The sequence below is a fragment of the Microbacterium sp. P5_E9 genome, assembly GCF_054049175.1.
The window spans coordinates 113,551-168,635 of record NZ_JBFUMV010000001.1; the positions used below are offsets into that span (position 1 = coordinate 113,551).

Below are 55,085 nucleotides of genomic sequence, written 5' to 3' on the forward strand. Positions count from 1 at the left end.
CGCGAAGCGGGTTGCGCTCGCGAGAGATCTCAGCGGTCATTGAGTGTGTCTGCTCCTACTGGGCCGCTTCGAAGAGCGCGAGCACCTCGAGCTGGGGGTCGGTGAGCGTCAGGGTGACGACGGGACGACCGTGGTCGGCGAGCACACTCGCGTCTCCGGCTGCCTGCGCCTCGATGAGCTGTCCGAAGGTGAACGGGAGTCCAGGGATCTCGAGATCGACATCCGTGCGCTCCAGGATCTGCAGGAACACCCCGTTGGCGGGGCCCCCCTTGTGATACTGACCCGTCGAGTGCAGGAAGCGCGGTCCCCAGCCGAAGGTGGTGGGGCGCCCCGAGTCGGCGGCGACCAGCTCGCGCAGCCCTGCGAGCTGCGGCAGCTGGAGGCGGTCGACGTACGCCTGGATCGAGACGTAGCCGTCCTCGGGCAGGCGCGCCCAGAGCGCGTCGAGCACGCCGGCGACCGTACCAGAGGCGGCGAGCTCGGGATCGGACACCCGCACCTCTACGCCCTCGAGGATGAACGCCGGTGCCGACCGGTCGGGGCGTGCGTCCAGCAGACCGCGCGCGGCGATCTTGGCGGACTCGACGTCCGGCTGGTCGAACGGGTTGATCCCGAGCATCCGGCCCGCGATGGCGGTGGCGTACTCCCACACGACGAGCTGCGCGCCGAGCGAGCCGCTCACGAGGATCTCGCCCTCGTGGTGCTCGAACAGGTGGAAGCGGGCGGCCTCGTCGACGAGCCGGACGATCTGCAGATCCGCCGGTGCCGCATCGATCTCCGGCGAGACCGGGAGCAGGACGACGGGGAGGATGCCGAGGCCGTCCTTGCCGGTGGACTCCGCGACGAGCTGCTCGATCCAGTCGGGCAGGCCCACGATGTGCGTGCCGTCGGTGACCAGCCCGAGCTTGTCGCGCCGCGGCGCACCGCCGGCGATCGCCGCGGCCAGGACGAGCGACGGATTGTCCGGGCTGTCGATCGAGAGCTCGAGGAGGCTGGCCTCCGCCTCGTCGAGGAGCTCGGAGATGTCCGCGCCGGCGAGCCCGGTGGGCACCAGGCCGAAGGCAGTGAGCGCCGAGTAGCGCCCGCCGACGGTCGGGTCGGCGTTGAAGACGCGGTACCCGGCGGCGCGAGCCGAGGCATCCAGCGGCGAACCGGGATCGGTCACGACGACGATCCGCTCGGCCGGGTCGATGCCGAGGTCCCGCCAGGCGGCCTCGAAGGCCCGCTTGGCGGAGTCGGTCTCGACGGTCGAGCCGGACTTCGAGGACACCACGAGGACGGTCTGCGCGAGGCCGCCGGCCTCGGCGTCGCCGTCGATCGCGGCGAGCACCTGGCCGGGCGCGGTCGAGTCGAGGATGACCAGTGGAACACCCGCGGTCTGGGCGATCACCTCGGGCGCGAGCGAGGATCCGCCCATACCCGCGAGAACCACGCGCGTGACGCCCTTCGCCCAGAGCTCGTCGCGCAAGGCGACGATCTCCGGCACGAGCGGCCGTGAGACGCTGACGGCCTCCACCCAGCCGAGCCGGCGGGATGCCTCGTCCTCGGCGGCCGGACCCCACAGCGATGAGTCGCCTGCTGTGACACCCGACGCCACCAGATCGGCCACCAGGCCGGGGAGCGTTGCTTCCACCACCGACTTGACGTGGCCGCTCAGGTGGATGGCGAAGGTCATCCGGCGACCTTGGTCGACGCGGCCAGCGCGTTCGCCACGGTGTCCTTGAGCTCGTGCCAGGAGACGATGAACTTCGACACGCCCTCGTCTTCGAGCACCTGGGTGACATCGGCGAAGTCGACGCCGACGGCGGCGAGCTGGTCGAACACCCCGTGCGCGTCGGCGTAGTTCGTCGTGACGGTGTCACCGGCGACCTGGCCGTGGTCGAACGTGGCCTCGAGGGTCTTCTCCGGCATGGTGTTGACGGTGCCGGGGGCGACGAGCTCCGTGACGTAGAGCGTGTCGGGCAGCGCCGGGTCCTTGACGCCGGTCGACGCCCAGAGCGGACGCTGCACGTTGGCTCCGGCATCCGTCAGCGCCTTCGCGCGGTCGGTGGCGAACTCCTGCTCGAACAGCTCGTAGGCGAGGCGCGCGTTCGCGACGCCGGCCTTGGACTTGAGCGCCTCGGCCTCGGGGGTGCCGATCGCGGTGAGCCGCTTGTCGACCTCGGTGTCGACGCGCGACACGAAGAACGATGCGACCGAGTGGATCGCCGAGATGTCGTGCCCGTTCGCCTTGGCCTGCTCGATGCCGGAGAGGTATGCGTCGATGACGGCGGCGTAGCGCTCCAGGCTGAAGATCAGGGTGACGTTGACCGAGATGCCCTCGGCCAGCACGGCGGTGATCGCGGGGAGGCCGGCCTTGGTCGCGGGGATCTTGATGTGCACGTTCGGCCGGTCGACCGTCGCCCACAGCTCCTTCGCCTGCGCGATCGTCGCGGCGGTGTCGTGCGCGAGATCGGGGGAGACCTCGATGGACACGCGACCGTCGACGCCGTTGCTGGCGTCGAACACCGGGCGGAAGACGTCGGCGGCGTCGCGGACGTCGTCGGTGGTGATCCGGAAGATCGCGTCGTCGGTCGACGCGCCGGCCGCCTCGAGCTCGGCGACCTGCGCCTCGTAGGAGTGCCCGTTCGACAGTGCGCCGGCGAAGATCGTCGGGTTCGTGGTGACACCGGTGACGTTGCGGGTGGCGATCAGCTCGGCGAGGTTGCCGGAGGTGATCCGCGAACGCGACAGGTCGTCGAGCCAGATGCTGACGCCCTCGGCGGTCAGCTGCTCAGTGGGGGTGCTCATGCGTTCTCCTTGATGCTGATGGCCGCTTCCACGGCCGCGATGGTCTCGCGTGCCGCCTGGATGACGGCGTCGGCAGTGATGCCGAACTTCTGGAACAGGGTCTTGTAGTCGGCGGAGGCGCCGAAGTGCTCGATCGAGACCGAGCGGCCGTTGTCGCCGACGATGCCGCGCCAGGTGAGGCTGATGCCGGCTTCGACGGAGACGCGGGCGGTGACGGCGGCGGGGAGCACCGACTCGCGGTACGCCTCGTCCTGCTCGGCGAACCACTCGAGCGAGGGCGCCGACACGACGCGGGCGTTGATGCCCTCGGCGGCGAGCGTCTCCCGGGCGGCCACGGCGAGCTGCACCTCGGAGCCGGTGCCGATGAGGATCACATCGGGGGTTCCATCGGGCGCCTCGGCCAGCACGTAGGCGCCCTTGGTGGCGTTGGCCGCCGATGCGAAGACATCACCGGATGCCGCACCCTCGCCACGGGGGAACACCGGGATGTTCTGCCTGGTGAGTGCGAGGCCGGCCGGTCCGCCGGTGCGGCGGAGCAGCTCGAGCCAGACGACCGACGTCTCGTTCGCGTCCGCCGGGCGCACGACCGTGAAGTTCGGGATCGCGCGGAGCGTCGCGAGCTGCTCGATCGGCTGGTGGGTGGGCCCGTCCTCGCCGAGGGCGACGGAGTCGTGGGTCCAGACGTAGATCGACGGGATGTTCATGAGGGCGGCCAGCCGCACCGCGGGGCGCATATAGTCGCTGAAGATCAGGAACGTGCCGCCGAACGCGCGGGTCGGGCCGTGCAGGATGATGCCGTTGACGATGGCGCCCATCGCGTGCTCGCGGATGCCGAAGTGCAGCACGCGGCCGTACGGGTCGCCGGACCACTCGTGCGTCGACCACTCGGCCGGGATGAAGGACTTCGCGTCCTTGATCGTGGTGAGGTTCGACTCCGCGAGGTCGGCCGATCCGCCCCACAGCTCGGGGAGCTCCGCGGCGAGGGCGTTGATGACGACGCCGGAAGCGGCCCGGGTCGATACCTCCTTGCCGGATTCGAAGACCGGCAGCGCGTCGGCGATGCCCTGGGGCAGCTCCTTCGCAGCGAGCCGGTCGAACAGCGCCTTGCGCTCGGGGTTCGCGGCCGCCCACTCGTCGAAGCTCGTCTGCCATTCCGCGTGCGCTGCAGCGCCGCGCTCGCCCAGCTGACGGGTGTGCGCGATCACGTCGTCCGCGACGGCGAAGTTCTCAGCGGGATCGAAGCCGAGCACCTTCTTGGTCGCGGCGAGCTCGTCGCCACCGAGGGCGGAGCCGTGGATCTTGCCGGTGTTCTGCTTGCCGGGGGACGGCCAGCCGATGATCGTCTTCAGGATGATGATCGACGGCTTGCTCGTCTCGCCCTTCGCGGCCTCGAGCGCTTCGTGCAGCGCCGGGACGTCCTCGACGTACTCGCCGGTCTGCTTCCAGTCCACCGTCTGCACGTGCCAGCCGTAGGACTCGTAGCGCCCCGCGACGTCCTCGGTGAACGCGACATTGGTGTCGTCCTCGATCGAGATCTGGTTGGAGTCGTAGATCGCGATCAGGTTGCCGAGGGCCTGGTGGCCGGCGAGGGAGGATGCCTCGGAGGTGATGCCCTCCTGCAGGTCGCCGTCGCCCGCGATGACGTAGATGAAGTGATCGAACGGCGACGCGCCGGCGGCGGCGTCCGGATCGAACAGACCGCGCTCGTAGCGCGCCGCGTAGGCGAAGCCCACGGCCGAAGACAGACCCTGGCCGAGCGGGCCGGTGGTGATCTCGACACCCTTGGTGTGGCCGAACTCGGGGTGGCCCGGGGTGAGCGAGCCCCAGGTGCGCAGCGACTTCAGGTCATCGAGCTCGAGTCCGAATCCACCGAGATACAGCTGCACGTACTGCGTCAGCGACGAGTGGCCCGCCGACAGGATGAACCGATCACGTCCGGCCCAGTGCGTGTCCACCGGGTCGTGGCGCAGCACGTGCTGGTAGAGGAGGTACGCGGCCGGCGCGAGGCTCATCGCCGTCCCGGGGTGTCCGTTGCCCACCTTCTCCACGGCATCCGCCGCAAGCACGCGCGCGGTGTCCACCGCGCGCCGATCGATTTCATCCCAACGCAGTTCCGACACTCGGTCGCCTTTCTCACGGTGCGCGCCCAACTGCCCGTCCGCATCCTCAACCGTCATTGGGGGAGGGGGATCGGCGCGGGGCGCGCGTCTTCTTTCAGCATACCGAAGGGGCATTCCCAGGTGGTCATGCGTGGCGCTGGATGACGCGAGTGTGACACGGGGACCGCTCAAGGGAGTGTCGAAGGCGTGTCCGGTTCGTATCCGCGACCGCACGAGCGCACCGCGGCGATTGTGAGGGTGCTGCGGCAGGGCGATGTGACGCCGTGTCATACACTTGTGAGGTCATCGCGGCGGCTTCGGAGGGGGCGATCCACATCACCACGACGTCGCATAAGACGGCCACGGTCACCCGCAGGCCGATCGGCCGAACGATCCGCGCCTACATCGCGCTGACCAAGCCGCGTGTGCTCGAGCTTCTGCTCGTCACGACCGTGCCGGTCATGATCCTCGCCGAGGGTGGACTGCCGAGCCTCTGGCTCGTCGTCGCCACGGTGATCGGCGGCTCGATGAGCGCCGGCTCCGCCGCCGCCTTCAACATGTACCTCGACCGCGACATCGACGCGCACATGCAGCGCACGGTGAACCGTCCGCTCGTGACCGGCGAAGTCTCGCCGCGCGGAGCGCTCATCTTCGCCTGGACCCTGGCCGTCGTCTCGACGGTGTGGCTCTGGGTGACGACCAACTGGCTGGCGGCGACGCTGTCGGCGGTCGCGATCTTCTTCTATGTCGTCATCTACACGATGATCCTCAAGCGCCGCACCGAGCAGAACATCGTGTGGGGCGGGATCGCGGGATGCTTCCCCGTGCTGATCGGCTGGACCGCGGTGACGGGGTCCCTCGCATGGCCGCCGGTCATCCTGTTCGCACTCGTGTTCCTCTGGACGCCGCCGCACTACTGGCCGCTGTCCATGAAATACAAGGAGCAGTACGACGAGGTCGACGTCCCGATGCTCGGGTCCACGCGCACCGGGTCGCAGGTCGGGCTCCAGGTCATCCTCTACGCCTGGGCGGCCGTGGCCTGTTCGCTGCTGCTGATCCCGGTCGCCGGCATGGGCCTGGTCTACACCGTGTCCGCGCTGGTGTTCGGCGGCTGGTTCATCTATGAATCGCACCGCCTGTACGGCCGCGCCGTGCGTGGCACCGAGCCGCGTCCGATGCGCGTGTTCCACGCGTCGATCACCTACCTGACGCTGCTGTTCGTGGCGATCGCGATCGACCCGCTCCTGCCCTTCTGATCTGCGTACGACGAAAGAGACCCGCACTTCCGAAGAAGTGCGGGTCTCTTTTCGTTCAGCGGCGGGTCAGCGCGCGAGGACGGCCTCTTCAGCCTCGACGGCCGCAACGGGCTCGTCGAGGTCGAGGTCGGACGGCTCCTCGGCGGTCCAGTCGATCGGGCCGACGATCTCGACGGGCGCGACCGGGCGGAGGCCCGCGGCGGTGGCGACCACGAGGGCGAGCAGGATGCCGATGACGCCGGCACCGAGCAGGATGGCGCCGAGGACGGCGATGGACTGGCCGACGTAGACGTCGACGCCGGTGGCGCTGCCGTCAGTGAGCGTCGTGGTCATCGAGCCGAGCTTGTCGACGAGGAGCAGGGCTCCGGCGACGGCCGTCGCGATCGACACGAGGACAAGACCCCAGAACGGGATGCTGCGGACGAGACGGGGACGGGTGGGCATGAGTGGTGACTCCTCTGGACTCCGGGCACGGGGTTGCCGCGGCATCCGCAAGTGTGCGGTGCGCGACCGTGCCGATGATATGCGGACTCTATGTATTCCCTGTCAACGACCGGCTGCCGCGGGGGCCGGCACCGCGGCCGCGACGGCCGACTCGACGGGCGTCTTCAGGTGCATCACCACCGCGGTCATCGCGGCGACGAGGCCCACCGCGAGGGTCAGGTGGATGTTGACGAGGAGGATCGGCAATCCCGTGCGCGCCTGCCACAGACCCACCGCGGTCTGGAGCAGCTCCACACCGAGCAGCAGGCCGACCCACAGTCGCTGGCGCAGCGCGGGCGGAGTACGCCACGACCCGACGAACAGCACCAGCGTGGCGCCCAGCAGCGCGTAGGCGGGCCACGAATGCACGTGCTGCATGAACTCTGGGTTCAGCCCGTTGCGCGCGGCGCCGCCGTCGCCGGCGTGCGGCCCCGAGCCGGTGACCAGGATGCCGACGACCACCGTGACCAGCACCAGCGCGCTCGTGATGTGCGCCATCACGGCGTACCAGCGTGCGACGGCCCGAACGCGCGGGCCGGGGGTGGCGTAGACCCGCGCCACGAAGACGGCGGAGAGCGCGACCAGCACGGCGGACGCGAAGAAGTGCAGGCCCACGACGTACGGGTTCAGGTTCGTCAGCACCGTGATGCCGCCGATGATCGCCTGCAGCGGCACATACAGGCCGATCCCGACCGCCAGAGCGAACAGGTCCCGGCGCTCGCGACGGAGGCGCACGACGAAGAGGAAGGTGATCACCGCGACGATCACCAGGACGAACGTCAGCATCCGGTTGCCGAATTCGATGACACCGTGGATGCCCATCTCGGGCGTCGCCACGAGCGAGCCGTCGGTGCAGCGCGGCCAGGTCGGGCAGCCGAGCCCCGATCCGGTCAGCCGCACGAGGCCACCGGTGGCGACGATGCCGATCTGCACCGCGAGCGTCGCCCACGCCGCGGCGACCACGCGACGGTCCACCCGGTCGGGCAGCCATCCCCAGAATCGGCCGAGCGGGCCGGGGCGGGTCTGGACGGGGGATTGCGCGGACATCGGGTGTCGCCTCCTGGGAACCGTGGGCGTGCGGCGGTCGCCGCGCCGCGGACGGCGTCGAACCTGTAGAATCGAGGGGTTGGATACCGGCGCCGACGGCGCCTGGGATCACTGACAGTTTAGGCGCGAGGACCAGCGCCAATTGAGAGGGCCCATCAGCGGCATCCCCCTTCCCGAACTCCCACGGAAGATCCGGGATGCCGGAGCGGATGACACCGCCGGGGCCCAGAGGAGAGTGTGACGATGTCGGATGTGCTGATCGACCGCCCAGAGCTCGCGAGCCTCGGACAATACGAGTTCGGTTGGCACGATGGCGATGCGGCCGGCGCCAGCGCCCGCCGAGGCCTGAGCGAGAAGGTCGTCCGCGACATCTCCGCGCTCAAGGACGAACCGGAGTGGATGCTCAAGAACCGGCTCAAGGGTCTGCAGCTGTTCGGCCGCAAGCCGATGCCGACCTGGGGTGCCGACCTCAGTGAGATCGACTTCGACAACATCAAGTACTTCGTGCGCTCGACCGAGAAGCAGGCGCAGTCGTGGGAAGACCTCCCCGAGGAGATCCGCAACACGTACGAGCGGCTGGGCATCCCCGAGGCTGAGCGTCAGCGCCTCGTCGCCGGTGTCGCCGCGCAGTACGAGTCCGAGGTCGTCTACCACCAGATCCGCGAGGACCTCGAGGCCCAGGGCGTCATCTTCAAGGACACCGACACCGCGCTGCGCGACCACCCCGAGTTCTTCGACGAGTACTTCGGCACCGTGATCCCGGCCGGCGACAACAAGTTCGCCGCGCTGAACACGGCAGTCTGGTCGGGCGGCTCGTTCGTGTACGTGCCGCCGGGCGTCCACGTCGAGATCCCGCTGCAGGCCTACTTCCGCATCAACACGGAGAACATGGGCCAGTTCGAGCGGACTCTCATCATCGCCGACGAAGGCTCCTACATCCACTACATCGAGGGCTGCACCGCCCCGATCTACAAGAGCGACTCGCTGCACTCCGCGGTCGTCGAGATCATCGTCAAGAAGAACGCCCGCGTGCGCTACACGACGATTCAGAACTGGTCGAACAACGTCTACAACCTCGTCACCAAGCGCGCGATCGCGCACGAGGGCGCGACGATGGAGTGGATCGACGGCAACATCGGCTCCAAGGTCACGATGAAGTACCCGTCGATCTATCTGGTCGGCGAGCACGCGAAGGGCGAGACCCTCTCGGTCGCCTTCGCCGGTCCCGGTCAGCACCAGGACGCCGGCGCGAAGATGATCCACATGGCGCCCTACACGCAGTCCTCGATCGTCTCGAAGTCGATCGCGCGCGGCGGCGGACGGGCCGGCTACCGCGGAGAGGTCCGGGTCGACGCGAACGCGCACCACTCGGCCAACACCGTGCGCTGCGACGCCCTTCTCATCGACACGATCTCGCGATCGGACACGTATCCCGCGATCGACATCCGCGTCGACGACGTGCAGCTCGGCCACGAGGCGACCGTCTCGAAGGTCAGCGCCGAGCAGCTGTTCTACCTGCAGTCCCGCGGCATGCCCGAGGACGAGGCGATGGCGATGATCGTCCGCGGCTTCATCGAGCCCATCGCACGCGAACTGCCCATGGAGTACGCCCTGGAGCTGAACAAGCTCATCGAAATGGGCATGGAAGGATCGGTCGGCTAGATGACGACCACGACACAGGCACCCGTCACGGTGCCGGGTTCCACAGCGCACACCGACGGGGCTTGGGCCGTTCATCCGGTTCAGACCCGCTCCGAGCGGCCGTGGTCCTACGACCCCGCCGGCTTCGGCGTTCCGGCGGGCTTCGAGGTCAACTGGAAGCACACCCCGATCGACCGGATCCGGCCGCTGTTCGCCGATGAGGCGGGCGATGCGGATGCCGTCACCGTCACGGTGACCGCTCCCGACGGGGTCGTCCAGGGAGCGCTGGCCATCGGCGAGGCGCCGCGCGGCGACGTCTTCCAGCCCGAGGATCTCACCGCTGCGCTCGCATGGAAGCACAGCGCGGAAGCGCTCCACCTGAAGATTCCGGCTGGAGCCGAACTGGCCGAGCCGATCGTCGTCGACGTCCACGGGAACGGCGGCCTCACCCGAGGGCACCTCGTGATCGAGGCCGCCGCGAATGCGCACGGCACGGTCCTGCTTCGGCACACCGGCGACGCGCACTACGCGCAGAACGTCGAGATCCTCGTCCGCGACGGCGCCACGCTCGAAGTCGTCACCGTGCAGCGCTGGTCGGACACGGCCGTGCACGCGGCATCCCACCAGGCTCGCGTTGATCGCGACGCCACCCTCCGCCACATCGTCGTCAGCTTCGGCGGCTCCCTCGCACGCGTCAACCCGAGCGTCGAGCTCGCCGGCACCGGATCGCATGCGGAGCTCTTCGGGCTCAGCTACTCCGACGCGGGCCAGCACCTGGAGAGCCAGGTCTACCTGCACCACAAGGGTGCCGATACGAAGGGCGACGTCCTCTACAAGGGCGCACTGCAGGGCGCGGGCGCGCGGAGCGTCTGGATCGGCGATGTCCTCATCGGACCGGATGCCGTCGGCACCGACTCGTACGAGGCGAACCGCAACCTCGTGCTGACCGACGGCGCGCGCGCGGAGTCGATCCCGAACCTCGAGATCGAGACCGGCGACATCCGCGGTGCCGGTCACGCCAGCGCCACGGGCCGCTTCGACGACGAGCAGCTGTTCTACCTGCAGGCCCGAGGGATCGCCGAGAAGGAAGCCCGTCGCCTCGTCGTGATCGGGTTCCTCAGCGAGATCGTCCAGAAGATCGGCATCCCCTCGCTCGAGGCGGAACTGGCCGAAGCCATCGAGAACGAGCTGTCCGAGGAGGCCGCCGAATGACCGCGACCCGCGTCTGCGCACTCAGCGACCTGGAACAGGATGCCGCCGTGCGCTTCGAGGTGGACGGCGTGCCGATGGCCGTCGTCCTCGACTCGAACGGCGAAGTCCACGCCATCGGCGACACCTGCACGCACGGCGACATCTCGCTCGCCGAAGGCTTCGTCGACGGCGACGCGCTGGAGTGCTGGGCCCACGGCTCGGCCTTCTCGCTCGTCACCGGCAAGCCGCTGAACCTCCCCGCGTATGAGCCCGTCCCGGTCTACGTCGTCCAGATCGACGGCGACGACGTGCTTATCGACCCCGCACTGAAGAAGGAAGTCTGAATGCCTGTCCTCGAGATCCGCGACCTCCACGTCACCGTCGAGACCGATGAGGGCACGACCCCCATCCTCAACGGCGTGACGCTGACGGTCAGCACCGGCCAGACGCACGCGATCATGGGGCCGAACGGCTCCGGCAAGTCCACGCTGGCGTACACGATCGCCGGGCACCCCAAGTACACCGTCACGAGCGGATCGATCACGCTGGACGGCGAAGACGTCCTGGCGATGACCGTCGACGAGCGCGCGCGGGCCGGTCTGTTCCTCGCGATGCAGTACCCCGTGGAGATCCCGGGCGTCACCGTCACGAACTTCCTCCGCACGGCCAAGACCGCCGTCGACGGCGAGGCTCCCGCGCTCCGCACGTGGACGAAGGAGGTCAAGGAGGCCATGAAGCACCTCCGGATGGACCCCAAGTTCGCGCAGCGCAACGTCAATGAGGGCTTCTCCGGCGGCGAGAAGAAGCGCCACGAGATCCTGCAGCTCGAACTGCTCAAGCCGAAGATCGCCGTGCTCGACGAGACCGACTCCGGCCTCGACGTCGACGCGCTCAAGATCGTTTCGGAGGGCGTGAACCGGGCCAAGGGCGAGACGAACCTCGGCGTGCTGCTCATCACCCACTACACCCGCATCCTGCGCTACATCCACCCCGACTTCGTCCACGTGATGGTTGCAGGGCGGATCGCCGAGGAAGGTGGGCCGGAGCTCGCCGAGCGTCTCGAGAACGAGGGCTACGACCGCTATCTCGAGCCCGTTCTCGAGGGCGCCGGAGAGGCCGCTTCCGAAGCCGCCGCCCCGACCGAGGCGTAGGATCGGCACCATGACCGCGACGCTCACACCCGAGAAGTTCGACGAGGTCACCGAGGCGCTCAAGGACGTCATGGACCCCGAACTGGGGATCAATGTCGTCGACCTCGGCCTGATCTACGACCTCGCCTGGGATGACGAGAACGACGCGCTGGTGATCCACATGACCCTCACATCGGCGGGGTGCCCCCTCACCGACGTGCTCGAGGAGCAGACGGCACAGGCGCTCGACGAGGTCGTGGAGCGGTTCCGCATCAACTGGGTGTGGATGCCGCCGTGGGGTCCGGAGCGGATCACCGACGACGGGCGCGACATGATGCGCGCGCTCGGCTTCGCCATCTGATCCGTCTTACCTCGCTGTCGCAGCAGGCGACGTCACAGGACGACACCCGGCGGCATCGCGGAACGGGGGGCGTCGGTAGGCTCGAAGGGTGAGCGTCACCCCCCTCGAAGCAATCCCTCTCGACCAGCTGCGTCTGCGTTCCAGCACGAAGTGGCGCAAGTACCCGGCGGATGTCATCCCGATGTTCGTCGCCGAGACGGACTTCCCGCTCGCGCCCGCCATCGGCCGCACGCTCACCCGCGCGGTCGAACTCGGCGACACCGGCTACACGCCGCCCGACCCGGGCGTCGCGCACGCCTATGTCGACTTCGCCCAGCGGCGCTTCGGCTGGACAGTCGACCCTGCGCGCATCCGCACCACGTGCGACGTCATGATGGGCGTCGTGGAGATCCTCCGCCACGTCACGAAGCCCGGCGACCGCGTCGTGATCACCACGCCGGTGTACCCGCCGTTCTTCACGTGCGTCGAGGAGGCCGGCGCGATCGTCGAAGACGTTCCGCTCGTCGACACCGGCGCAGGGTGGGAACTCGACCTCCCCGGCATCGAGGCGGCGCTGGCCGGCGGCGCACGGGCCGTACTGCTGTGCAACCCGCACAACCCCACCGGCACCGTGCACAGCCGCGAGACCCTCGCCGCACTCGCCGACCTCGCGGCCGGCTTCGACGCTGCGGTGATCAGCGACGAGATCCACGCACCGCTCGCCCACACCGGCGTCGTGTTCACTCCGTTCCTGGATGCCTCGCCCGTTGCTGCGCAGGTGGGCTACGCCATCGCCAGTGCGAGCAAAGCATTCAACCTCGCGGGCCTCAAATGCGCACTCATGATCACGGCGGCCGAGGAGACGGCGCAGATCGTCCGATCGATGCCGGACGAGGTGGAGTGGCGCACCAGCCTGTTCGGCGCGATGGCCGCGGTCGCGGCATTCTCGCCGGAGAGCGACGCGTGGCTCGACAGCCTGCTCGTGACCCTCGACGGCAACCGACGCCTGCTCGCCGACCTGCTCGCCGAGCACGTGCCGGGCGCGCTGTACCGGATTCCGGATGCCGGATTCCTGGCGTGGGTCGACCTCACCGCACTGGACTGGGGTCAGAACCCCGCACTGAAGGTGCTGCGCGACGCACGGGTGGCACTGCACCTCGGCCCGCTCTTCGGGCCCCAGGGCAAAGGCCACGTCCGGATCAACTTCGGCTGCTCGCCCGAGCTGCTGCGCGAGGCCGTGGAACGCATCGGCGCGCTCGTCGCGCCATGACCGGCACTGCCGAACGCGCTCCGAGCGTCTGGCGTGCCCCGTTCGTCTGGGTCACGGTCGGCGCGGTCGCGATCATCTTCCTCGCCGGGATGCAGTCCCTCGCGGTGACGACGGTGATGCCGATCGTCAGCGCGGATCTGGACGGCGCTGCGCTGTACGCTGTCGCGTTCGCCGGGCCGCTCGCGACGAGCGTCATCGGCATGGTGGCGGTGGGGGCGTGGAGCGATCGCTCCGGACCGCTGCTGCCGCTCACCGCCGCCGTCGCGCTGTTCGTGGCCGGACTCGTGCTCGCCGGCGCCGCCTCGAGCATGGAGGTGCTCGTCGTCGGGCGGCTCGTGCAGGGCCTCGGCACCGGCGGCCAGACGGTCGCCCTCTACGTCGTGGTGGCCCGGGTCTACCCGCCCGCGCTGCACGGACGTGTGTTCGCCGCGTTCTCCGCGGCGTGGGTCGTGCCATCGCTGATCGGTCCCTTCCTTGCCGGGGTCGTCACGGAGTACCTGCACTGGCGCTGGGTGTTCTTCGGCATCGCCGCGCTCACGACCGTCGCGTACGCGGTGGTCGCGCTCCGACTCCGCGGGACGCCCATGCACACCGGCACGCCGTCCACCGCCCGGATCGGTCCACGCCTGGCCTGCGCGGTCGCCGTCGCCGCCGGAGCGCTCGCCCTCAGCCTGGCCGGCGCGCTCGGCGCGTGGGCATGGCTCGTGGTCGCGGCATCCGCTCTCGTCATCGGCGTGGCATCCCGCCCGCTGCTGCCGCGCGGCACTCTGCGCGCCGTCCGGGGCCTCCCCAGCGTGATCCTGATGCGCGGGCTGATCGCCGGTGCCCTTTTCGGCGCCGAGATCTACGTGCCATACCTGCTGATCGACGACTACGGCTTCTCGCCGACGTGGGCGGGCCTCGGGCTGACCGCGGCCGCGCTCGCGTGGGCGGCGGCGGCGGACGTCCAGGGCCGTTTCGGCGACCGCCTCGGCAACACCCGGATCACGCTCATCGGCACGGGACTTCTGACCGCCGCCATGGTCATTGCCGCGGCCACGGCCGCATTGCACCTCCCGGCAGCGGTGGTGATCTCGGGGTGGGCGCTCGCCGGCGGCGGTATGGGCCTCATGTACCCGCGCCTGACGGTGCTCACTCTCGCCTACTCGACACCGCAGGACCAGGGCTTCAACTCGTCGGCGCTGTCGATCGCGGATTCGATCGGCGCCGCGACGTCGATCGCGGTGATGGGACTCGTGTTCACCGCGCTGGTCGGGACGGATGCCGGGTTCCCGGCCGTGTTCCTCATCGCCACCGTGCTGGCGCTCGTCGCCCTGGTGCCCGGGCTGCGGCTCGGTCATGCGCACGAGAGTCGCGCGCACGAGGCGGCGCGACCGCAGGCGTGACCGCGCCCGGTCAGTTCTCCGCTCGGCCGAGCCGCCAGTAGCCCATGAACGCGATCGCCCGTCGGTCGACTCCCCGTTCGGCGACGAGGTGCCGGCGCAGCGACGTGATCGCGCCGGCCTCGCCGGCCAGCCACGAGTAGACCGGGGCGCTCTTCAGTGCGGCGCCGCCCTTCGCGGTGCGCGGCACCTCCCACAGGATGTCGGTGTCGATGTCGATTTCGGTGACTTCCGAGCCTCGCCCGGCCGGCGCCAGCCGTGCGGCGGCCTCCGTGACGTGCGCCACGAGGTGGCGGTGGCGCGGGCCGTCGCCCCGAGCGTTGACGCGGTACTCGAACCCGGGGTGCCGTGGAAGGTACGAGGTGTCGTCCTCGTGCGGAACCTCGAGGACGACCGTGCCGCGCGCTTCGGCGGGGAGCTGCTCGAGGATGACCGCGATGGCGGGCGCGGCGGTCTCATCCCCGGCGAGGAGGAGCGCATCGGTCTGGGCGGGCGGCACGAAGTCGATGCCGTAGCTGACCCCCTCATGCGCAGTGGTGGGGGCGAGGAGCAGGACCTCATCGCCGACCGCGGCGCCGGCGATCCAGGCTGAGGCCGGTCCCTGGACGTCGTGCGCCACCATGTCGACGTCGACCTCGCAGGCGTGGTTGCGGACGCGCCGGGTCGTATAGGTGCGGAACGGGGGTCGGGCGCTCTCGTCGAGCTCCCGCCATTTGGTGTACCAGTCGTCTCCGCCGGGCATGGCGTCCAGACCGATCGACGGGGTGGGGAAGACGATCTTGATGCGCTGATCGAAGCCCGGGTCGCCGTACTCGGCGAGCTCGTCACCGCCGAAGGTGAAACGGCGGAAGCTGGGCGTGAGCTCGGTGATCGCGGTCACACGCGCGTGGAAGAAGCGGGTGCTAGCGGGTGCGGGCATCGTCGGATCCTGTCAGGGTGAGTTCGGGGGAGCGGGCCGGGTCCGGTGCTCTGTGGTGCCGGCCGCGGGGGAGGACGATGGGGGAGCCGGAGACCGGGTCGGTGACCACGAGCGCGTCGAGGTCGAAGACGTCGCGGATGAGCGCGCTGGTCATGACCTCGTGCGGCGGCCCATCGGCCACGAGCCGCCCGTCTCGCAGCGCGAACACATGGTCGGCGTAGCGCGCCGCGAGGTTCATGTCGTGCAGCACCATCACGATCGTGGTGCCGCGGTCGCGGTTGAGGTCGGTGAGCAGGTCGAGCACCTCGACCTGATGGGCGACGTCGAGGAATGTCGTCGGCTCGTCCAGGAGCAGGATGTCGGTCTCCTGCGCGAGCGCCATCGCGATCCACACGCGCTGGCGCTGGCCGCCGGACAGTTCGTCGACGCAGCGCTCGGCGAGGTCGCTCGTCCCGGTCGCCGCGAGCGACTGCGCGACGACCTCGTAGTCGCGCGCACTCCAGCGGGCCAGGAGCTTCTGGTGCGGATGCCGACCCCGTCCGACCAGATCGGCGACCGTGATGCCCTCCGGCGCGACGGGACTCTGCGGCAGCAGTCCGAGCGCGCGGGCGATCTCCTTCGCGGGACGGCGGTGCAGCGCGGTGCCGTCGAGCACCACCTGACCCGCGCGCGGCGCGATCAGACGGGCGAGCGCGCGCAGCAGCGTCGACTTGCCGCATCCGTTCGCTCCGATGATCGCGGTGATGCGCCCGGCGGGGATCTCCAGCTGCATCCCCTCGACGATCGTGCGATCGCCGTACGCGAGCGTCAGCGCATCTGCGGACAGGGTGTGCGGTGCGGTCACAGCGAGCCTCCGGAGCGGTTGGTCCTGATGAGGAGATAGATGAGGAAGGGCGCGCCGAGCACTCCGGTGATGACGCCGACGGGGTACCGGTGGTCGAAGGCGAACTGCCCGACGAGGTCTGCGGCGAGGACGAGCACCGCGCCGATCAGGCCCGCCGGCAGCAGCATCGAGCCGCCGGGGCCGATCACGCGGGCGGCGATCGGCCCGGCCATGAACGCGACGAAGGCGATCGGACCGGTCGCCGCCGTGGCGAACGCGAGCAGGGCGACCGCCGCGATGACGAGCAGCAGGCGAGTGCGTCCGAGGCGTACGCCGAGGGCCGCGGCCGAATCGTCGCCGAGCCGCAGCATGTCGAGCGCTCGCCCCCGCGAGAGCAGCAGCGGCACGAACACGGCGCACGCGGCCGCGAGCGGAAGCACGACCTCCCACGTGGCCCCGTTGAGGCTGCCGGCGAGCCACTGCATCGCGCTCTGCAGATCCCACGCCGCGGCCTTGGAGAGCACATATGTCACGACGCTGTCGAGCATCGCCGCGACACCGATGCCGATCAGGATCAGCCGGGCGCCGACGAAGCCGCCGCGGTGCGAGAGCAGGGCGATCGCCGCGGTGGTCACGAGCGCGCCGGCGAGGGCGAGGACCGAGACGGATGCCGCATCCAGCGAGAGCACGACGATGCCGAAGACCGCCGCGGCGCTGGCGCCCGAGCTGATCCCGATGATGTCGGGAGAGGCGAGCGGGTTGCGCAGCATGGTCTGGAAGGTGACGCCGGCGATGCCGAAGGCGAAGCCGGCGCACAGCCCGAGCATCGCGCGGGGGAGCCGCAGCTCGCCTACCGTGAAGGATGCGCCCGGAACCTGCTGGCCGAGGATCACCTGGAGCACCTCGACGGGGCCGTAGAACGTTTTGCCGACCATGAGCGTCACCGCGACGAGGACCGCGATCACTGCGGTGAGGACCCACAGGGTGCGCGCGCGGCGCCGCAGCCGGCGGCGACGGCCGGTCATGATCGCCGTGGCGTCCAGGATGGCGGTCACAGCTCGCGCACCTTCTGACGGCGGACGATCCAGATGAAGAAGGGTGCGCCGATCAGAGCGGTGATGATGCCCACCTCGATCTCCTCTGGGCGAGCCACGACGCGGCCCACGACGTCGGATGCGACCACCAGCGCCGCGCCGGTCACGGCCGCGAACGGGATCAGCCAGCGGTGGTCGGTGCCGACCAGGAGCCGGCACAGGTGCGGGATCACGAGTCCGACGAACGCGATCGGGCCGGCGACCGCCGTCGCCGCGCCGCAGAGGATGACCGCTCCTGCGGAGGCGATCAGCCGGGTGCGGGCAACGTGCTCGCCGAGGCCTGCGGCGAGATCGTCGCCGAGGGCGAGGGAGTTCATGCCGCGCGCCGTGACCACGGAGGCGAGCGCGCCGACAGCGAGGACCGGCAGCACAGTGCCGATGCGATCCCAGGTCGCGCCACCGACTCCGCCGATCTGCCAGAACCGGAACGTCTCCATGACGTCGACGCGGGGGAGCAGGATCGCGCTCACCAGCGACGTGAACGCCGCCGTGGTCGCCGCCCCCGCGAGGGCGAGTTTCAGGGGGGTGGCACCGCCACGGCCGAGGGAGCCGACGATGTAGACGAAGACCGCTGCGACTGCTGCGCCCCCGATGGCCAGAGCCATGATCGCGTAAGGGTCAGCGAGCGCGAAGAACGCGATGCCGATCACGACCGCCAGCGCCGCGCCGCCGGAGACACCGAGGATCCCGGGGTCGGCGAGCGGGTTGCGGGTGACCGCCTGCATCGAGGTGCCGGCGATGGCCAGCGCGGCTCCGACGAGGACAGCCAGGACCGTGCGCGGAATCCGGGCGACGACGGCCGCCTGGGCGATCCCGCTCATGTCGCCGCTGAGTGCGGAGACGACCTCGTCAAGGCTGACGACCCGCACGCCGAGGGCGACCGAGGCGCCGCACAGGAGGAGCAGCACGAGCAGGGCGCCGGCCAGCCAGGCCAGCCGCACCACCGCCGAGCGCCGCATGGCGGCGGCGCTCGGCGACGACGAACTGGCCGGTGGGCTGGCCGTCGTGCGGGTCAGGGTGAGAGTCAATCCTGCTCGCCGAGGGCGCCGGCGAGCAGTGCGAAGTACTCGTCGATGCCCCATCCGATCGAGAGGGGCGACGGGTTCGCGGAGGCCGCGAGCGGGGTGCCGTTCTCGAGGATCGCCACGTGTCCCTGGGCGATCGCCGGGATCTTCGAGAGCAGGGGGTCGGCCTGCAGCTGGTCGATGATCGCTCCATCGGCATCGCCGTAGGTGACGAACACATCGACGTCGTCGAAGCGGTCGGCCTCTTCGGCGCTGATCGCGAGGTAGAAGGCCTCGGTTCCGGCTGACTCCTCCTCGACCACGGCCGGCATCGGCAGCCCGAGGCTCGTGAGGAATCCGGGACGCGTGTCGTGGCTCGTGTAGAAGCCCACCTCGCTGAAGTCGGCCGGGTCGAGGAAGGAGAACAGCACGTGCGACGCGGTGAGGTCGGGGTGGGCGGCCAGCGCCGTCTCGACCTCGCCGTGCAGGTCCTCGATGAGCTGGTCTCCCTCTGCGGCGAGCCCGATCGCGGCCGAGTCCAGGCGGATCATGTCCTCGTACGAGGTGCCCCACGCCACCTCGGGGTACGCGACGACCGGCGCGATCTTGGAGAGGGTGTCGTAGTCCTCCTGCGTGAGTCCGGAATAGGCGGCCAGGATGACGTCGGGGTCGGTGTCGGCGACCGCTTCGAAGTCGATGCCGTCGGTCTCGTCGAAGAGCACCGGGGTGTCCGCGCCGAGTTCGTTCAGGGCGTCCTCGACCCAGGGGAGCACCCCGTCGCCGTCGTCGTCGCCCCAGGTGGCCTTGCTCATGCCGACTGGGACGACGCCCAGGGCCAGCGGGACCTCGTGGTTCGCCCAGGCCACCGTCGCGATGCGCTCGGGCTTCGCGCTGATCGTCGTCTCGCCATACGCGTGCTCGATCGTGACCGGGAATCCATCGGCAGCGGCTGCGGAGTCGCCCGCAGGAGCGGTGGCGCCGGTAGCGCAGCCGGCGAGCAGGAGTGCGGCCGCGGTGATTCCAGCGGTGGTGGCAGTGAGAGTGAGGGCGGTGCGGGTGCGGGGCACGAGAGTTTCTCCTGGTGGTTAGGTAAGGTTTACCTTAGTGACCAGGTCGGCGCGAGGGGAAATCGGCTGAATCAAAGAACTCGGCCCCGAGCGCACCGGGTTCAGTGTCGGAGGACTGCGTCGTGGAGTCGGGTTTTCGAGGTGGTGACGGGGCGCCATCGGAGGGTGGCGTCGCACCAGCTGGGTGCGCGTACTTCGGGGACGCCGTGGTTCATTCGGATCTTCCAGCCGTGCCAGTCGATGAAGCGGTGATGAAACCAGCAGAGCAGCACGCCGTTGTCGGTGTGGGTGGGTCCGCCGTTGACGTGCTCCTGGACGTGGTGGATTTCACACCAGCCGGCGGGGATGCCGCAGCCGGGGATGATGCAGCCGCCGTCGCGGAGGGCGATGGCGCGGCGTTGGTGCCGGTTGAAGACGCGTTCTTCGATGCCGATCCGGACGATGCGTCCGTCGTCGCGGGACGTGATCCGTTGGATCGTGCCGGCGCACCCGACATGCAGGGCCGCCGCCATGCCGAGCGGCATATCGCAGCCCTGCGCGTGCGCGTACCCCTCCCCGCGCTCGGCGTCCTCTTCCCGGACGGACACGATCAGGGTCGGGGCGGCGCCGCCGATCGTGGGCAGCAGACCACTGGAGGCCGCGACCGACAGGGCGCTCGCGAGCGCGTCGTGCTGCTGCTGCGCCCGGGTGCGGAAGTCGCGCGGAACCACCGCGTCGTCGGGCTCGCCATCCGTGGGGGACTCTTCGGCGAACCGGACGCCGTGGTAGGCCGGGTTGGTGTGCGCGTCGAAGATCATCTGCAGCTGCGCGGCCACCTCGGGCATCAGGTTCCCGCGGCACGGGACGCCCCCGTCGGTGGGGGCGCCGAGCGTGAAGGAGCGTTTGCGCTCGGTCATCTGCTCTCGCGGTTCGGCGCCGTCCTGATCCAGCGCGATCGACCATGCCTGCGCCTGCACCCGCAGCAGGTCGGCGCCCATGGGCGGCCCACCATCCGGACCCTCGCCGCGCGCCGCGGCGGCCAGTGCCGCGTCGGCGGCCCGCAGCGCCTCCCGCGGGATCCGCGACCCGGCGAAGAGCAGCGGACCGGCGACCGCGACCACCCCATCGACCCCGACGAGACCCTCGCACATTGCCGCGCGCATGGCGGGGAGCGCCGGGTCGCGCAGCTCACCCGTGGTGATCGACACGTCGCGCTGCACGGCAGTCGAGGCGCGGCGCAGCCGGGAGACGGTCGACCGGGCGCAGAGCGTGGCGCGTTCCACGAGTTCGCTGACATCGTGGCAGCCGAACCGCGTCGTCATCCGATCGTCCCGATCACCCGACGACGACCGCGCCTCCACCTCGCCCACCGCGTCGATCAGCACTGCATCGAGCCGCCGGCCGATACGCGCCGTCGTCGCGAGCAGGTGGACGACATCGGCCTCGTCGGCGATCCTCAGAGCCCCATCGGTGAGAGCCTCGGATACGACCTCAGCGATCATCGCGTCGAGTGCTTCGAGACGATCGATGAGGTCTTTCATACCCCAATTCTGCCGAAGGCCACCGACATTCCGATCCCGAAATTCACCTGATCAGCAGAAGTTTTTCGACCAATTTCGAGGGGCGAACCCATACACACGAAAGCCCCGACAGGGAGTCGGGGCTTTCGGGGAATCGGATGCCGCGGCCGCGGCATCCGATCAGCTCTTGCTGTTGTCGACCCGGCGCACCAGCGCCCAGGCGCCCGGGATGATGAGGGCCGCGAGCGCCGCCTTGATCAGGCCCCCGAGGATGAAGGGGAGCACGCCGACCTCGAGGATCTGGCCGAACGTGTAGTCCGCACCCAGCACGTTGTTGAGGATGAACGCGAGGTACGGCACTCCGATGAGGAACGGGATGATGCTCGCCAGCGCGAACCCGGCGAAGGCGAGCAGCGGCTTGCGGTCCCAGGCCCGCTGTGCGAACCAGCCCGCGACGAACGCGGACGCGATGAAGCCGATGACGAATCCGAAGCTCGGCTTGGCGACCGCCGCGATCGAGCCGGTGAAGTCCGCGAAGACCGGAAGGCCGGCGAGCCCGACGAGCATGTAGGTCGTCAGGGCCGCAGCACCGCGCCAGGCGCCGAGGGATGCGCCGACGACGATGACCCCGAGCGTCTGACCCGTGATGGGCACCGGCCACAGCGGGATCGAGACCTGGGCGAGCAGCGCGACGATTGCGGCGCCGGCGACGACGAGTCCGGCGTCGAGCGCGAAAGCCTGCGCGCGCGCGGTCGGGCGGGCGATGAGGTCGGCGAGAACAGGACGGTGTCCGGCGGCGGAGGGGGCTGCGGAGAGCGAGGACATGGGGCTCCTAGGACGTCTTTGGCCTCTGGGCGAGGCGGGAGTCGAAATTTGCGCGTGCTGTCGCGACTTATACTAGGGGGCTGACCATCGGTCACTTCTGCACCCAATCACTCAAGGAAACGGACGTCTGCTGTGCTCTCCGTGCACGACCTCGAAATCCGCGTGGGTGCCCGCGTGCTCATGTCGGAGGTGTCCTTTCGCGTCTCGGCCGGCGACAAAGTCGGCCTGGTCGGTCGCAATGGCGCAGGCAAGACGACGCTCACCAAGGTGCTCGCCGGGGATCTGATCCCCGCCGACGGCAGGGTGGACCGCTCCGGCGAACTCGGCTATCTGCCTCAGGATCCCCGCACCGGCGACCCCGAGATGCTGGCCCGCACCCGCATCCTGGACGCCCGCGGACTCGGGACCCTTGCGCTCGGCATGCACGAGGCCACCCTCGCGATGGGATCGGACGACGCGGATGTCGCGGCCAAGGCCATGCGCAAGTACGCGAACCTCACCGAGCGCTTCGAATCGCTCGGCGGCTACACCGCCGAGGCGGAAGCTGCGTCGATCGCGCACAATCTCTCGCTGCCCGACCGGATCCTCGATCAGCAGCTGAAGACCCTCTCAGGTGGCCAGCGCCGCCGCATCGAGCTCGCCCGCATCCTCTTCTCGGATGCCGAGTCGATGATCCTCGACGAGCCCACGAACCACCTCGACGCGGACAGCGTCGTGTGGCTGCGCGAATTCCTCAAGAACTACAAGGGCGGGCTGATCGTCATCAGCCACGATGTCGAACTGGTGGGCGAGACCGTCAACCGGGTGTTCTACCTCGACGCCAACCGCCAGGTCATCGACGTCTACAACATGAACTGGAAGAACTACCTCCGCCAGCGGGTCGCCGACGAGGAGCGCCGCAAGAAGGAGCGCGTCAACGTCGAGAAGAAGGCGACGCAGCTGCAGATGCAGGCGGCGCGCTTCGGCGCGAAGGCCTCGAAGGCGGCGGCCGCGCACCAGATGGTCGCTCGCGCCGAGAAGATGCTGTCCGGCCTCGACGATGTGCGTCAGGAGGAGCGCGTCGCGAAGCTGCGCTTCCCCAAGCCCGCTGCGTGCGGGAAGACGCCCCTCATGGCGTCCGGGCTCTCGAAGTCCTATGGCTCGCTCGAGATCTTCACGGATGTCGATCTCGCGATCGACCGCGGGTCGAAGGTCGTCGTACTCGGGCTCAACGGCGCGGGCAAGACCACGCTCCTGCGGATCCTCGCCGGCGTCGACAAGCCCGATACCGGCCAGATCGAGCCAGGGCATGGCCTCAAAATCGGCTACTACGCCCAGGAGCACGAGAACCTCGATGTCTCGCGCTCGGTGCTGGAGAACATGATGTCGGCGGCGCCGGACATCACGGCCACGGATGCTCGCAAGGTGCTCGGGTCGTTCCTGTTCACCGGCGACGACGTGCTCAAGCCGGCCGGCGTGCTGTCCGGCGGTGAGAAGACGCGGCTCTCGCTCGCGACCCTCGTCGTGTCGAGCGCCAACATGCTGCTGCTCGATGAGCCCACGAACAACCTCGACCCGGCGTCGCGCGAGGAGATCCTCGGCGCGCTCGCCCACTACGAGGGTGCTGTCGTGCTGGTCTCGCACGATGAGGGCGCCGTCGAGGCGCTCAATCCCGAGCGGGTGCTGATCCTGCCCGACGGCGTCGAAGATCTCTGGGGTCGCGACTACGCGGACTTGATCTCGCTTGCGTGAGCTGCCGGCGCGTCAGCGCTGGTCGAGGAGCGCGTCCTCGTCTTCGGCGTCGCGGTCACGTCGGCGTGCCCGAGCGGGTTCGCGCACCACGGTCTCGCCTGCCGCGGCGGCCTCGGCATCCTCCCGTCGACGCGTCCGCTCGGTGCGGATGACGTAGAAGATGAAGATGAAGCCCATCACCGCGAACAGGATCCACTGCACCGCGTAGGACAGGTAGGGCCCGGGGTCTTCGGACGGAGACTCGACAGCGGTCGGTCGCGTTGCCGGTGCGGGCGACTCGCTGGCCATCATTCCGTAGGCGCTCAGCTCCAGCTCCGAGGCGTCGGCCGGCTCGATGAGGCCTGCGATCGTGGCGAGGTGAATAGTCGGGACCTGACCTGCGGGCGCGGTCCGGCCCGAACGAGGGAGCTGCTCACCCGGGCGCAGGCGCACCACGACGGTGACCTCGCCCTCCGGTGGCGCCGGCACGGCGTCGGGTTCGGGCTGCGACTCACCCGGCGGCACCCAGCCGCGGTCGACGAGCAGCACGGTGCCGTCGTCGAGCCGGAAAGGCACCAGGACCTCGAATGCCGCGGTGCCGCCGTGCACGCGGTTGCGGGCCAGGATCTGGTCGTCGAGCAGATAGGTTCCGGTCAGGGTGACGGGTCGCCACTCGTCGCCCGGGGCGAGGTCGGCGCCCGGCGCGATGACCTCGGCCAGCGGGACGGGCTCGGCGTCGTAGTTGGCGGCGATGAGGGCGAGCTGCTCACTGCGCTGCGCGTTGCGGGTGAACTGCCAGTTCGACAGGAATGCGCAGGCGATCGCGAACACGATCGCCACGCCGATATACGCCGTCCATCGCACCCCGGCCGGGGCGTCGCGGCGGCTCATGCTGGTTCTCCCACCTGCGCGAGCGGGGTCACCTCGACCGGGAAGTCCCGGGTTCGGAGGAAGTCCCTCAGATAGTCCCGGTGCTCGTCGCAGGCGACCCAGGTCTTGCGGCGGTCTTCCGCGTGGATGCGCGGGTTGCGCCATTCGATGCGCCACCGCGCGGCGGCGCGGCAACCGGCCCGCGAGCACACCGCGGTCTGGATCTCGTCGTTCATGCCGGCGGATCCGCAGGCGAGGTGCTCTGTGGCCCCGGGTCGAGCGGGTGGGCCTCGGCGATGCGGATGACCCCGGTGTCGCCGGGCACGGGGTGGACCGTCGGTGCGGCGGGCAGCGCACGTTCCGGGTTCTCCGGCTCGGGACGTCGATCGTCGGCGCCGACGTTGGCCAGCACGACCGCGATGTAGGGGATGAAGACTGCTCCGGCCCCGAGCACCCAGGTGTACCAGCCGTAGGGCGTGATGACGACCATGAGGATGAAGCAGACGACCCGGACGCCCATCATGAGCAGATAGCGCGTCGAGCGTGCGCCGACGGCGTCACGCGGTGCCGGAGGCAGCGACGTCGCGGACTGGGGGCCGGTCGGACTCTTCACTATGAATCCAGGGTACGCCGCGCCGCCGCCCCCGCGGTCCGTGCGGACGGGCAAAGCCAGGCGCTCTGCTACGAGCGGACGTACATCCCTGGTGTGTTGGCGGCGAACCATCCGAACACGGCGATCAGGATGATGAATCCGATGATCGACAGGCCGATTCCGACATAGCCGACGATGGTGCCGGCGAGTGCCATGCCCCGGCCGTTCTCGCCGGTGCGCTTGATCTGGCTGAGCGACATGTGTCCCGTGATGACCGCGACGACGGAACCGATGAAGGGGATGATGAACATCCCGACGAGAGCCGCGACCAGCGACACGATCGCGAGGACGTTCGTCTTCGGCGCGGCATACGCGCCGTAGGCGGGCGCGGGGGCGGTCCCGTACGCGGGTGCGCCGTAGGCCGGAGCGCCGTAGGTGGGAGCGGGGTAGCCGGGGTAGGCCTCCGCGGCCGGTGCGGCAGGCGCACCGTACGCCGGGGGGTAGGTCGGGTAGCCGCCGGCGGGCGGCGCAGGGGGAGCGACGGGTGCCTCGTATGCGGGCGCAGCGGGGGCTATGGCCGGTTCTGCCGGAGGGGTGGGAGCGACGGGCGTGCCGTCGGGGGTCGGATCGCTCATGTCAGGCCTTTCGTCGGGTGGTCCCAGCGTTACAGCGGGCACGCGGTGTGTCAAACGCCTCGCCGATAGGCTGGAGCGTCCCTCACAGCCAGCCTCCGGGAGTGCTCATGTCCACTGATCGTGTCGTCCTCATCACCGGAGGCAACCGCGGCATCGGCCGCGCCATCGCCGAGCGCTTCGTCGCAGCAGGCTGGCGCGTCGCCGTGACGGCGCGGTCCGGTGAAGGTCCAGAGGGTGCGCTCACCGTCCGTGCGGACGTGACGGATGCCGCATCCGTCGATGCCGCGTTCACCGAGGTGGAGGCGGCTCTCGGCCCGGTCGAGGTCGTCGTGGCCAACGCGGGCATCACGAAGGACACCCTCCTGCTGCGCATGTCCGAGGATGACTTCGACAGCGTGGTGTCGACGAACCTCGGTGGCGCCTTCCGCGTCGTCAAGCGCGCCTCCAAGGGCATGCTGCGCGCTCGCTGGGGACGCGTCATCCTGATCTCGAGTGTGGTCGGCCTCTACGGCTCGCCCGGGCAGATCAACTACGCCTCATCGAAGGCCGGCCTCGTCGGCTTCGCCCGTTCGCTGACGCGCGAGCTCGGCGGCCGCGGGATCACCGCGAACGTCGTCGCGCCCGGCTTCATCGAGACCGACATGACCGCGGCGCTGCCCGAAGACACCCAGGCAGAGTACAAGCGCAACATCCCGGTGGGTCGCTTCGCGACCCCCGACGAGGTGGCCGGCGTCGTGGCCTGGCTGGCGTCCGACGACGCGGCGTACATCTCAGGCGCGGTCATTCCCGTCGACGGCGGCCTCGGCATGGGTCACTGAGGCACACCCCGCACCCCGGTTCCTGAGCCCGTCGAAGGGCCGGTCCCTGAGCCCCGTCGAAGGGCGTCGAAGCGGGTCAGCGCGCGACAGCGGCGACGATGGCCTGAGCCAGGGCGTCCGGCTTGGAGAACTGCGGCCAGTGCCCGGTGTCGAGCTTGATCACCTCGGCATCGGCGATGGCGTTGAACTCGTCCGCCCACGGCCCCCACTGTGTGATCGTCGCGCGGAACTCCGCTTCGTTCTGTCCGCCGGACAGGAGCGTCACCGGCACCTGGTGTCGTCGTTCATCGACGAGTCGGATCGGATCGGTGGGAACCTTCACCGGCACCGACAGCGCCCGAGCGGCCGCCTCGGCGCGCACCGGCTCGCTGAGGTCCCAGATCTCTGGTTCGTCGAACGAGTCCCAGCCGGGGAACGGGATGACGCCGTCGACGACCTCGAACTCCGAGATGCCCTGCCCATCGGGCGGCGGGACCGTGTCGACGAAGACCACGCGAGCGACTTGGTCGGGCCGCGCGTCGGCGGCGCCCCACGCGACGTTGCCCCCGCCACTATGGCCGACAACCACGACCTGGCCGTCGACGGCATCGATCTCCGCCACGACCGCGTCGACCCAGTCCGCGATGCCGACCTCCGAGGACTCCGCCGCCGCCACGCCGATTCCCGGCATGGTCAGGGCGTGGACGGTATGCCCCGCTCGCTCCAGAGCGGGAGTCACGTCGTCCCACGACGACGAATCGAGCCAGAGTCCAGGGATCAGGATGATGTCCATGCCCGAGAAGCTACTCGGGGTGTGCGACATCCGGCAGGGGGACTGATCGGGCTCAGGGCAGCAGCGGGATGATCTCGCGCAGATCGATCGGGCCCACCACGAGGTCCGCCTGATTCCGTACCGCGGGCTTGGCGTTGAAGGCCACGCCGAGACCGGCAACCGCCATCATCCGCAGGTCGTTGGCGCCGTCGCCGATCGCGATCGTCGCCGAGAGCGGCACGCCGGCCTCGACGGCCCACGACCGCAGCGCGCGCGCTTTGCCCTCGGCATCCACGATCTCGCCATCCACCGTCCCGGTGAGCGCACCATCGCGGACGGTCAGTCGATTCGCGCGCCACAGATCGACGCCGAGGTCGGGGGCAACGATGTCGAGGATCTCGTGGAAGCCGCCGGAGACGACTCCGACGCGTCCGCCGCGGGCATGGGCGGCGCTGATCAGCTCCCGCACTCCAGGCGTGGGCTCGATGCGCGCCAGCACGTGGGCGAACGCCGAGACGGGCACCCCTTCGAGTGCGCGGACCCGCGAGCGCAGACTCGTGGCGAAGTCCACCTCTCCGCGCATCGCAGCCTCGGTCGCGGCCGTCACCTCGGGCCCGCGCCCCGCCTCGTCGGCGATGAGCTCGATGACCTCATTGCGGATGAGGGTCGAGTCTGCGTCGAGGACGATCAGGAAGCGGGCGGATGTCGCGGGCACCAGTCCACCGTAGCGGCGCGCGCAGCACCGCCCGTGCGCGGGTCAGCGCTCGACGATGATGTTCTTGCCGACGACCGTGAGACCGCTGTCGGTGACAGTGAAGCCGCGCGCCAGATCCTTCTCGCGGTCGACGCCCACCGTCGCGCCCGGGGCGAGGATGACGTTCTTGTCGAGGATCGCTCGATGCACGCGGGCGCCGGCTCCGACGTTCACGTGATCGAAGAGCACCGAGTCGGTGATGGTCGATCCGCCGCCGGCGAGGGTCCACGGACCCACCACGCTGCGCTCCAGATGCGTTCCGGAAAGGACCGAGCCGAGCGAGACGATCGAGTCGATCGCGTTGCCCATGCGCCCCACCGAGTCGCGCACGAACTTCGCCGGCGGCGAGTTGACCGTCTGCGAATGGATCGGCCACTCCATGTTGTAGAGATTGAACACGGGCAGCGTGGAGATCAGGTCCTGGTGCGCGTCGAAGAAGGAATCGATCGTGCCCACGTCGCGCCAGTAATCGCGGTCGCGATCGGTCGAGCCGGGCACGTCGTTGCGCTTCATGTCGTACACGCCGGCTTCGCCGCGTTCGACGAAGTAGGGGATGATGTCGCCGCCCATGTCGTGGTTCGAGGTCGACAGCTCGCCATCGCTCTCGACCGCGTCGATGAGCGCCTGCGCATTGAAGATGTAATTGCCCATCGAGGCCAGCACTTCGCCGGGGGAGTCCACCAGGCCGGTGGGCTTCTGCGGCTTCTCGAGGAACTCCCGGATGCGCGTCTGGTCGTCGGCCAGGTCGATCACGCCGAATTGATTGGCGAGCGCGATCGGCTGACGGATGCCGGCGACCGTCGCCTGCGCGCCGGAAGCCAGGTGCGCGTCGAGCATCTGCCGGAAGTCCATCCGGTAGACGTGATCGGCGCCGATCACGATCACGATGTCGGGCTTCTCGTCGTTGATGAGATTCAGGCTCTGCAGGATCGCATCCGCCGAGCCGGAGAACCACCGCTTGCCCAGTCGCTGCTGTGCCGGCACCGAGGCGACGTACGAGTCGAGCAGAGCCGACATCCGCCACGTCTGCGAGATGTGCCGGTCGAGGCTGTGCGACTTGTACTGGGTCAGCACGACGAGCTGCCGCAACCCCGAATTGAGGAGATTCGAGATCGCGAAGTCGATGAGCCGGTACTGCCCGCCGAACGGCACTGCTGGCTTGGCGCGATCAGCAGTGAGCGGCATGAGCCGCTTGCCCTCACCGCCCGCGAGGATGATTCCGAAGACCTTCGGCTGTGCTGGCATGGCACCACACTATTGGTGTCTACGGCCGTGTACTAGCGTTCGATCATGCGCGTCGACATCATCACCAAGGAATATCCGCCGGAGATCTACGGGGGCGCCGGGGTCCATGCGACAGAGCTCGTGAAAGCGCTCCGCGAGAGCATCGAAGTGCAGGTGCGGGCGTTCGGCGCACCGCGTGACGAAGCCGACACCACCGCGTACGGTGTGCCGGCGGAACTGGGCTCCGCGAACGGTGCGATCCAGACCCTCGGCACGGATCTCGCGATCGTGACGGATGTCGCCGGCGCCGACGTCGTCCACAGCCACACCTGGTACGCAAACTTCGCCGGACATCTCGCGTCGCTGCTGCACGGCATCCCGCACATCGTCACGGCGCACAGTCTCGAGCCGCTCCGGCCGTGGAAGGCCGAGCAGCTCGGAGGCGGCTACGCCGTCTCGAGCTACATCGAGAAGACCGCGTACGAAGGTGCCGCGGCGATCGTCGCGGTGAGCGAGGGCATGCGCGCCGACATCCTGCGCAGCTACCCGTCGCTCGACCCCACCAAGGTGCGGGTCATCTACAACGGCATCGACGTCGACGCCTGGCAGCCCGTCGACGATGTCGCCCTGCTGGCGGAGTTGGGCATCGACCCGGCGAGGCCGTCGGTGGTCTTCGTGGGCCGCATCACGCGGCAGAAGGGGCTGCCCTATCTCCTTCGCGCCGCCGAGCAGCTGCCGCCGGAGGTGCAGCTCGTGCTGTGCGCCGGCGCTCCCGACACCCCGCAGATCCTTGCCGAGGTCGAGGGACTCGTCAGGGGCCTTCAGGAGACGCGGGACGGCGTGGTCTGGCTCGATCGTCTCCTCTCCCGACGCGAGCTCTGCGCGATCCTCGGGTCCGCGACGACCTTCGTGTGCCCCTCCGTGTACGAGCCGCTCGGCATCGTGAACCTCGAGGCGATGGCCTGCGGCGCGGCCGTGGTCGGCACCGCGACCGGGGGGATCCCCGAGGTCGTCGATGACGGCGTGACGGGCCGGCTCGTCCCGATCGAGCAGATGCAGGACGGCACCGGCACCCCGATCGACCCAGACCGGTTCGTCGACGATCTCGCGCGGGTGCTCACCGAGGTCGTGAGCGATCCCGAGAAGGCGAAGGCCTACGGCGCCGCCGGCCGGGCGCGGGCGGCGAACGAGTTCAGCTGGGGCGCAATCGCCGCGACGACCGCGGCGCTGTACGCAGAGGTGAGCGGCGCGGGCCGATAGGCTGGGCCGCATGCCGCAGGTGCTCGAATTCTCCGATGTCGTCGTTCGCAGAAATGCCAGGGACATCGTCGATCACCTGGACTGGTCGGTGTCCGATGACCAGCGCTGGGTGATCCTCGGACCGAACGGCGCAGGCAAGACCACCGTGCTGCAGCTGGCCGACACGCTGCTGCACCCCACGTCCGGCACGGTGTCGATCCTGGGCGAGCGTCTGGGACGAACGGATGTCTTCGAACTGCGCCCGCGGATCGGCTTCGCCTCGTCGGCGATGGCCAAGCGCGTTCCCGCCGAGGAGACCGTGCTCGACGTCGTGCTCACCGCTGCGTTCTCCGTGCTCGGTCGCTGGAACGAGGACTACGAGGACATCGACGAGCGCCGCGCTCTGCGCGTGCTCGCGGAGTGGAAGCTCGACGAGCTCGCGGATCGCACATTCGGCACCCTGTCGGATGGCGAGCAGAAGCGGGTGCAGATCGCGCGTGCGGTCATGACCGACCCGGAGCTGCTGCTCCTTGACGAGCCCACCGCGAGCCTCGATCTCGGGGCTCGTGAAGAGCTGCTGATCCTGCTCGGCGGGTACGCCCAGGCGCCGTCGACGCCGGCGATGGTGATGGTGACCCACCACGTCGAGGAGATCCCAATCGGGTTCACCCACGTTCTCCTCCTGCGCGACGGCGGCGTGGTCGCTGCGGGGCCGATCGCGGAGACCCTCACGGCGGAGAATCTCACCGAGACGTTCGGAATGCCCATCGCACTCACGGTCGAGGACGGCCGCTACGCGGCGCGCGCCACCAGCCCCGCTTCCTGAGCGCTTCCCGAGCTTCCGGCGCAGGCCGGCGCACGATTCCACATCGTCGTGTTGAGGCTGGTAGGATGGATCCTTGGTGCGCTCGCACCGCAGACTTTGACCGCGCTGGCAAAATCCAGTGCATCACCCTCAGAGGATCAACATGAAGACTGACATCCACCCCGACTACCGGGCCATCGTGTTCCGCGACCTCGGCTCCGGCGAGACCTTCCTCACCCGTTCGACGAGGACCAGCGACAAGACGATCGAGCTCGACGGTGTGGAGTACCCCGTCATCGACATCGAGATCTCGTCCGCTTCGCACCCGTTCTACACGGGCAAGCAGCGCATCATGGACTCGGCCGGTCGCGTCGAGAAGTTCAACCAGCGCTTCAAGAACTTCGGCGGCACGCCCTCCAGCTGACCGCTCGATTCGGAAAGCCCCGCTTCGGCGGGGCTTTCTTCGTTGTGGTGGCGTTTCGTCTCGCTCCGCTCGCTCAACGACCGGGTGACGGGGCTCGCTAGGCTGATCCGGTGAAGATCGCCCGGTTCAGCCACAACGATGTCATCAGATTCGGGATCGTGGACGGCGGTGAGATGGTCGTGCTCGAGGGCGACCCGATGTTCGCCGGCTACGAGACGACGGGGGAGCGCGTGCCGCTCGCGGACATCGCGCTGCTGGCTCCCGTCATCCCGCGCTCGAAGATCGTGTGCGTCGGCCGCAACTATCGCGAGCACGCGGCTGAGCTGGGCAATGAGGTCCCGGTGGAGCCGATGCTCTTCTTCAAGCCGAATACCTCGGTCATCGGCCCCGGTGACACGATCGTGCGCCCGACCCAGTCGACCTTCACGAGCTTCGAGGGCGAGCTCGCCGCGGTGATCGGTCGTGTCGCCAAGAACGTGCCGGCCGCCTCCGCCCTCGACTACGTGTTCGGCTACACGATCGCGAACGACATCACGGCGCGCGATCTGCAGAAGACCGACGGTCAGTGGGCCCGCGCCAAGGGCTTCGACACCTTCTGCCCGCTCGGACCCGCCATCGAGACGGAGTTCGCCTTCGACGACGCCCGTATCGTCACGCGCCAGAACGGCGAGGTGAAGCAGGACGGCCCGATCAGCGACATGATCCACTCGGTCGCCGACATCATCGCCTACGCCTCGGCGGCCTTCACCCTGCTTCCCGGCGACGTCATCCTCACCGGCACGCCCGCAGGCGTCGGCCCGTTCGTCGCGGGCGACGTGATCGAGGTCGAGATCACCGGCCTCGGCATCCTGCGCAACACCGCCAGGGACGCCTGACGAGGTGGTGTCATGACTGACACCGCGGATGCCGCATCCCTGGCGCCGGAGGCGATCGCCGGGGTGCAGCGGCGCACGGTGTGGGTCCTCTCGGTCGGGCAGGTGCTGGGTGGCCTGGCGTTCGGCGCGTCCATTTCGCTCGGCACTGTGCTCGCTGCCGAGGTATCCGGCGACGAAGCCTTCGCGGGGCTCGCCACGGCCGCCATCACCTTCGGCACCGCGGCTTTCGCGGTGCCGCTCGCGGCGTTCGCACGGCGCAGAGGACGCCGCCCGGCGCTCGCGGGCGGGATGGCGGGGGCGCTGGTGGGTGTCCTGCTCGTCATCCTCGCCGCCGCGGTCGGATCGTTTCCGCTCCTGCTCGTCGCCTTCGGCCTCGTGGGGGCAGCGCAGGCCGCGAACCTGCAGACGAGATTCGCCGCCGCCGACCTCGCGACCGACGCCACGCGCGGCCGCGACCTCTCGCTCGTGGTCTGGGCGACGACGATCGGCGCCGTGCTCGGCCCGAATCTGACGGGGCCAGGCGAGGCGCTCGGCCACGCGGTGGGGATGCCGCCGCTGACGGGGCCGTTTCTGTTCACCATCGCTGCTCAGCTGCTGGGTGTAGCCCTGTACCTCATCTGGCTGCGTCCGGACCCCCTGGTGCTCGCACAGCGGGTGACGAAGCACGCGGCGACGCCGGGAGCAGCGACCAGGATCGCCAAGCCCGACCAGCCGACGGTCGCGCGCTACGCGATCTTCGCGGTCGCGGCCGCGCACGGGGTCATGGTGTCGATCATGGCGATGACCCCGGTCCACCTGCTGCATCATGGCGCGTCTCTCACGGTGATCGGCCTCACGATCAGCCTGCACGTGGCGGGGATGTTCGCGCTGTCGCCGGTCTTCGGCATCCTGGCCGACAAGCTCGGTCGGGTCGCGACCATCCTGATCGGGCAGGCGCTCCTGGTCGCTGCGCTCGTCACGGCATCTTTCGGGCAGGACTCGACGACCTTCGTCACCGTGGCGCTCGTGCTGCTGGGTCTCGGGTGGAGCGCGACCACGGTCGCCGGCTCCACCCTCTTGACCGAAGCATCCGCCGAAGGTCAGCGCACCAGGCGTCAGGGCCTGAGCGATCTGACGATGAGCCTCGTCGCTGCGATCGGTGCGATCCTGGCGGGCATGATCCTCTCGTGGATCGGCTACGGCGGACTCGCCCTCGTCGTCAGCGTCGCCGTGGTCGCCACGGTCGCGCTGGCGCCGTTCGGTCGCCGCCCCCGCGCCGAACAGGCGCCGCCGGCGGGGGCCTTGGCCGACTGAGCCTGTCGGCGCGGGTCAGCGACCGAGCGCCGCCAGAGCGAGTTCGACGTCTTCGTCGTCGTTGAAGACGTGGAAGGCGACGCGGGCGCGTCCCGCTCTGCCGGAGGCGATGATCCCCGCCGTCGTGAGCCTGGCCAGGTCGCAGCCGTCAGGGTCGGCCCACGTCACGATCGCACTCGCGCGTTGCGGCGCGGCTAGCCCCATCCGCTCCCGGAACGACGCACCGAGTCCCGCCGCGTGATCGTGCAGCTCGTGCGGGTCGAGCGCTGCGAACAGCGCGAGCGCAGGCTCGGCGCCGACGAACGCCTGCCACGCCGGCGAGACATCGAACCGTCGGGCATTCGACGCGAGGTCCACGTCGTGGCCGTAGCACGACGTCCACGGGTCATCGCCGGCGTACCAGCCCGCGAACAGGGGCGGCAGCTCGGCGGCGAGCCGATCCGACACAGTGAGGAAGGACACGCCGCGCGGGGCGCAGAGCCACTTGTAGGCGTGGCAGATGACGGCATCGAAATCGGATGCCGCGACCGGCAGCCATCCGACCGCCTGGGTCGCGTCGCACAGCGTGCGAGCGCCCGCTCGACGCGCAGCCGCGACGATGGCCGCGGCATCCGCCACCGCGCCCGTGGCCGACTGCACGATCGAGAACGCGACGAGCGCCGTCTCGGGGCTGATCGACTCGGCCAGAGCCTCCAGGGGGACCGCGCGCACCCGCAGGTCGCGTCCGGCGTGGACGAAGGGGAGGACGATCGACGAGAACTCGCACTCGGGGAGGAGCACCTCGGAACCCTCCGGCAGCGAGGCCGCGATGAGCGCTGCGGCGACCGAGGCCTGGGATCCGATGGCGACGCGGCCGGCGTCGACGCCGACGAGCGCGGCGAAGTGGGCGCGGGTGCGCTCAACCGCCCCCGAGTAGCCGGCCGGGTCAGGGCGACCGCCGAACGCGGCATCGAGGTCGGCGATGAGCGCTGCCCGGCTGGACCGCGTCGGGAGTCCGACGGTGCAGGCGGCGAGGTAGCCGCGGCCGCCGGCGAACTCGTCGCGTGCGGACGCGAGGGTCGAGCGAGCGGCGAGGGTGGGCATGTATCCATGGTCGCCCGGTGCGATACCGCACGTCTAGAACAGGTATCGAATGGAATTCATGCCGAATGCTTATGATAGCGCTATGAGCGATGCGTTCGACCCCGAGCTCGAGTTCGACGTGCAGTCGCTGCGCGTGGTGAAGGCCATCGCCGACGAAGGGTCGATCACCGCGGCCGCGGCCGCGCTCGGCTACAGCCAGCCCGCCATCAGCCAGCAGCTCAAGCGCCTCGAGCGCAGCCTGGGCGTGGCGCTCATCGAACGGGTCGGCAGATCGGTGCGCCTCACCGAGGCCGGTCGGATCCTCGCGCGGCACGCACCGGCGGTGACCACGGCGCTGGATGCCGCGGCCGGCGAACTCGCCGAGCTGCGCGGTCTCCGCTCAGGGCGGGTTCGCCTCGTCGGATTCCCGTCGGCGTCGCCGACGGTCGTGCCGCGCCTCCTCGCGGAGCTCGCCGCCCATCACCCCGGTGTCAGCGTCACGTACATCGAAGCCGAGCCGCCCGAGGCCGTGCAGGCCGTGCGCGAGGACCGTGCCGACATCGCCCTGACCTTCAGCTACCCCGGCGATCGCGACGACCCGCATGGTCCGAGCGCGCGTGGACTCTCGGTGCGCGAGGTGGGCACCGACGACCTGCTCGCCGTGCTCCCGGTGGGGCACCCGGCAGCCGGCGGCGACGGCGTCGACGTGTCAGTGCTGTCAGGGGAGAGGTGGATCGCAGGATGCCCCCGCTGCCGTGGGCACCTGCTCGAACTGTGTGCGCGCGCCGGGTTCGAGCCGGACATCGCGTTCGAGACCGACAACTTCGTCGCCGTCGAGGGACTCGTCGCGCAGGGGATCGGCGTGGCGACGCTGCCGCGCATGGCCGTGGCATCCTTCCCCCAGCTTCCCGGCGTGATCACGTTGCCGCTGCCGCCGTCGGAGGCGCGGACCATCCACGTCGTCACCGCGCACGGCGCGGAGCGCGTGCCCGCGATCCGCGCCACCCTCACCGCGATCGCGGGACTGCTCGCCTCCCAGGAGGCGCCCGCGTCCCGCACGTAGACTGGACGACGATGCCTTCTTCACCCGATTCCCGCACGACCACCGCGACCGGCGCCGATGTGCGCGTGCGCTTCTGCCCCTCACCGACGGGTCTGCCGCACGTCGGGCTGATCCGCACGGTGCTGTTCAACTGGGCCTACGCGCGCCACAACGGCGGCAAGCTCGTGTTCCGCATCGAAGACACCGACGCCGCACGCGACAGCGAGGAGAGCTACCACCAGCTGCTCGACGCGCTGCGTTGGCTGAAGATCGACTGGGACGAGGGCGTCGAGGTCGGCGGACCGCACGCGCCATACCGGCAGTCGCAGCGTCACGACCTCTACCGCGAGGTGCTCGACAAGCTGATCGCCGCGGACGCGGTCTATGAGAGCTACTCGACGGCCGCGGAGATCGACGCCCGCAACGAGGCCAACGGCCGCGCGAAGCAGCTCGGGTACGACAACTTCGACCGTGACCTCACCGACGAGCAGAAGGCCGCGTTCCGCGCCGAGGGCCGCGAGCCCGCGTGGCGGCTCAAAGTCCCCGACCACGACCTCACCTACGTCGACCTGATCCGCGGCGAGGTCACCTTCCCGGCCGGCTCGTTCCCCGACTTCGTGCTCGTGCGCGCGGGCGGCGTGCCGCTGTACCCCTTCGTCAACCCGGTCGACGACGCCCTCATGGGGATCACCCACGTCATCCGCGGCGAAGACCTCATGCCCTCGACCGCGCGCCAGCTCGCGCTGTACAGCGCCCTGGTCGAGGCCGGCGTGACGACGTTCATCCCGCGCTTCGCGCACATGCCGCTCGTCCTCGGCGAGGTGGGCACCAAGAAGCTCTCCAAGCGCGACCCCCAGGCGGACCTCTTCCTGCAGCGCGAGAAGGGCTTCATCCACGAGGGTCTGCTCAACTATCTGTCGCTGCTCGGCTGGTCGATCGGCCCTGACCGCGACGTCTTCTCGCTCGACGAGCTGGTCGCGGCCTTCGACATCGTCGACGTCAACCCGAACCCGGCACGCTTCGACCAGAAGAAGGCCGAGTCGATCAACGGGGACCACATCCGGATGCTGGAGCCCGCGGATTTCGCCGCGCGCATCGTCCGCTGCCTGCACGGAGCCGGTCTGGTCGAGGAGACCCCGACACCGGCGCAGCAGGCGCTGATCGAGGCATCCGCTCCGCTCGTGCAGGAGCGCGTGCAGCTGCTCAGCGAGGTGCCCGGGCTGCTTGGGTTCCTGTTCCGCGAGGACGTGACGTACGACGAGGACGCTCTGGGCACCCTTCCCGCCAACGCGGGCGAGGTGCTCGTCGCCTCGGTCGGGGCGCTCCAAGTCGTGCCCGAGTCGGAGTTCACCGCCGCGGCGATCCAGGAGGCGCTGGCCAGCGCCCTCATCGAGGGGCTCGGACTGAAGCCGCGGGTCGCCTACGGTCCGCTGCGCGTCGCGCTGAGCGGCCGGCGCATCTCGCCGCCGCTGTTCGAGTCGATGGAACTGCTCGGCAAGGCCGAGTCGGTCAGGCGCCTCGGCGCGCTGGTGGATCGGCGCGGATGACGCGCTCGGTTTGATCGAAGGCCCGCCGTCGTCTAGACTTGATCTTCGGCACGACTCCGGTCGAACGCCTTGGGGTATGGTGTAATTGGCAACACGGAGGTTTCTGGTACCTTTGTTCTTGGTTCGAGTCCAGGTACCCCAGCAGTGAAATCCGCAAATATCCCCGTGCAGGCATGCACGGGGTTTTTTGCGTTCCGGCCCGACGGGCCTCGCTCCTTCCACGACCCGCGAGCCGCTGCGGTTCGCGATCGTGACCGCGATCGAGCGGACCTGCCACCGTCGACGCCGAAAGGCCGTCCTCGGCCGTTTGGCCCTGCTCGTGCAGCAGACCCTTATGCTCAGGCCAGGGGGTCATGATGAAGAGACACGGGGTCTGGAGCAGGGTGAAGCGGATCTTCTTTGGTCGGCCCGTGACTCGCGCGGAGCAGCAGGCTGCCCACAGGAAGGTCATGCGTGAGCCCAACAGCGACGCTGCGCTCAACATGCATAACTCGCGGTTCAACGGAATGGGCAACTCCCGCTAGGACCCGGGGGAGGTGATCGATCACGTCAGGATCCAGGCGGCGGTTCACCCCGCCCAGACGGCGGGAACGATGCGGTCCCTCTCGGCGGTCGACAGCATGGACGAGGGTCGGGCCGCGAGCACGACCTTCCCCGTTGAAGAAGTGGGCGGCTGCACGGCTCCCGGGCGCACCCGGCCCAGGTGCAGGTAGCCTCGATCACGAGGCCAGTGCGACCGAGGGAGCAACCATGACCAGCACGCCGACCAACCTCCTCGAGGACCTCGAGCCGGTGGTGGCCGAGAACCTCGACCGCCACCTCTCGATGGCGCAGGAGTGGCATCCCCACGACTACATCCCGTGGAGCCAGGGCCGCGACTTCGCGCTCCTCGGCGGCGAGGACTGGGCGCCCGAGCAGTCGCAGCTCTCCGAGACGGCCAAGGCCGCGATGTTCACCAACCTGCTCACCGAGGACAATCTGCCGTCCTACCACCGCGAGATCGCGACCCGCTTCGGCCGCGACGGCGCGTGGGGCACCTGGGTGGGCCGCTGGACCGCGGAGGAGAACCGGCACGGCATCGCGATGCGCGACTACCTCGTCGTCACCCGCGGCGTCGACCCGGTCGAGCTCGAGCGGGCGCGGATGGACTACATGACCTCGGGCTACGACTCCGGCGAAAAGTCGGTGCTCGAGGCGGTGACCTACGTGTCCTTCCAGGAGCTCGCGACCCGGGTGTCCCACCGCAACACCGGCAAGGTCACCGGAGACCCGATCGCGGACCGGATGCTCGCCCGGATCTCCAAGGACGAGAACCTCCACATGATCTTCTACCGCAACATCGTCTCCGCGGCGCTGGAGATCGCGCCCGACGCGACGATGCAGGCGATCGCCAAGGAGGTCATCGGCTTCGAGATGCCCGGCGCCACGATGGCGGGCTTCCGGCGCAGCTCGATGATGATCGCGAAGGCCGGGATCTACGACCTGCGCCTCCACTACGACGACGTGATCATGCCGGTGCTGCGGCACTGGCGCGTCCTGGACCGCACCGACTTCGGACCGGAGGGCGAGCAGGCCCGCGAGCAGCTGGCGGCATTCCTCCAGGGGCTCGACGCCCAGGCGACCAAGTTCGTCGACCGCCGCGAGGAGAACCGGGCCAGGGTGGCCGCGCGCGACGACGGGGTGCAGCAGGACATCGTCGCGTCCTGAGCCGAACGAGCCGGGCGAGGACGGGCACTGCCGGGCGGCGGTGCGCGAGCGCCACAACCGCGGAGGCATCGGGCAGATGCCGTCTGATGCCGGATCCGGCCGGACGCGCATAATGGGGGCATGCCCATCGAGCGGGACACCGGGGTCGACGAACTCGCCGAACTCCGTCGTCGCGCCTACGGTCCGCATGCCGACATCGCGACCGATCCGGAGGCGCAGGCGCGACTGCACGAACTCGAGGCTCTCGAGCGCGAGACGCGCTCCACCCACGAGTTCTCCGACGCCGTGGAGACCGCTTCGGAGGAGGTGATCCCCGCCCGCACGGCGCCTTCCGTCGAGGCGCCGGCCGCAGTCGCGGAGGATCCGGCGGCTCCGGCCGAATCCGTCGCTACATCCATTGCGACCGAGGCGCCGAGCGAGGTCGGCAGCACCAGCCTGCTCCACACGGCGCGGAAACGGATGCCGTGGCTCATCGCCGTGGTCGCCGGGGCTGTCGCGCTCGTCGCCGTCATCGCACTCGTCGTGGGCGAGTTCTCGCGGCCGAACCCGGAGGTGAGCCTGCCGGCGCGAACGCTGCCGTCGACGGTGGGGAAGCCTGACCTCTCCGAGTCGATGCGCCAGGTCTGGGGCATCCCGGATGCGCCGCTCATCTACCGCGGCACTCTCGGCCGGCTCAATCTGTGGACGACGACGGACGGGTCCGAGTGGGACTGCGTCCTACTGTCGATGCAGGCGCAGATCTATCGCGCGTCGTGCGCCCACCGGCCGCTGCCTGCCATGGTCGACTTCGTCACCGAGAACGCCACCTTCCCGCCGGAGAGTCTCGACCCGCCGATTCCGGTCGGCTCGTTCCTGCGCTTCGTGTGGGAGGGAGACATGCTCAACGTCTATGTCGCGCGGCTTGCCGAGGATGAGGCGCTGCGGGCTCTGCCGGCTCGCTGACATCGGCGGTCAGCCGCCGATGACCTCGACGAACGCTTCCCGACCGAGCGCGGCATACGGCGGATTGTCGTCGCTGTGCATCAGCAGCATGAGTGCGACCGCCATCGCCCAGGCCCGCGCCCGGACCCATGTCGCCGGTTCCCGACTCGGGGTCGTCGCCGTCGCCGAGGCGGAGGTGAACCGATCCCGGCCGACCCGGTCGAAGGCTAGCCACGCCAGGGCGAGATCGTAGGCCGGGTCGCCCGCGGTCACGTCGCCGAAGTCGATGATCCCGGTCAACCGGGGTCCCTGTGCGATGAGGTTCCCCGGGTGCAGATCGCCGTGGATCCACACCGGAGGTCCATCCCAGGGCGCGGCGGAGAGACCGTCCGCCCAGACGGATGCCGCGGCATCCGCCTCCGCGTCGCTCAGGGCACCGGCGGCATGCAGGTGCGCGAGGCGCTCCTGGACCGCCGCAGTCCGCTCGACGAGGGGCAGGCCCCGGAACGGGTTCACCGGAAAGTCGGCGGGTGCCGGGACATGGAGCGCCGCGAGGGCGGCGGCGATGGGCTCGGCCCACCCCGTGCGCTCGGCGCGCGGAACCTCGATGCCGCGCGACCCCTCGATCCAGGGCACGACAGACCATGCCCAGGGGTAGCCTGCCCCCGCCGCACCGCGCACGACCGGAGCCGGCACGTGCAGTCCGGTGGGCTCGATCAGCGCGGCGAGGGCGGGCAGCACCCGCTGCTCGTTCAGGACGAGGGGCGCGGCGATCGCGCGACGGGGCAGCCGTACCGCCCAGTGCTCGCCGAGGCGCCAGACCGAGCAGTCCCAGCCGTCAGCGGCATGCGCGATCGACAGGGTCGCGGCATCCGGAATCGCCCCCGCCTGCGCGGTCACCAGCGCGCGCACGAGCGCCTCGTCGATCACGAGCTCGGCTCCAGGCTTGTCGGCCATGGATCGACGCTATCGGTCGGCGTCGGCAGCGCGCAGGGCGAATTGATCCACCGAATCGAGTCTTGTTTTGTGTTGGTTTGTATTGTAATGTGTGGGAATCCTCGAAAGGATCCCACATGTACGCAACGGAGCGGCAAGAGCTGATCGAACAGCTCCTCGCTGGCGAGGGCCGGGTGAGCGTCGTCGAACTGGCACACCGGTTCGCAGTGACCACCGAGACGGTGCGTCGCGACCTCGACCAGCTCGAGGCACAGGGCAATCTGCGGCGCGTCCACGGCGGCGCCGTCCCGCGCGATCGGGCGAGCACCACGGAGCCGTCGATCCCGCAGCGCCTCGAGCGACACGGTCCGGCCAAAGCCGCCATCGGCATTCGGGCGCTCGACGCGATCCCCGAGACATTCCGCGGCTCGGTCTTCCTCGACGCGGGCACCACCACCGCGGCCGTGGCCGCCCAGCTCGCCCCCCGCCTCTCGGCAGCGCCGATCGAGGTCGTCACCCACGCGTTGACCCTGGCGCACACGCTGACCGATGTGCCGAACCCTTCCCTCACCGTCATCGGCGGACGCGTCCGCGCCCTCACCGCCGCCGCGGTAGGCGCCGACACTGTGCGGGCCATCGAGGGCCTGCGGCCGGATGTGGCCTTCGTGGGCACGAACGGCGTCTCGGCCGGCTTCGGGCTGAGCACCCCCGACCCCGACGAGGCGGCGGTCAAGCGCGCGATCGTGCGCTCGGCCCGCCGGGTCGTCGTCGTGGCCGACTCCGACAAGCTCGGCCGCGAACTGCTCGTGAGCTTCGCAGAGCTCGCCGACATCGACGTCCTCGTGACGGATGCCGCGCCCGACGACGAACTGGCGGCCGCGCTCGCCGACGCCGGTGTGGAGGTGTGGCTCGCATGATCGTGACCCTGACGGCCAACCCGTCGCTCGACCGGACGATCACCCTCGCCGACGCGCTGGTGCCCGGAGAGGTGCAGTCCGCCCTGTCGGCCCGGGAGGATGCCGGCGGCAAGGGCATCAACGTCGCCCGCGTGGTCGCAGCGGCCGGCGTGGACACCCTGGCTGTGCTTCCGCTCGCGGACGACGATCCGTTCGACGCGGCGCTGCGCGCTGCGCGCGTGCCGGCGCAGCGCGTGCCGATCCACGGTCATGTGCGGGCCAACGTCACCATCACCGACCCGAACGGCATCACGACCAAGCTCAACCTTCCGGGTGCCGAACTGTCCGAGAGCGACGCGCAGGCGACGATCGACGCCGTCGTGGCCGCATCCGATGGAGCGGCATGGCTCGTGCTCGCCGGCTCGCTGCCGCCCGGCGCACCCGACGAGTTCTACGTCGATGTCATCCGCGCGGTCCGATCCCGATGGGGGAGTGCGGCGCCCCGCATCGCCGTCGACACCTCCGGGGCGGCGCTCGCCGCCGTCGTCGTGCGCGCCCGGCCCGACCTCATCAAACCCAACGACGAAGAGCTCGCCGAGCTCGTCGGCACGGCACTCGACGAAGAGGCGGATGCCGCAGCCGTCCTGGCCGTCGCGCGCCGGCTGGTTCCGGCCCAGGTGGGCGCCGCGCTCGTCACCCTCGGCTCGCGAGGCGCCGTGCTCGTCACCGCCGACGGAGCGTGGGCCGGGGTGCCTCCGCGGATCCGCGTCACCAGCACGGTCGGCGCGGGTGACAGCTCGCTCGCCGGCTACCTGCTCGCCGACGTCGCCCTCGCGACGCCCGAGGAGAGGCTGAGCCGCTCGATCCGCTACGGCGCGGCCGCGGCATCCCTCCCCGGCACCCAAGCTCCCTCGCCCCACGACCTGCCGCCCGGCGAGGTCGTCATCACGACCCTCGCCTGAGATCCGCACCACGACCATAGGAGGTCACTGTGTCCACCATCACCCCAGAGCTCGTCAGTCTCGACGTCGGGCTCGGCGCTGACAAGGCGGCCGTCATCAAGGCGCTCGCCGCCCGCGTCGTCGCGCAGGGCCGCGCGACCGATGCCAACGCCCTCTTCGAAGACGCCTGGGCGCGCGAGCAGAAGGACGAGACCGGCCTGCCCGGCGGCATCGCCATCCCGCACGCGAAGAGCGCCGCGGTCACGCAGGCGTCCCTCGCCTTCGCCCGGCTGAAGCCCGGCGTCGACTTCGGCGCATCGGACGGCCCCGCCGACCTGGTCTTCCTCATCGCCGCGCCCGAGGGCGCGGCCGAGGCCCACCTCGCCGTGCTTTCGAAGCTCGCCCGCAGCCTCATGCAGGACGACTTCACCGGCGGCCTGCGCGCAGCCCGGACTCCGGCCGACGTCGTCGCGATCGTGAATGCCGCGATCGGCGAGGGAGAGGCCCCGGCACCCGTCGCCGCGCCGACCGCGGCCGCCGCTGTCACGACCGCCGCGGGCCTCACGGTCGACGGTCGTCCGGCGCGCATCGTCGCGGTCACCTCATGCGCGACCGGCATCGCGCACACGTTCATGGCAGCCGATGCCCTCACCGCCGCGGGCAAGAAGAGCGGCATCGACCTGGTGGTCGAGCCGCAGGGCTCGAGCGGCTACAAGGCTCTTCCGCAGTCCGTCATCGACGGCGCCGACGCCGTCATCTTCGCGACGGATGTCGACGTGCGCGAGCTGCAGCGCTTCTCCGGCAAGCCCGTGGTCCGGTCGGGGGTCAAGCGCGGCATCGAGAAGCCGAACGAGCTCATCGCGGAGGCCGTCGCCGCCGCCAACAACCCGAACGCGACCCGCGTCACGGCGGCAGCGGCCGCCTCATCGGCGCAGGCCTCGGACGACAACGTCGGATGGGGCGTGCGCATCCAGCGGATCCTCCTCACCGGCGTGAGCTACATGATCCCGTTCGTGGCGGGCGGCGGTCTGCTGATCGCCCTGGGCTTCCTCCTCGGCGGCTACCAGGTCGGCGACGACGCGAAGACCGTCATCGTCGACAACGCGCTGTGGGATCTTCCCCCGGGCGGACTCGGCCAGTACCTCGGCTCGGTCGCGTTCATCATCGGTGTGACGTCGATGGGCTTCCTCGTCTCGGCGCTGGCCGGCTACATCGCCTTCGCGATCGCCGACCGGCCGGGCATCGCCCCCGGCTTCGTCGCCGGAGCGATCGCAGTCATCATGAACGCGGGCTTCATCGGCGGCATCGTCGGCGGTCTGCTGGCCGGTGTGGCGGCCTGGTGGCTCGCGAGCCTGCCTGCCCCGCGCTGGCTGCGAGGCCTGATGCCGGTCGTGATCATTCCGCTGCTCGCGGGGATCTTCGCCTCGGGCCTGCTGGTGCTGTTCCTCGGCCGTCCGATCGCGACCCTCATGGAGTGGCTGACGGTCTGGCTCAACGACCTCGCCGGCACCGCCGGGATCGTCGTGGTCGGCATCGTCCTCGGCCTCATGATGTGCTTCGACCTCGGCGGACCCGTCAACAAGGTCGCCTACGCCTTCGCGGTCGCAGGGCTTGCCTCGGGATCGCAGGAGAACCCCACGCCGTACCTCATCATGGCCGCCGTCATGTGCGCCGGCATGGTGCCCCCGCTCGCCATGGCACTGGCCTCGACGGTGCTCGCGCGCAACCTGTTCCCGCCGGTCGAGCGCGAGAACGGCAAGGCCGCATGGCTCCTCGGTGCCGCGTTCATCAGTGAGGGCGCGATCCCGTTCGCGGCGGCCGACCCGCTGCGCGTCATCCCGGCGTCGATGGTCGGCGGTGCCGTCACCGGTGCGCTGAGCATGGCGTTCGGCGTGCAGTCGCTCGCACCGCACGGCGGCATCTTCGTCCTCTTCGCGATCAACCCGATCTGGGGCTTCCTCGTGGCGCTCGTGGCCGGTACCGTCGTCTCTGCGCTCCTTGTCGTCGCCCTCAAGCGATTCTGGGGACGCAAGGAGCTCGAGGCCGCCGAGCACGACTTCGCCGCGGTGGCCGTTCCCGCCTGATCGACATCGGATACCGAGGAGAACTCACATGGCAGAACGCCAGGCCACCATCGCCAGCAGCTCCGGGCTGCACGCCCGCCCCGCCAAGCTGTTCGTGACGGCCGTGCAGGAGAAGAAGATCCCGATCACCATCGCGGTAGAAGGCGGGGCCGACCTCAACGCCGGCAGCATCCTCTCCCTCATGGGACTCGGCGCATCCAAGGGCACCGTCGTCACACTCAAGTCGGACGCAGAGGGCGCCGACGCCGCGCTCGACGACCTGGTGAAGCTGCTCGAGACCGACCTCGACGCACAGTGATCTGAGTTCGGGGCGACGCCTCGATGACGGCAGACGGATGCCGCGGGCCCGACCGGCCCGCGGCATCCGTCGTTCCTGGCGCCTTGTCGGAACGAGCGCGCTACAGGTCGGTCGAATCGCCCGGCTCGAGCTCGAGGAACTCGCCACCGCCCTGCTCGACCGCCCACTTCAGACGCGCCCGGCCCATGCCGCGCCCGATGACGGAGAGCGTCATGTCGTGCGTGGCGAAGGCCTGCCGCGGTGCGACGGCGAGGACGAAGTCCATCGCCTCGCCGATCTTGAGCCACGGCGCGCCGACCGGTGCGGCCAGCAGCTTGACGTGGGCGCCCTCCGGCACGGCATAGGAGTCGCCCGGATAGTAGAAGTCCCCGTCGACCAGCACTCCGACGTTGTCGACGACCGGGATCGATTCGTGGATGACGCTGTGCTTCCCGCCGAAGAACTCCAGCGTGAAGGGCTCGACGGTCACCGTGTCGCCGGGGTGCACGACGGTGATGTGGTAGCCCGCCGCGGCCGCGGCGACGCCTTCGGGTGCGTAGATCGGCACATCGGGCGCGTACTCGAGGATGCGGTCCAGGTGGTCGGGCGTCCAGTGGTCCGGATGCTCGTGCGTGATCACGACCGCGACGACATCGGCCAGGTCGGCCAGGGGAAGCGTGAACGAGCCGGGATCGATCACCAGCTTCCTGCCCTGGTCGGTGAGTGTGAGGGCGGCGTGTTCGAACTTGGTCACTCGCATGCCTCGAGTCAACCTGCCTGAAGGGCCGGCGGCAAGCGCGGTCGCCCGCGGTCGTCTCGATTTTGTCGGGATGCCGCAGGCATGGCATAATCGAACGGTTGCGTGAACGGCCCCATCGTATAGTGGCCTAGTACGCCGCCCTCTCACGGCGGTAACGCGGGTTCGAATCCCGCTGGGGTCACCAACATGAAAACCTCCGGATTCCCGGGGGTTTTCTTCTTTTTCCAGGCAGAATCGCAGCATGGACCTGAACGAGATCGTCCACGCCGTTCGCGCTCTCGACGGGGTGCTCGTGCTCGCCCCGGATGCCGGGAGCGATTTCCCGGAGATCTCCTGGGGCGACTTCTTCTTCTACTACGCACCCGACGGCGAAGTGCCGCTGAACACCCAGCCGTTCGCGACCATCGTGACGAAGGACTATCCCGACGATGAAGCCTCGGACCTCGACGGTGTGGGGCGCTGGCGCGTGAACATCCATGTCGGTCAGGCGAAGCTCGCCGCCCTGACCGAAGGCGGCTCGACCGATCTCGCTGAGGCCGACGTCCTCCTCGTGCATCCGGTCTACGGCGCGTTCGGGTGGGTGTGCGTCGTCAATCCGGGCGAGCGGACCGAAGCCGCCGTGCAGCAGCTGCTCCGGGACGCGCACGAGGATGCCCGGCGCCGCTTCGCGCGCCGCGCGGGGAGCTGACGACAGGCGCCTGCCCCCACGCGCTCACGGCCCGTCGCTTCCGGTCGGCGGCGCCGAGTCCGCGTCGGGCGTCGCGACCGGCGCGACCGGCGTGCGCCGTTGCGTCCGACGGCGGCGGATCGCCCGCACGATCCACCAGACGATCAGTGCGGCGAGCCCGACCACGACGATCCACGGGATGAGGAATCCGAAGGCGATCACGATCCCGTTGAGGGTCGCGACGAGGCCGTTCCACCCGGCGATCAGTCCGTCGGTGAATCCGGCCGGGTCGGCCTCAACCGGTTCGGTGACCGGCACGAGCGTGACGGTCAGGGTCGACATCGCGACCTGCCCCTCGAAGTACTCGAGCTGCTGCTGGTACGACTCGAGGGTGGCCTGGCGCTCCGCGAGCGCCGCCTCGACCGCGATGAGATCCGCAACGCTCGCCGCCTGCGACATCAGCTCGGTGAGCCGATCGACGGACGCCTGCGCGGCCTCGGTGCGGGCTCGCAGGTCGACGGTCTGCTGCGTGACGTCCTGTCGGCTGATCGAGGATGCCGTGACCTCGCCGAGTTCGGACAGATCGTCCACGACGGCGGAGAGCTGATCGGCGGGCACCCGGATCGTCACCCACGCCCCATCGGGCGACGGGTAGGTGTCGTACGCGATCCCCGTTTTCGGGTCGACCGGGATCGGCTGACCGGACTGCCCGACGCTCATCGATTCCACATAGCCGTCGTGGGCGGTGGCCGCATCCGCGACCTGGTGCGCGGCGGCGGTGACATCGTCGACGATCACGGTGGCCGAGGCCGTCGTGATGACCTCCCGGTCGGGCGCGGCGGAGTCGAGCGCCCCGAGCGCGCCTCCGCCGGAGTCGGCGGCGCCGGATGCCGAGTCCCGCACGGACTCGTCTGTCATGCCGAGGTCGGGATTGCCCGAGCCGTCCCACGACACGGGGGCGTCGGGCGCGGAACCGGCCTCGGTGCTCGCGCCGCCGGAGACGAGCGTCGACATCGTCGGCGCGATCGCGGCCGCGACGACGATCACGACGGCGGCTGCGGCGGATGCGATCCAGATCCGGGTGCGCCGGGTCCGGTGGGCACCGCGCTCCTTCGCGATCTCCGCGAACAGCGCGCCCTCGATCTTCTCGATGCGGTCGTCCGCCAGTTCTGGAAGCTGCGGAGCGTCGTCCCGAGGGTCGTCGGATGCGGTGTTCATGTGCTCTCCTTCACAGAGGTCCGCAGGCGCGTGCGGATGCGGGAGAGACGATTGCGCACGACCCCGTGGGCGACGCCGAGCTCTTCGGCGGCCGCCTGGTAGCCGTAGCCTTCAGCGGCGCAGAGCCGGAAGATCTCGCGGTCCAGTGTGCTGAGGCCCGACACTTCGCGCAGGATGCGCGCGACGAGCTGGCCGTCGATCACCTGCTGCTCGACATCCACCGTCGCCGGAAGCGTCTCGTCGGCAATGCCGGCGGTGCGCTCCCGGTCGCGCCGCTGGCGGCGGATCCGATTCGCGGCCTGCAGCCGGCAGATCGTGGCGAGCCAGGGCAGCAGCGAGTCGCCGGCGAGCTCGAAGCCCGCGAGCTTGCGCCACGCCACGAGGAACGTCTCCTGGGTCACGTCTTCGGCGTCGGACGCGTTGCCCAAGAGTCCGTGCGCAATCCAGTAGACCGGCCGCACATAGGCGCGGTACAGCGCCCGGAAGGCAACCTCGCTGCCATCCGCCGCCGCGCGCACCAGCGTCGCGTCCGTCGTGTCGTTCTCGCCCATCTGCCGTCCGTCCACCTGAGGTCGGGCTCATTGTCTCTCACCGGGGAAGTGTCCGCAGGGGGCGGATCGTCTCAGCATCCATCGGAATCCGACCCGCGCGGCGGGTGAGGGCGGTGGGGCTCCGGCATCCGGTTCCTGGAAGTTCCCTGTATCCTGAGCGGGCGAAAGGGAGTATCCCAACCTCGCGTGTCCGTCATCACGGTTCCCAGATCTCGGGAGCCCGGGCGCGCGCCGCAGTCGCGGGGGAGAGACTTTCGGTCCATCGCGAACCCCCGAAAGGCCCTCATGACCTTTGAGATCCCCGTATGGTTCCAGATCAGCTCGCTCGTCGTGCTGACTCTGATCCTCATCATCGACCTCGTGCTCGCCGTGAAGCGGCCGCACATCCCCTCCATGAAGGAGTCGGCCCTGTGGGTCAGCTTCTACGTCGGGCTCGCCCTCGTCTTCGCCGTCGTGCTCTACTTCGTCTCCGACAGCGCCGACGCCATGGGCCAGTTCCTGGCCGGCTGGCTCACCGAGTACAGCCTCTCGATCGACAACCTCTTCGTGTTCGTGCTGATCATGGCCCAGTTCGCCGTGCCCCGGAAATACCAGCAGCAGGTGCTGATGGTGGGCATCATCATCGCGCTCATCCTGCGCGGCATCTTCATCATGCTCGGCGCTGCGCTCATCGAGCAGTTCAGCTGGATCTTCTACTTCTTCGGCCTGATCCTCGTCTTCACCGCGTGGCGACAGGCGTTCCCGAAGTCACATGAGAACGACGTGCAGACCGAAACGGGCGTCGTGCGCTTCGCCCGTCGGTTCATGGACGTGAGCGACGAGTACGACGGCGCCAAGATCCGCACGGTCGTCGGAGGCAAGAAGATCTGGACGCCGATGATCCTCGTGTTCATCGCGATCGGGTTCACCGACCTGATCTTCGCGATCGACTCGATCCCGGCGATCTTCGGCATCACCCAGAGCCCGTTCATCGTGTTCACGGCGAACATCTTCGCGCTCATGGGCCTTCGGCAGCTCTACTTCCTGCTCGGCGGCCTGCTCGACCGTCTCAAGTACCTGCACTACGGCATCGCGTTCATCCTCGCGTTCATCGGTGTGAAGCTGTTCTTCCACGCCCTGCACACCAACCAGGTGCCGTTCATCAACGGCGGCGAGCCGGTCCCGTGGGCGCCGGAGATCTCGACCTGGGCGTCGCTGATCGTCATCGTGCTGTCGATGGCCGTCGCGACGATCGCGAGCCTCATCTCGTCCAGCCGGGACAAGAAGCGCGAGGCGGCGGCCGCCGCCGCTGCCGCTCCCGGGGTCGAGCAGTCGCCCGCGGCGCCCGACGACAAGAGCTGATCGAGCCGGGCGGTCCGCACCCGGTGGTATTCTGACCGGGTGCGGATCGCTCGTCTTCTCCTTAGCGGCCGCGGCGAGATCGCGTTCTGAGCCCCTCCTCGCCGCGGAGTCCGTTGCGGGCTTGATCCATCACCCGAGGAGAACGACAGAGCAATGACTACCCCTGTTTCCCGCGCAGTTCCGCTGAGCGCCGACGCGTCGGCGATCCCGGATCGCCCCCGCACCCTCGCCGAGAAGATCTGGGACGACCACCTGGTCGTCAAGGGCGGCAACGGCGAACCCGACCTGATCTACATCGACCTGCACCTCGTGCACGAGGTGACCAGCCCGCAGGCGTTCGACGGCCTGCGCGCCGAGGGTCGCCCGGTGCGTCGGCTCGATCTCACGATCGCCACCGAGGACCACAACACCCCGACGCTCGACATCGACAAGCCGATCGCCGATCTGACCAGCCGCACGCAGATCGAGACCCTCCGTCGCAACGCAGCGGAGTTCGGCGTCCGCCTGCACTCGCTCGGCGACAAGGAGCAGGGCATCGTCCACGTCGTCGGGCCCCAGCTCGGCCTCACGATGCCTGGTATCACCGTCGTCTGCGGCGACAGCCACACCTCGACGCACGGCGCCTTCGGCGCGATGGCCTTCGGCATCGGCACGAGCGAGGTCGAGCATGTCCTGGCGACCCAGACGTTGCCGCTCAAGGCGTTCAAGACCATGGCGATCACGGTGGAGGGCGAGCTCAAGCCCGGCGTGACCGCGAAGGACATCATCCTCGCGGTCATCGCGAAGATCGGCACCGGCGGCGGGCAGGGCTACGTGCTCGAGTTCCGCGGCAGCGCGATCCGGGCCCTCTCGATGGAGGGGCGGATGACGGTCTGCAACATGTCGATCGAAGCCGGCGCCCGCGCCGGCATGGTCGCACCAGACGAGATCACGTTCGCCTATCTCAAGGGCCGGGCGCATGCACCGGCGGGCCAGGACTGGGATGACGCCGTCGCCTACTGGCAGACCCTGCCGAGCGACGAGGGCGCCGTCTACGACGCCGAGGTGTTCCTCGACGCGGATGCGCTCGAGCCGTTCGTCACGTGGGGCACGAACCCCGGCCAGGGCGTCTCGCTGTCGGATGTCGTGCCTTCACCGGCCGATTTCGCCGATCCAAACGACCGTGCCGCCGCAGAGCGCGCCCTCGAGTACATGAATCTGCAGGCCGGCACGCGATTGAAGGATGTCGCGGTCGACGCCGTCTTCATGGGCTCCTGCACGAACAGCCGCATCGAAGACCTGCGCGCGTTCGCATCGGTCATCAAGGGCCGGACGAAGGCCGAGGGCGTGCGCGTCATGGTCGTCCCCGGTTCCGCACGAGTGCGGCTGGAGGCCGAGGCCGAAGGCCTCGACAAGGTGTTCACCGACTTCGGCGCCGAGTGGCGGTTCGCCGGCTGCTCGATGTGCCTCGGCATGAACCCGGATCAGCTCGCACCGGGGGAGCGCTGCGCATCGACCTCGAACCGCAACTTCGAGGGCCGGCAGGGCAAGGGCGGTCGCACGCACCTCGTCTCTCCGCTCGTGGCGGCCGCAACGGCGGTGCGCGGCACCCTGTCGAGCCCCAGCGATCTTCCCGCCCTTCGACAAGCTCAGGGACCGACGAGGGTGGAGGCCTGATATGGACGCGTTCACGACCCACACCGGCATCGCCCTGCCGCTCAAGCGCTCGGCGGTCGACACCGATCAGATCATCCCGGCCGTCTACCTGAAGCGGGTCACCAAGACCGGTTTCGAAGACGCGCTGTTCGCCAGCTGGCGGCAGGATCCGGAGTTCGTCCTCAATCAGCCCGCCTATCAGGGTGCGAGCATCCTCGTCGCGGGCCCGGACTTCGGCACCGGCTCCAGCCGCGAGCACGCCGTCTGGGCGCTGCGCGACTTCGGGTTCAAGGTGGTGCTCAGCCCACGGTTCGCCGACATCTTCCGCGGCAACTCGGGCAAGCAGGGGCTGCTCACCGGGGTCATCACCGAGGCGGATGCCGAGGCGATCTGGGCGGCGATCGAGGCCGATCCCGGCATCCGGATGACCGTCGATCTCGAGGCGCGCACGGCCGTCATCGGCGATCTCCGAGTGCCCTTCGACATCGATGATTACACTAGGTGGCGGCTCATCGAGGGGCTCGACGACATCGGGCTCACCCTGCGCAACGAAGACAAGATCGCGCAGTTCGAGGCCCGCCGCGAGGCGTGGCGACCGCGCACACTGCCCGTTCGCTGAACCAGGCGACGCCTCACGAAGGCGCCTTCGCACCCCTCGACCACGAACCAGATGAGGTCCCACCGGATGAACACCCTCTTGAGCGATTCGGCCGAACCGAAGTCAGGAGAACGCGAATTGTCCGGAGAAACCCTCGCGATCCGCGGCGGTCGCCCGCTGACGGGTCGTGTCGAAGTCAAGGGCGCGAAGAACCTCGCCACCAAGGCGATGGTGGCGGCCCTCCTCGGTGAGACGACGAGCGTCCTGCGGGATGTCCCGGACATCAGCGACGTGCAGGTCGTGCGCTCGCTGCTCGAAGTGCACGGTGTGCGAGTCGTGGACGGCGAAGAGGACGGCACGCTGCACCTCGACCCCAGTGGCGCCGTGTCGGCCCACTTCGAGGAGATCGACGCGCATGCCGGGGCATCCCGCATCCCGATCCTCTTCTGCGGACCGCTCCTGCATCTGCTCGGCGAGGCGCTCATCCCCGACCTCGGCGGCTGCCGCATCGGCGACCGGCCGATCAACTTCCACATGGACGCGCTGCGCGCGTTCGGGGCGATCGTCGACAAGACGTACGAGGGCATCCGCATCACCGCTCCGAACGGACTGACCGGCGCGAAGATCGACCTTCCCTATCCGAGTGTCGGGGCGACCGAGCAGGTGCTGCTCACCGCCGTGAAGGCGAAGGGCGTCACCGAGCTGCGTGGCGCGGCGATCGAGCCCGAGATCATGGATCTCATCGCGGTGCTGCAGAAAATGGGCGCGATCATCTCGTACGAGCCCAACCGGGTCATCCTGATCGAGGGCGTCGACACGCTGCGCGGCTACGATCACCGCTGCATCTTCGACCGGAACGAGGCCGCATCGTGGGCCTGCGCCGCGCTCGCGACCGACGGCGACATCTTCGTCGGCGGGGCCAAGCAGCAGGAGATGCTCACCTTCCTCAACGTGTACCGCAAGGCGGGCGGCTGGTTCGACATCCACGAAGACGGCATCCAGTTCCGCCGCGCGGGCGCGCTCAAGCCGGTGATCGTCGAGACCGACGTGCACCCCGGCTTCATGACGGACTGGCAGCAGCCGCTCATCGTCGCCCTGACGCAGGCCGAGGGCCAGTCGATCGTCCACGAGACCGTGTACGAGAACCGGCTCGGCTTCACCGAGGCCCTCGTGCAGATGGGCGCCGACATCGTCGTGCACCCCGACGGCATCGACAGCCCCGACCGGCGGGTTCCTCGGCGCGCGCTCGAGCAGGCGGCCGTGATCAACGGACCCACACCGTTGCACGGCGCCGACGTCGTGGTGCCTGACCTCCGCGGCGGCTACAGCTACCTGATCGCCGCGCTGGCTGCCGAGGGCGAGTCCGTAGTGCGCAACGTCGGCATCATCCGTCGCGGCTACGAGAAGCTCTTCGCCAAGCTCGACGCCCTGGGCGCCGACTTCGACGTCATCGGATAGCCCGCACGTGGCCAAGCCATCGCCCCGACTTCGGGCGTCCGACGAGAAGCGGCGCCCGAGCGTCTTCTGGCCGCTCGCCGCAGTCATCGTGCCGATCCTCAGCCTGATCGCGCGGGTGGAGATCATCGACGGCGACAAGCTGCCCCGCGAAGGGCCGTACGTCCTCGCCCCGAGCCACTCGACGGAGTTCGATCCGCTGATCGTCGCCCTCGCCGTCTGGCGGCTGGGCCGCGCACCGCGCTTCATGGCGAAGGAGAGCCTGTTCAAGGTCCCCGTGCTCGGGTGGGCCCTGCGCGCCACCGGCATGGTCCCGGTTGCGCGTTCGTCCTCGGCGACCGCGGCGCGCCAGACCATCCAGGCATCCGAGATCCTCGTCGCACACGGCCGCGGGGTCATCGTGTACCCCGAGGGGACGCTCACGCGCGACCCCGACCTGTGGCCCATGCGCGGCAAGACCGGTGCCGTCCGGTTGGCGCTGGCGGACGACATCCCGCTCATCCCGATGGCGCACTGGGGCGCGCAGGCCATCCTGCCCCGGTACGGCAAGCTCAGCCTCTGGCCGTTGCGACGCCACGTGCGGGTGATCGTGGGCGACCCGGTGGACCTCTCCGAGTTCACCGACAAACGGGCGCAGCCCGCGGCGCTCGTCGCCGCGACCGACCGCCTCATGAACGCCGTTGCCGAGCTCCTGTCGCAGCTGCGCGGCGAGCCGGCGCCCGAGAAGCGCTGGGATCCTGCCGAGCACGGGCAGAGAGAGACGGGTCGCCTTGAGCCGTAAATCCGATGCCGGGCTGCCCCGCGTGGTCGTCATCGGCGCAGGCAGCTGGGGCACGACGTTCGGCAAGGTGCTCGCCGACGGCGGCGCCCACGTCACGATGTGGGCTCGCCGGCCCGAGCTGGCCCACGAGATCAACGAGGCCAAGCGCAACAGCCAGTACCTCCCCGGCATCAACCTCCCGCGCGAGATGTATGCGACGCACCATCTCTCCGAGGCGCTCGAAGGTGCAGAGCAGGTCTACCTCTCGATCCCCAGCCAGGCCGTGCGCGAGAACCTGAAGGCAGTGCGGCCACTCGTCACGGGGACCGACGTGCCGATCGTCTCGCTCATGAAGGGCGTCGAGCGGCGCACCGGCCTGCGGATGAGCCAGGTGATCGAGCAGGAGCTGTCCTGCGATCCGATGCGCATCGCCGTGGCATCCGGGCCGAACCTCGCACTTGAGATCGCGCGCGAACAGCCGACCGCGGCGGTGATCGCCTCGATCAGCCAGGAGACCGCGGATGCCGTGGCCCGCCGCGCGCGCAACCACTACTTCCGCACCTTCGTGAACACTGATGTCATCGGCACCGAGTTCGGCGGGGTCCTCAAGAACCTGATCGCCGTCGCCATCGGCATCGTCGACGGCGTCGGCTACGGCGAGAACACGAAGGCTTCGATCATCACGCGCGGGCTGGTGGAGATGACGGACTTCGCGGTCGCGCAGGGCGCTGCGCCCGAGACGCTGCAGGGCCTCGCGGGCCTCGGCGACCTCATCGCGACGTGCCAGTCCCCGCTCAGCCGGAACAACACGGCGGGGCGCCTGCTCGGTCAGGGCTA

General features: G+C 69.6%; 55 protein-coding genes and 2 tRNA genes (2 of these 57 only partly in view). 32 read left to right on the top strand and 25 right to left on the bottom strand.

What is annotated here, in order from left to right:
- The 4 genes in view from zwf to tkt are tightly spaced (at most 15 nt apart) and all read right to left on the bottom strand, a layout consistent with a single transcriptional unit that may run on beyond the window.
- A protein-coding gene (gene zwf / locus ACXJ3V_RS00550) for a glucose-6-phosphate dehydrogenase (RefSeq protein ID WP_457098311.1) crosses the window boundary here: on the bottom strand, positions 1-40 show its 5' end (the start). Its footprint begins 1,511 nt before the window's first position; the window shows 40 of its 1,551 coding nt (coding positions 1-40); it begins with the start codon at positions 38-40; its stop codon lies beyond the left edge, outside the window.
- 15 nt (positions 41-55) lie between these two features.
- Complete coding sequence (locus ACXJ3V_RS00555) at positions 56-1,675, bottom strand: glucose-6-phosphate isomerase (protein ID WP_457098312.1); 1,620 nt, start codon at positions 1,673-1,675, stop codon at positions 56-58.
- On the bottom strand, positions 1,672-2,790 hold the full coding sequence (tal, locus tag ACXJ3V_RS00560; RefSeq protein ID WP_457098313.1) for a transaldolase: 1,119 nt from the start codon (positions 2,788-2,790) through the stop codon (positions 1,672-1,674). The genes ACXJ3V_RS00555 and tal overlap by 4 nt, the downstream gene beginning before the upstream one ends.
- The gene (tkt, locus tag ACXJ3V_RS00565; RefSeq protein ID WP_457098314.1) at positions 2,787-4,910 is read right to left on the bottom strand and encodes a transketolase; all 2,124 of its coding nucleotides are present in this window, start codon (positions 4,908-4,910) and stop codon (positions 2,787-2,789) included. Before tkt ends, tal begins: the two co-directional genes overlap by 4 nt.
- Before the next feature lie 314 nt (positions 4,911-5,224).
- Between tkt and ACXJ3V_RS00570 the strand changes: the two genes are divergently transcribed.
- Complete coding sequence (locus ACXJ3V_RS00570; protein WP_457098843.1) at positions 5,225-6,145, top strand: heme o synthase; 921 nt, start codon at positions 5,225-5,227, stop codon at positions 6,143-6,145.
- A gap of 66 nt (positions 6,146-6,211) precedes the next feature.
- Here the strand turns inward: ACXJ3V_RS00570 and ACXJ3V_RS00575 are convergent, their stop codons facing one another.
- Together ACXJ3V_RS00575 and ACXJ3V_RS00580 are read right to left on the bottom strand one after the other, a co-directional pair.
- On the bottom strand, positions 6,212-6,589 hold the full coding sequence (locus ACXJ3V_RS00575; protein ID WP_457098315.1) for a dinucleotide-utilizing enzyme: 378 nt from the start codon (positions 6,587-6,589) through the stop codon (positions 6,212-6,214).
- Between the two features lie 102 nt (positions 6,590-6,691).
- Positions 6,692-7,675 carry a COX15/CtaA family protein gene (locus ACXJ3V_RS00580; RefSeq protein WP_457098316.1) on the bottom strand — a complete coding sequence of 328 codons (984 nt, stop codon included), beginning with the start codon at positions 7,673-7,675 and terminating at the stop codon, positions 6,692-6,694.
- A 243-nt stretch (positions 7,676-7,918) separates the two neighbouring features.
- Here ACXJ3V_RS00580 and sufB point away from each other — a divergent pair, with 243 nt between their 5' ends.
- The 7 genes from sufB to ACXJ3V_RS00615 all read left to right on the top strand — a co-directional run bounded on the left by sufB (position 7,919) and on the right by ACXJ3V_RS00615 (position 14,632).
- A complete protein-coding gene (sufB, locus tag ACXJ3V_RS00585; protein WP_457098317.1) occupies positions 7,919-9,337 on the top strand; it encodes a Fe-S cluster assembly protein SufB in 1,419 nt (472 codons plus the stop codon).
- Positions 9,338-10,528 carry a Fe-S cluster assembly protein SufD gene (gene sufD, locus ACXJ3V_RS00590; protein WP_457098318.1) on the top strand — a complete coding sequence of 397 codons (1,191 nt, stop codon included), beginning with the start codon at positions 9,338-9,340 and terminating at the stop codon, positions 10,526-10,528.
- Positions 10,525-10,851: a non-heme iron oxygenase ferredoxin subunit gene (locus ACXJ3V_RS00595; RefSeq protein ID WP_457098319.1), complete on the top strand. Its 327-nt coding sequence runs from the start codon at positions 10,525-10,527 to the stop codon at positions 10,849-10,851. Before sufD ends, ACXJ3V_RS00595 begins: the two co-directional genes overlap by 4 nt.
- Complete coding sequence (sufC, locus tag ACXJ3V_RS00600; RefSeq protein WP_457098320.1) at positions 10,852-11,658, top strand: Fe-S cluster assembly ATPase SufC; 807 nt, start codon at positions 10,852-10,854, stop codon at positions 11,656-11,658.
- 10 nt (positions 11,659-11,668) lie between these two features.
- Complete coding sequence (locus tag ACXJ3V_RS00605; RefSeq protein WP_141882678.1) at positions 11,669-11,998, top strand: metal-sulfur cluster assembly factor; 330 nt, start codon at positions 11,669-11,671, stop codon at positions 11,996-11,998.
- Positions 11,999-12,086: 88 nt separating this feature from the next.
- A complete protein-coding gene (locus ACXJ3V_RS00610; RefSeq protein WP_457098321.1) occupies positions 12,087-13,247 on the top strand; it encodes a MalY/PatB family protein in 1,161 nt (386 codons plus the stop codon).
- On the top strand, positions 13,244-14,632 hold the full coding sequence (locus ACXJ3V_RS00615) for an MFS transporter (protein WP_457098322.1): 1,389 nt from the start codon (positions 13,244-13,246) through the stop codon (positions 14,630-14,632). The genes ACXJ3V_RS00610 and ACXJ3V_RS00615 overlap by 4 nt, the downstream gene beginning before the upstream one ends.
- 10 nt (positions 14,633-14,642) lie before the next feature.
- Here the strand turns inward: ACXJ3V_RS00615 and ACXJ3V_RS00620 are convergent, their stop codons facing one another.
- The 7 genes from ACXJ3V_RS00620 to ACXJ3V_RS00650 form a co-directional block, all read right to left on the bottom strand.
- Complete coding sequence (locus tag ACXJ3V_RS00620) at positions 14,643-15,548, bottom strand: siderophore-interacting protein (protein ID WP_457098323.1); 906 nt, start codon at positions 15,546-15,548, stop codon at positions 14,643-14,645.
- Entirely contained in the window at positions 15,532-16,392 is an 861-nt protein-coding gene (locus ACXJ3V_RS00625; protein ID WP_457098324.1) for an ABC transporter ATP-binding protein, read from the bottom strand. The genes ACXJ3V_RS00620 and ACXJ3V_RS00625 overlap by 17 nt, the downstream gene beginning before the upstream one ends.
- Positions 16,389-17,396, bottom strand: a complete 1,008-nt coding sequence (locus tag ACXJ3V_RS00630; protein WP_457098844.1) for a FecCD family ABC transporter permease — start codon at positions 17,394-17,396, stop codon at positions 16,389-16,391. The genes ACXJ3V_RS00625 and ACXJ3V_RS00630 overlap by 4 nt, the downstream gene beginning before the upstream one ends.
- Positions 17,397-17,422: 26 nt before the next feature.
- Positions 17,423-18,493 carry a FecCD family ABC transporter permease gene (locus ACXJ3V_RS00635; RefSeq protein WP_457098325.1) on the bottom strand — a complete coding sequence of 357 codons (1,071 nt, stop codon included), beginning with the start codon at positions 18,491-18,493 and terminating at the stop codon, positions 17,423-17,425.
- Entirely contained in the window at positions 18,490-19,536 is a 1,047-nt protein-coding gene (locus tag ACXJ3V_RS00640; protein WP_457098326.1) for an iron-siderophore ABC transporter substrate-binding protein, read from the bottom strand. Before ACXJ3V_RS00640 ends, ACXJ3V_RS00635 begins: the two co-directional genes overlap by 4 nt.
- Before the next feature lie 101 nt (positions 19,537-19,637).
- Positions 19,638-21,056, bottom strand: coding sequence for a DUF222 domain-containing protein (locus ACXJ3V_RS00645; RefSeq protein WP_457098327.1), 1,419 nt, complete (start codon positions 21,054-21,056; stop codon positions 19,638-19,640).
- 159 nt (positions 21,057-21,215) lie between these two features.
- A complete protein-coding gene (locus tag ACXJ3V_RS00650; RefSeq protein ID WP_457098328.1) occupies positions 21,216-21,860 on the bottom strand; it encodes a biotin transporter BioY in 645 nt (214 codons plus the stop codon).
- A 132-nt stretch (positions 21,861-21,992) separates the two neighbouring features.
- Between ACXJ3V_RS00650 and ACXJ3V_RS00655 the strand changes: the two genes are divergently transcribed.
- Positions 21,993-23,591 (top strand): ABC-F family ATP-binding cassette domain-containing protein, encoded by a 1,599-nt coding sequence (locus ACXJ3V_RS00655; RefSeq protein ID WP_457098329.1) that lies wholly within the window; start codon positions 21,993-21,995, stop codon positions 23,589-23,591.
- A gap of 12 nt (positions 23,592-23,603) precedes the next feature.
- Here ACXJ3V_RS00655 and ACXJ3V_RS00660 read toward each other — a convergent pair whose 3' ends face one another.
- The 4 genes from ACXJ3V_RS00660 to ACXJ3V_RS00675 all read right to left on the bottom strand — a co-directional run bounded on the left by ACXJ3V_RS00660 (position 23,604) and on the right by ACXJ3V_RS00675 (position 25,667).
- A complete protein-coding gene (locus ACXJ3V_RS00660; RefSeq protein ID WP_457098330.1) occupies positions 23,604-24,461 on the bottom strand; it encodes an SURF1 family cytochrome oxidase biogenesis protein in 858 nt (285 codons plus the stop codon).
- Positions 24,458-24,676, bottom strand: a complete 219-nt coding sequence (locus ACXJ3V_RS00665) for a hypothetical protein (protein ID WP_457098331.1) — start codon at positions 24,674-24,676, stop codon at positions 24,458-24,460. The genes ACXJ3V_RS00660 and ACXJ3V_RS00665 overlap by 4 nt, the downstream gene beginning before the upstream one ends.
- Positions 24,673-25,053 carry a DUF3099 domain-containing protein gene (locus tag ACXJ3V_RS00670; RefSeq protein ID WP_457098332.1) on the bottom strand — a complete coding sequence of 127 codons (381 nt, stop codon included), beginning with the start codon at positions 25,051-25,053 and terminating at the stop codon, positions 24,673-24,675. Before ACXJ3V_RS00670 ends, ACXJ3V_RS00665 begins: the two co-directional genes overlap by 4 nt.
- A 68-nt stretch (positions 25,054-25,121) precedes the next feature.
- Entirely contained in the window at positions 25,122-25,667 is a 546-nt protein-coding gene (locus tag ACXJ3V_RS00675) for a DUF4190 domain-containing protein (protein WP_457098333.1), read from the bottom strand.
- 107 nt (positions 25,668-25,774) lie between these two features.
- Here ACXJ3V_RS00675 and ACXJ3V_RS00680 point away from each other — a divergent pair, with 107 nt between their 5' ends.
- On the top strand, positions 25,775-26,485 hold the full coding sequence (locus tag ACXJ3V_RS00680) for a beta-ketoacyl-ACP reductase (RefSeq protein WP_457098334.1): 711 nt from the start codon (positions 25,775-25,777) through the stop codon (positions 26,483-26,485).
- A gap of 76 nt (positions 26,486-26,561) precedes the next feature.
- Here the strand turns inward: ACXJ3V_RS00680 and ACXJ3V_RS00685 are convergent, their stop codons facing one another.
- The 3 genes from ACXJ3V_RS00685 to ACXJ3V_RS00695 are packed head-to-tail and all read right to left on the bottom strand — an operon-like array spanning position 26,562 to position 29,235.
- Entirely contained in the window at positions 26,562-27,257 is a 696-nt protein-coding gene (locus ACXJ3V_RS00685) for an alpha/beta fold hydrolase (RefSeq protein ID WP_457098335.1), read from the bottom strand.
- Between the two features lie 52 nt (positions 27,258-27,309).
- Positions 27,310-27,951: a phosphoserine phosphatase SerB gene (gene serB / locus ACXJ3V_RS00690; protein ID WP_457098336.1), complete on the bottom strand. Its 642-nt coding sequence runs from the start codon at positions 27,949-27,951 to the stop codon at positions 27,310-27,312.
- 42 nt (positions 27,952-27,993) lie between these two features.
- Entirely contained in the window at positions 27,994-29,235 is a 1,242-nt protein-coding gene (locus tag ACXJ3V_RS00695) for a glucose-1-phosphate adenylyltransferase (protein WP_457098337.1), read from the bottom strand.
- 45 nt (positions 29,236-29,280) lie between these two features.
- Here ACXJ3V_RS00695 and glgA point away from each other — a divergent pair, with 45 nt between their 5' ends.
- The 5 genes from glgA to ACXJ3V_RS00720 all read left to right on the top strand — a co-directional run bounded on the left by glgA (position 29,281) and on the right by ACXJ3V_RS00720 (position 33,850).
- Positions 29,281-30,474, top strand: coding sequence for a glycogen synthase (glgA, locus tag ACXJ3V_RS00700; protein WP_457098338.1), 1,194 nt, complete (start codon positions 29,281-29,283; stop codon positions 30,472-30,474).
- A gap of 10 nt (positions 30,475-30,484) precedes the next feature.
- Positions 30,485-31,279, top strand: coding sequence for an ABC transporter ATP-binding protein (locus ACXJ3V_RS00705; protein ID WP_457098339.1), 795 nt, complete (start codon positions 30,485-30,487; stop codon positions 31,277-31,279).
- 142 nt (positions 31,280-31,421) lie between these two features.
- Complete coding sequence (locus ACXJ3V_RS00710) at positions 31,422-31,682, top strand: type B 50S ribosomal protein L31 (protein ID WP_457098340.1); 261 nt, start codon at positions 31,422-31,424, stop codon at positions 31,680-31,682.
- A 110-nt stretch (positions 31,683-31,792) separates the two neighbouring features.
- Positions 31,793-32,557 carry a fumarylacetoacetate hydrolase family protein gene (locus tag ACXJ3V_RS00715; protein ID WP_457098341.1) on the top strand — a complete coding sequence of 255 codons (765 nt, stop codon included), beginning with the start codon at positions 31,793-31,795 and terminating at the stop codon, positions 32,555-32,557.
- 12 nt (positions 32,558-32,569) lie between these two features.
- Positions 32,570-33,850 (top strand): MFS transporter, encoded by a 1,281-nt coding sequence (locus tag ACXJ3V_RS00720; RefSeq protein ID WP_457098342.1) that lies wholly within the window; start codon positions 32,570-32,572, stop codon positions 33,848-33,850.
- A gap of 15 nt (positions 33,851-33,865) precedes the next feature.
- Here the strand turns inward: ACXJ3V_RS00720 and ACXJ3V_RS00725 are convergent, their stop codons facing one another.
- Entirely contained in the window at positions 33,866-34,933 is a 1,068-nt protein-coding gene (locus ACXJ3V_RS00725; protein WP_457098343.1) for an aminotransferase class V-fold PLP-dependent enzyme, read from the bottom strand.
- A gap of 82 nt (positions 34,934-35,015) precedes the next feature.
- Between ACXJ3V_RS00725 and ACXJ3V_RS00730 the strand changes: the two genes are divergently transcribed.
- From ACXJ3V_RS00730 to ACXJ3V_RS00750, 5 genes are all read left to right on the top strand, one after another.
- Positions 35,016-35,975 carry a LysR family transcriptional regulator gene (locus tag ACXJ3V_RS00730; RefSeq protein ID WP_457098344.1) on the top strand — a complete coding sequence of 320 codons (960 nt, stop codon included), beginning with the start codon at positions 35,016-35,018 and terminating at the stop codon, positions 35,973-35,975.
- An 11-nt stretch (positions 35,976-35,986) separates the two neighbouring features.
- Positions 35,987-37,501, top strand: coding sequence for a glutamate--tRNA ligase (gene gltX, locus ACXJ3V_RS00735; RefSeq protein ID WP_457098345.1), 1,515 nt, complete (start codon positions 35,987-35,989; stop codon positions 37,499-37,501).
- 70 nt (positions 37,502-37,571) lie between these two features.
- A tRNA-Gln gene (locus ACXJ3V_RS00740) sits at positions 37,572-37,643 on the top strand.
- A 608-nt stretch (positions 37,644-38,251) separates the two neighbouring features.
- Complete coding sequence (locus ACXJ3V_RS00745; protein WP_457098346.1) at positions 38,252-39,208, top strand: acyl-ACP desaturase; 957 nt, start codon at positions 38,252-38,254, stop codon at positions 39,206-39,208.
- 120 nt (positions 39,209-39,328) lie between these two features.
- Positions 39,329-40,150 carry a hypothetical protein gene (locus tag ACXJ3V_RS00750; RefSeq protein ID WP_457098347.1) on the top strand — a complete coding sequence of 274 codons (822 nt, stop codon included), beginning with the start codon at positions 39,329-39,331 and terminating at the stop codon, positions 40,148-40,150.
- Between the two features lie 9 nt (positions 40,151-40,159).
- On the opposite strand, the gene ACXJ3V_RS00755 is transcribed toward ACXJ3V_RS00750, so the two are convergent.
- Positions 40,160-41,086, bottom strand: a complete 927-nt coding sequence (locus tag ACXJ3V_RS00755) for an aminoglycoside phosphotransferase family protein (RefSeq protein ID WP_457098348.1) — start codon at positions 41,084-41,086, stop codon at positions 40,160-40,162.
- Positions 41,087-41,202: 116 nt separating this feature from the next.
- Between ACXJ3V_RS00755 and ACXJ3V_RS00760 the strand changes: the two genes are divergently transcribed.
- Genes ACXJ3V_RS00760 through ACXJ3V_RS00775 form a run of 4 tightly spaced genes read left to right on the top strand, consistent with a single transcriptional unit; the run spans position 41,203 to position 45,284 of the window.
- A complete protein-coding gene (locus ACXJ3V_RS00760; RefSeq protein ID WP_457098349.1) occupies positions 41,203-41,982 on the top strand; it encodes a DeoR/GlpR family DNA-binding transcription regulator in 780 nt (259 codons plus the stop codon).
- A complete protein-coding gene (pfkB, locus tag ACXJ3V_RS00765; RefSeq protein ID WP_457098350.1) occupies positions 41,979-42,923 on the top strand; it encodes a 1-phosphofructokinase in 945 nt (314 codons plus the stop codon). Before ACXJ3V_RS00760 ends, pfkB begins: the two co-directional genes overlap by 4 nt.
- A gap of 29 nt (positions 42,924-42,952) precedes the next feature.
- The gene (locus ACXJ3V_RS00770; protein WP_457098351.1) at positions 42,953-44,986 is read left to right on the top strand and encodes a PTS fructose transporter subunit IIABC; all 2,034 of its coding nucleotides are present in this window, start codon (positions 42,953-42,955) and stop codon (positions 44,984-44,986) included.
- A 28-nt stretch (positions 44,987-45,014) separates the two neighbouring features.
- Positions 45,015-45,284: an HPr family phosphocarrier protein gene (locus tag ACXJ3V_RS00775; RefSeq protein WP_457098352.1), complete on the top strand. Its 270-nt coding sequence runs from the start codon at positions 45,015-45,017 to the stop codon at positions 45,282-45,284.
- Positions 45,285-45,384: 100 nt separating this feature from the next.
- Here ACXJ3V_RS00775 and ACXJ3V_RS00780 read toward each other — a convergent pair whose 3' ends face one another.
- Positions 45,385-46,023: an MBL fold metallo-hydrolase gene (locus ACXJ3V_RS00780; RefSeq protein ID WP_457098353.1), complete on the bottom strand. Its 639-nt coding sequence runs from the start codon at positions 46,021-46,023 to the stop codon at positions 45,385-45,387.
- A 108-nt stretch (positions 46,024-46,131) separates the two neighbouring features.
- Here ACXJ3V_RS00780 and ACXJ3V_RS00785 point away from each other — a divergent pair.
- Both ACXJ3V_RS00785 and ACXJ3V_RS00790 read left to right on the top strand, forming a co-directional pair.
- Positions 46,132-46,207: transfer RNA gene (locus tag ACXJ3V_RS00785), tRNA-Glu, on the top strand.
- A gap of 57 nt (positions 46,208-46,264) precedes the next feature.
- Positions 46,265-46,711: a DUF6194 family protein gene (locus ACXJ3V_RS00790; protein WP_457098354.1), complete on the top strand. Its 447-nt coding sequence runs from the start codon at positions 46,265-46,267 to the stop codon at positions 46,709-46,711.
- Positions 46,712-46,735: 24 nt separating this feature from the next.
- Here ACXJ3V_RS00790 and ACXJ3V_RS00795 read toward each other — a convergent pair whose 3' ends face one another.
- Both ACXJ3V_RS00795 and ACXJ3V_RS00800 read right to left on the bottom strand, forming a co-directional pair.
- Positions 46,736-47,908, bottom strand: a complete 1,173-nt coding sequence (locus tag ACXJ3V_RS00795; RefSeq protein ID WP_457098355.1) for a DUF4349 domain-containing protein — start codon at positions 47,906-47,908, stop codon at positions 46,736-46,738.
- Positions 47,905-48,459, bottom strand: coding sequence for an RNA polymerase sigma factor (locus ACXJ3V_RS00800; RefSeq protein WP_457098845.1), 555 nt, complete (start codon positions 48,457-48,459; stop codon positions 47,905-47,907). Before ACXJ3V_RS00800 ends, ACXJ3V_RS00795 begins: the two co-directional genes overlap by 4 nt.
- A gap of 285 nt (positions 48,460-48,744) precedes the next feature.
- On the opposite strand from ACXJ3V_RS00800, the gene ACXJ3V_RS00805 reads away from it, so the two are divergent.
- From ACXJ3V_RS00805 to ACXJ3V_RS00830, 6 genes are all read left to right on the top strand, one after another.
- Positions 48,745-49,800, top strand: coding sequence for a TerC family protein (locus ACXJ3V_RS00805; protein WP_457098356.1), 1,056 nt, complete (start codon positions 48,745-48,747; stop codon positions 49,798-49,800).
- A 153-nt stretch (positions 49,801-49,953) separates the two neighbouring features.
- Positions 49,954-51,456 (top strand): 3-isopropylmalate dehydratase large subunit, encoded by a 1,503-nt coding sequence (gene leuC / locus ACXJ3V_RS00810; protein WP_457098357.1) that lies wholly within the window; start codon positions 49,954-49,956, stop codon positions 51,454-51,456.
- A 1-nt stretch (position 51,457) separates the two neighbouring features.
- Entirely contained in the window at positions 51,458-52,054 is a 597-nt protein-coding gene (gene leuD / locus ACXJ3V_RS00815) for a 3-isopropylmalate dehydratase small subunit (protein WP_457098358.1), read from the top strand.
- Positions 52,055-52,120: 66 nt separating this feature from the next.
- The gene (murA, locus tag ACXJ3V_RS00820; protein WP_457098359.1) at positions 52,121-53,491 is read left to right on the top strand and encodes a UDP-N-acetylglucosamine 1-carboxyvinyltransferase; all 1,371 of its coding nucleotides are present in this window, start codon (positions 52,121-52,123) and stop codon (positions 53,489-53,491) included.
- Positions 53,492-53,498: 7 nt separating this feature from the next.
- Positions 53,499-54,269: a lysophospholipid acyltransferase family protein gene (locus tag ACXJ3V_RS00825; RefSeq protein WP_457098360.1), complete on the top strand. Its 771-nt coding sequence runs from the start codon at positions 53,499-53,501 to the stop codon at positions 54,267-54,269.
- On the top strand, positions 54,259-55,085 hold the 5' portion of the coding sequence (locus ACXJ3V_RS00830) for an NAD(P)H-dependent glycerol-3-phosphate dehydrogenase (protein WP_457098361.1). It continues 310 nt past the right edge of the window; only the first 827 of its 1,137 coding nucleotides appear in the window; the start codon lies at positions 54,259-54,261; the stop codon falls past the right edge of the window. Before ACXJ3V_RS00825 ends, ACXJ3V_RS00830 begins: the two co-directional genes overlap by 11 nt.

What these genes read in the sequence shown, in the direction of transcription:
- ACXJ3V_RS00555 (WP_457098312.1), bottom strand. Translation starts at nt 1,675, where the DNA reads ATGACCTTCGCCATCCACCTGAGCGGCCACGTCAAGTCGGTGGTGGAA.
- tal (WP_457098313.1), bottom strand. Translation starts at nt 2,790, where the DNA reads ATGAGCACCCCCACTGAGCAGCTGACCGCCGAGGGCGTCAGCATCTGG.
- ACXJ3V_RS00575 (WP_457098315.1), bottom strand. Translation starts at nt 6,589, where the DNA reads ATGCCCACCCGTCCCCGTCTCGTCCGCAGCATCCCGTTCTGGGGTCTT.
- ACXJ3V_RS00580 (WP_457098316.1), bottom strand. Translation starts at nt 7,675, where the DNA reads ATGTCCGCGCAATCCCCCGTCCAGACCCGCCCCGGCCCGCTCGGCCGA.
- sufB (WP_457098317.1), top strand. Translation starts at nt 7,919, where the DNA reads ATGTCGGATGTGCTGATCGACCGCCCAGAGCTCGCGAGCCTCGGACAA.
- sufD (WP_457098318.1), top strand. Translation starts at nt 9,338, where the DNA reads ATGACGACCACGACACAGGCACCCGTCACGGTGCCGGGTTCCACAGCG.
- ACXJ3V_RS00595 (WP_457098319.1), top strand. Translation starts at nt 10,525, where the DNA reads ATGACCGCGACCCGCGTCTGCGCACTCAGCGACCTGGAACAGGATGCC.
- sufC (WP_457098320.1), top strand. Translation starts at nt 10,852, where the DNA reads ATGCCTGTCCTCGAGATCCGCGACCTCCACGTCACCGTCGAGACCGAT.
- ACXJ3V_RS00605 (WP_141882678.1), top strand. Translation starts at nt 11,669, where the DNA reads ATGACCGCGACGCTCACACCCGAGAAGTTCGACGAGGTCACCGAGGCG.
- ACXJ3V_RS00615 (WP_457098322.1), top strand. Translation starts at nt 13,244, where the DNA reads ATGACCGGCACTGCCGAACGCGCTCCGAGCGTCTGGCGTGCCCCGTTC.
- ACXJ3V_RS00620 (WP_457098323.1), bottom strand. Translation starts at nt 15,548, where the DNA reads ATGCCCGCACCCGCTAGCACCCGCTTCTTCCACGCGCGTGTGACCGCG.
- ACXJ3V_RS00630 (WP_457098844.1), bottom strand. Translation starts at nt 17,396, where the DNA reads ATGACCGGCCGTCGCCGCCGGCTGCGGCGCCGCGCGCGCACCCTGTGG.
- ACXJ3V_RS00645 (WP_457098327.1), bottom strand. Translation starts at nt 21,056, where the DNA reads ATGAAAGACCTCATCGATCGTCTCGAAGCACTCGACGCGATGATCGCT.
- ACXJ3V_RS00650 (WP_457098328.1), bottom strand. Translation starts at nt 21,860, where the DNA reads ATGTCCTCGCTCTCCGCAGCCCCCTCCGCCGCCGGACACCGTCCTGTT.
- ACXJ3V_RS00660 (WP_457098330.1), bottom strand. Translation starts at nt 24,461, where the DNA reads ATGAGCCGCCGCGACGCCCCGGCCGGGGTGCGATGGACGGCGTATATC.
- ACXJ3V_RS00665 (WP_457098331.1), bottom strand. Translation starts at nt 24,676, where the DNA reads ATGAACGACGAGATCCAGACCGCGGTGTGCTCGCGGGCCGGTTGCCGC.
- ACXJ3V_RS00675 (WP_457098333.1), bottom strand. Translation starts at nt 25,667, where the DNA reads ATGAGCGATCCGACCCCCGACGGCACGCCCGTCGCTCCCACCCCTCCG.
- ACXJ3V_RS00680 (WP_457098334.1), top strand. Translation starts at nt 25,775, where the DNA reads ATGTCCACTGATCGTGTCGTCCTCATCACCGGAGGCAACCGCGGCATC.
- ACXJ3V_RS00685 (WP_457098335.1), bottom strand. Translation starts at nt 27,257, where the DNA reads ATGGACATCATCCTGATCCCTGGACTCTGGCTCGATTCGTCGTCGTGG.
- ACXJ3V_RS00695 (WP_457098337.1), bottom strand. Translation starts at nt 29,235, where the DNA reads ATGCCAGCACAGCCGAAGGTCTTCGGAATCATCCTCGCGGGCGGTGAG.
- glgA (WP_457098338.1), top strand. Translation starts at nt 29,281, where the DNA reads ATGCGCGTCGACATCATCACCAAGGAATATCCGCCGGAGATCTACGGG.
- ACXJ3V_RS00705 (WP_457098339.1), top strand. Translation starts at nt 30,485, where the DNA reads ATGCCGCAGGTGCTCGAATTCTCCGATGTCGTCGTTCGCAGAAATGCC.
- ACXJ3V_RS00710 (WP_457098340.1), top strand. Translation starts at nt 31,422, where the DNA reads ATGAAGACTGACATCCACCCCGACTACCGGGCCATCGTGTTCCGCGAC.
- ACXJ3V_RS00720 (WP_457098342.1), top strand. Translation starts at nt 32,570, where the DNA reads ATGACTGACACCGCGGATGCCGCATCCCTGGCGCCGGAGGCGATCGCC.
- ACXJ3V_RS00725 (WP_457098343.1), bottom strand. Translation starts at nt 34,933, where the DNA reads ATGCCCACCCTCGCCGCTCGCTCGACCCTCGCGTCCGCACGCGACGAG.
- ACXJ3V_RS00730 (WP_457098344.1), top strand. Translation starts at nt 35,016, where the DNA reads ATGAGCGATGCGTTCGACCCCGAGCTCGAGTTCGACGTGCAGTCGCTG.
- gltX (WP_457098345.1), top strand. Translation starts at nt 35,987, where the DNA reads ATGCCTTCTTCACCCGATTCCCGCACGACCACCGCGACCGGCGCCGAT.
- ACXJ3V_RS00745 (WP_457098346.1), top strand. Translation starts at nt 38,252, where the DNA reads ATGACCAGCACGCCGACCAACCTCCTCGAGGACCTCGAGCCGGTGGTG.
- ACXJ3V_RS00750 (WP_457098347.1), top strand. Translation starts at nt 39,329, where the DNA reads ATGCCCATCGAGCGGGACACCGGGGTCGACGAACTCGCCGAACTCCGT.
- ACXJ3V_RS00755 (WP_457098348.1), bottom strand. Translation starts at nt 41,086, where the DNA reads ATGGCCGACAAGCCTGGAGCCGAGCTCGTGATCGACGAGGCGCTCGTG.
- ACXJ3V_RS00760 (WP_457098349.1), top strand. Translation starts at nt 41,203, where the DNA reads ATGTACGCAACGGAGCGGCAAGAGCTGATCGAACAGCTCCTCGCTGGC.
- pfkB (WP_457098350.1), top strand. Translation starts at nt 41,979, where the DNA reads ATGATCGTGACCCTGACGGCCAACCCGTCGCTCGACCGGACGATCACC.
- ACXJ3V_RS00775 (WP_457098352.1), top strand. Translation starts at nt 45,015, where the DNA reads ATGGCAGAACGCCAGGCCACCATCGCCAGCAGCTCCGGGCTGCACGCC.
- ACXJ3V_RS00780 (WP_457098353.1), bottom strand. Translation starts at nt 46,023, where the DNA reads ATGCGAGTGACCAAGTTCGAACACGCCGCCCTCACACTCACCGACCAG.
- ACXJ3V_RS00790 (WP_457098354.1), top strand. Translation starts at nt 46,265, where the DNA reads ATGGACCTGAACGAGATCGTCCACGCCGTTCGCGCTCTCGACGGGGTG.
- ACXJ3V_RS00795 (WP_457098355.1), bottom strand. Translation starts at nt 47,908, where the DNA reads ATGAACACCGCATCCGACGACCCTCGGGACGACGCTCCGCAGCTTCCA.
- ACXJ3V_RS00800 (WP_457098845.1), bottom strand. Translation starts at nt 48,459, where the DNA reads ATGGGCGAGAACGACACGACGGACGCGACGCTGGTGCGCGCGGCGGCG.
- ACXJ3V_RS00805 (WP_457098356.1), top strand. Translation starts at nt 48,745, where the DNA reads ATGACCTTTGAGATCCCCGTATGGTTCCAGATCAGCTCGCTCGTCGTG.
- leuC (WP_457098357.1), top strand. Translation starts at nt 49,954, where the DNA reads ATGACTACCCCTGTTTCCCGCGCAGTTCCGCTGAGCGCCGACGCGTCG.
- leuD (WP_457098358.1), top strand. Translation starts at nt 51,458, where the DNA reads ATGGACGCGTTCACGACCCACACCGGCATCGCCCTGCCGCTCAAGCGC.
- murA (WP_457098359.1), top strand. Translation starts at nt 52,121, where the DNA reads ATGAACACCCTCTTGAGCGATTCGGCCGAACCGAAGTCAGGAGAACGC.